Source organism: Halomonas sp. HP20-15 (assembly GCF_033446685.1).
In the GTDB taxonomy this organism is placed as follows: domain Bacteria; phylum Pseudomonadota; class Gammaproteobacteria; order Pseudomonadales; family Halomonadaceae; genus Modicisalibacter.
Genome location: NZ_JAWQLY010000003.1, coordinates 228,410 through 286,080, shown reverse-complemented (window position 1 = coordinate 286,080; position 57,671 = coordinate 228,410). Strand labels below are relative to the sequence as shown.

General features: G+C 65.3%; 45 protein-coding genes and 2 pseudogenes (2 of these 47 running past the window's edge). 19 read left to right on the top strand and 28 right to left on the bottom strand.

The features are described from left to right. The 3 genes from R6258_RS05960 to nanR all read right to left on the bottom strand — a co-directional run. Positions 1 to 1,285, bottom strand: partial view of an ATP-binding protein gene (locus R6258_RS05960; protein WP_318448569.1) — the 5' portion only. It extends 344 nt beyond the left edge of the window; only the first 1,285 of its 1,629 coding nucleotides appear in the window; its start codon is at positions 1,283 to 1,285; the stop codon falls past the left edge of the window. Between the two features lie 5 nt (positions 1,286 to 1,290). Further along, a complete protein-coding gene (locus tag R6258_RS05955; protein WP_318448567.1) occupies positions 1,291 to 2,007 on the bottom strand; it encodes a winged helix-turn-helix domain-containing protein in 717 nt (238 codons plus the stop codon). A gap of 293 nt (positions 2,008 to 2,300) precedes the next feature. Continuing rightward, on the bottom strand, positions 2,301 to 3,008 hold the full coding sequence (nanR, locus tag R6258_RS05950) for a transcriptional regulator NanR (protein WP_318448565.1): 708 nt from the start codon (positions 3,006 to 3,008) through the stop codon (positions 2,301 to 2,303). 173 nt (positions 3,009 to 3,181) lie between these two features. Here nanR and R6258_RS05945 point away from each other — a divergent pair, with 173 nt between their 5' ends. The 3 genes from R6258_RS05945 to R6258_RS05935 are packed head-to-tail and all read left to right on the top strand — an operon-like array spanning position 3,182 to position 6,649. After that, positions 3,182 to 4,009, top strand: coding sequence for a phosphogluconate dehydrogenase C-terminal domain-containing protein (locus R6258_RS05945; RefSeq protein WP_318448564.1), 828 nt, complete (start codon positions 3,182 to 3,184; stop codon positions 4,007 to 4,009). Between the two features lie 40 nt (positions 4,010 to 4,049). Next, complete coding sequence (locus R6258_RS05940; protein WP_318448563.1) at positions 4,050 to 5,312, top strand: ribulose-bisphosphate carboxylase large subunit family protein; 1,263 nt, start codon at positions 4,050 to 4,052, stop codon at positions 5,310 to 5,312. Beyond that, positions 5,309 to 6,649, top strand: a complete 1,341-nt coding sequence (locus tag R6258_RS05935) for a four-carbon acid sugar kinase family protein (protein ID WP_318448561.1) — start codon at positions 5,309 to 5,311, stop codon at positions 6,647 to 6,649. Before R6258_RS05940 ends, R6258_RS05935 begins: the two co-directional genes overlap by 4 nt. A 46-nt stretch (positions 6,650 to 6,695) precedes the next feature. Here R6258_RS05935 and R6258_RS05930 read toward each other — a convergent pair whose 3' ends face one another. From R6258_RS05930 to ltnD, 11 genes are all read right to left on the bottom strand, one after another. Next, positions 6,696 to 7,577 carry an NAD(P)-dependent oxidoreductase gene (locus R6258_RS05930; RefSeq protein ID WP_318448559.1) on the bottom strand — a complete coding sequence of 294 codons (882 nt, stop codon included), beginning with the start codon at positions 7,575 to 7,577 and terminating at the stop codon, positions 6,696 to 6,698. Further along, entirely contained in the window at positions 7,574 to 8,689 is a 1,116-nt protein-coding gene (locus R6258_RS05925; protein WP_318448557.1) for a tartrate dehydrogenase, read from the bottom strand. Before R6258_RS05925 ends, R6258_RS05930 begins: the two co-directional genes overlap by 4 nt. Before the next feature lie 11 nt (positions 8,690 to 8,700). Beyond that, positions 8,701 to 10,161, bottom strand: a complete 1,461-nt coding sequence (locus R6258_RS05920; protein WP_318448555.1) for an aldehyde dehydrogenase family protein — start codon at positions 10,159 to 10,161, stop codon at positions 8,701 to 8,703. A 14-nt stretch (positions 10,162 to 10,175) separates the two neighbouring features. Continuing rightward, complete coding sequence (locus R6258_RS05915; protein WP_318448553.1) at positions 10,176 to 11,450, bottom strand: TRAP transporter large permease; 1,275 nt, start codon at positions 11,448 to 11,450, stop codon at positions 10,176 to 10,178. Further along, entirely contained in the window at positions 11,447 to 12,076 is a 630-nt protein-coding gene (locus R6258_RS05910) for a TRAP transporter small permease (protein ID WP_318448551.1), read from the bottom strand. Before R6258_RS05910 ends, R6258_RS05915 begins: the two co-directional genes overlap by 4 nt. A gap of 63 nt (positions 12,077 to 12,139) precedes the next feature. Beyond that, entirely contained in the window at positions 12,140 to 13,150 is a 1,011-nt protein-coding gene (locus tag R6258_RS05905) for a TRAP transporter substrate-binding protein (protein WP_318448550.1), read from the bottom strand. A gap of 79 nt (positions 13,151 to 13,229) precedes the next feature. Next, entirely contained in the window at positions 13,230 to 14,201 is a 972-nt protein-coding gene (denD, locus tag R6258_RS05900) for a D-erythronate dehydrogenase (protein WP_318448548.1), read from the bottom strand. 58 nt (positions 14,202 to 14,259) lie between these two features. After that, entirely contained in the window at positions 14,260 to 15,054 is a 795-nt protein-coding gene (gene otnI, locus R6258_RS05895) for a 2-oxo-tetronate isomerase (protein ID WP_318448546.1), read from the bottom strand. Positions 15,055 to 15,084: 30 nt separating this feature from the next. Beyond that, on the bottom strand, positions 15,085 to 15,732 hold the full coding sequence (gene otnC, locus R6258_RS05890; RefSeq protein ID WP_318448544.1) for a 3-oxo-tetronate 4-phosphate decarboxylase: 648 nt from the start codon (positions 15,730 to 15,732) through the stop codon (positions 15,085 to 15,087). Next, positions 15,729 to 17,048, bottom strand: coding sequence for a 3-oxo-tetronate kinase (gene otnK, locus R6258_RS05885; RefSeq protein ID WP_318448542.1), 1,320 nt, complete (start codon positions 17,046 to 17,048; stop codon positions 15,729 to 15,731). The genes otnC and otnK overlap by 4 nt, the downstream gene beginning before the upstream one ends. Then, positions 17,045 to 17,980, bottom strand: coding sequence for an L-threonate dehydrogenase (gene ltnD, locus R6258_RS05880; RefSeq protein ID WP_318448540.1), 936 nt, complete (start codon positions 17,978 to 17,980; stop codon positions 17,045 to 17,047). The genes otnK and ltnD overlap by 4 nt, the downstream gene beginning before the upstream one ends. A 110-nt stretch (positions 17,981 to 18,090) precedes the next feature. Between ltnD and R6258_RS05875 the strand changes: the two genes are divergently transcribed. The 4 genes from R6258_RS05875 to gnd all read left to right on the top strand — a co-directional run bounded on the left by R6258_RS05875 (position 18,091) and on the right by gnd (position 25,047). After that, positions 18,091 to 19,125, top strand: a complete 1,035-nt coding sequence (locus R6258_RS05875) for a LacI family DNA-binding transcriptional regulator (protein WP_318448539.1) — start codon at positions 18,091 to 18,093, stop codon at positions 19,123 to 19,125. A 394-nt stretch (positions 19,126 to 19,519) separates the two neighbouring features. Next, positions 19,520 to 22,459 carry a ribonucleoside-diphosphate reductase subunit alpha gene (locus R6258_RS05870; RefSeq protein ID WP_318448537.1) on the top strand — a complete coding sequence of 980 codons (2,940 nt, stop codon included), beginning with the start codon at positions 19,520 to 19,522 and terminating at the stop codon, positions 22,457 to 22,459. Between the two features lie 122 nt (positions 22,460 to 22,581). Beyond that, complete coding sequence (locus R6258_RS05865; RefSeq protein ID WP_318448535.1) at positions 22,582 to 23,838, top strand: ribonucleotide-diphosphate reductase subunit beta; 1,257 nt, start codon at positions 22,582 to 22,584, stop codon at positions 23,836 to 23,838. A gap of 231 nt (positions 23,839 to 24,069) precedes the next feature. After that, complete coding sequence (gene gnd / locus R6258_RS05860; RefSeq protein ID WP_318448533.1) at positions 24,070 to 25,047, top strand: phosphogluconate dehydrogenase (NAD(+)-dependent, decarboxylating); 978 nt, start codon at positions 24,070 to 24,072, stop codon at positions 25,045 to 25,047. A gap of 47 nt (positions 25,048 to 25,094) precedes the next feature. Here gnd and R6258_RS05855 read toward each other — a convergent pair whose 3' ends face one another. The 5 genes from R6258_RS05855 to R6258_RS05835 form a co-directional block, all read right to left on the bottom strand. Beyond that, on the bottom strand, positions 25,095 to 25,844 hold the full coding sequence (locus tag R6258_RS05855; RefSeq protein WP_318448532.1) for a M15 family metallopeptidase: 750 nt from the start codon (positions 25,842 to 25,844) through the stop codon (positions 25,095 to 25,097). Between the two features lie 28 nt (positions 25,845 to 25,872). Then, complete coding sequence (locus tag R6258_RS05850; RefSeq protein WP_318448530.1) at positions 25,873 to 27,153, bottom strand: TRAP transporter large permease; 1,281 nt, start codon at positions 27,151 to 27,153, stop codon at positions 25,873 to 25,875. After that, positions 27,150 to 27,659 carry a TRAP transporter small permease gene (locus R6258_RS05845; RefSeq protein WP_318448529.1) on the bottom strand — a complete coding sequence of 170 codons (510 nt, stop codon included), beginning with the start codon at positions 27,657 to 27,659 and terminating at the stop codon, positions 27,150 to 27,152. Before R6258_RS05845 ends, R6258_RS05850 begins: the two co-directional genes overlap by 4 nt. A gap of 71 nt (positions 27,660 to 27,730) precedes the next feature. After that, positions 27,731 to 28,765, bottom strand: a complete 1,035-nt coding sequence (gene dctP / locus R6258_RS05840) for a TRAP transporter substrate-binding protein DctP (protein ID WP_412176355.1) — start codon at positions 28,763 to 28,765, stop codon at positions 27,731 to 27,733. A gap of 109 nt (positions 28,766 to 28,874) precedes the next feature. Beyond that, positions 28,875 to 29,831, bottom strand: a complete 957-nt coding sequence (locus R6258_RS05835) for a LysR family transcriptional regulator (RefSeq protein WP_318448527.1) — start codon at positions 29,829 to 29,831, stop codon at positions 28,875 to 28,877. A gap of 122 nt (positions 29,832 to 29,953) precedes the next feature. Between R6258_RS05835 and R6258_RS05830 the strand changes: the two genes are divergently transcribed. Together R6258_RS05830 and R6258_RS05825 are read left to right on the top strand one after the other, a co-directional pair. Next, on the top strand, positions 29,954 to 30,427 hold the full coding sequence (locus R6258_RS05830; protein WP_318448525.1) for a GNAT family protein: 474 nt from the start codon (positions 29,954 to 29,956) through the stop codon (positions 30,425 to 30,427). A 282-nt stretch (positions 30,428 to 30,709) separates the two neighbouring features. Continuing rightward, positions 30,710 to 30,859, top strand: a complete 150-nt coding sequence (locus R6258_RS05825) for a hypothetical protein (RefSeq protein WP_318448524.1) — start codon at positions 30,710 to 30,712, stop codon at positions 30,857 to 30,859. Between the two features lie 20 nt (positions 30,860 to 30,879). On the opposite strand, the gene R6258_RS05820 is transcribed toward R6258_RS05825, so the two are convergent. Further along, positions 30,880 to 31,413 carry a carboxypeptidase regulatory-like domain-containing protein gene (locus R6258_RS05820; protein WP_318448522.1) on the bottom strand — a complete coding sequence of 178 codons (534 nt, stop codon included), beginning with the start codon at positions 31,411 to 31,413 and terminating at the stop codon, positions 30,880 to 30,882. A 38-nt stretch (positions 31,414 to 31,451) separates the two neighbouring features. Further along, positions 31,452 to 31,985: a TIGR02281 family clan AA aspartic protease gene (locus tag R6258_RS05815; protein WP_318448520.1), complete on the bottom strand. Its 534-nt coding sequence runs from the start codon at positions 31,983 to 31,985 to the stop codon at positions 31,452 to 31,454. Between the two features lie 137 nt (positions 31,986 to 32,122). On the opposite strand from R6258_RS05815, the gene R6258_RS05810 reads away from it, so the two are divergent. Beyond that, positions 32,123 to 33,364 carry a cation:proton antiporter gene (locus R6258_RS05810; protein WP_318448518.1) on the top strand — a complete coding sequence of 414 codons (1,242 nt, stop codon included), beginning with the start codon at positions 32,123 to 32,125 and terminating at the stop codon, positions 33,362 to 33,364. 98 nt (positions 33,365 to 33,462) lie between these two features. Here the strand turns inward: R6258_RS05810 and R6258_RS05805 are convergent, their stop codons facing one another. Continuing rightward, positions 33,463 to 35,697: an NADP-dependent isocitrate dehydrogenase gene (locus R6258_RS05805; protein WP_318448516.1), complete on the bottom strand. Its 2,235-nt coding sequence runs from the start codon at positions 35,695 to 35,697 to the stop codon at positions 33,463 to 33,465. A 392-nt stretch (positions 35,698 to 36,089) separates the two neighbouring features. Here R6258_RS05805 and R6258_RS05800 point away from each other — a divergent pair, with 392 nt between their 5' ends. Then, positions 36,090 to 36,416 carry a YnfA family protein gene (locus tag R6258_RS05800; protein ID WP_318448515.1) on the top strand — a complete coding sequence of 109 codons (327 nt, stop codon included), beginning with the start codon at positions 36,090 to 36,092 and terminating at the stop codon, positions 36,414 to 36,416. 13 nt (positions 36,417 to 36,429) lie between these two features. On the opposite strand, the gene R6258_RS05795 is transcribed toward R6258_RS05800, so the two are convergent. Both R6258_RS05795 and R6258_RS05790 read right to left on the bottom strand, forming a co-directional pair. After that, positions 36,430 to 37,800 carry a PepSY domain-containing protein gene (locus tag R6258_RS05795; protein ID WP_318448513.1) on the bottom strand — a complete coding sequence of 457 codons (1,371 nt, stop codon included), beginning with the start codon at positions 37,798 to 37,800 and terminating at the stop codon, positions 36,430 to 36,432. 94 nt (positions 37,801 to 37,894) lie between these two features. Continuing rightward, positions 37,895 to 38,275, bottom strand: a complete 381-nt coding sequence (locus R6258_RS05790; RefSeq protein ID WP_318448511.1) for a DUF2946 family protein — start codon at positions 38,273 to 38,275, stop codon at positions 37,895 to 37,897. 309 nt (positions 38,276 to 38,584) lie between these two features. Here R6258_RS05790 and R6258_RS05785 point away from each other — a divergent pair, with 309 nt between their 5' ends. Then, a complete protein-coding gene (locus tag R6258_RS05785; protein ID WP_318448510.1) occupies positions 38,585 to 40,732 on the top strand; it encodes a TonB-dependent siderophore receptor in 2,148 nt (715 codons plus the stop codon). Here the strand turns inward: R6258_RS05785 and bla are convergent. Continuing rightward, positions 40,727 to 41,573: pseudogene (gene bla / locus R6258_RS05780) on the bottom strand (class A beta-lactamase); the annotation flags it as partial. The gene R6258_RS05785 and the pseudogene bla sit on opposite strands and share 6 nt — an antisense overlap. 246 nt (positions 41,574 to 41,819) lie before the next feature. Here bla and R6258_RS05775 point away from each other — a divergent pair. From R6258_RS05775 to R6258_RS05760, 4 genes are all read left to right on the top strand, one after another. After that, positions 41,820 to 42,704 carry a LysR family transcriptional regulator gene (locus R6258_RS05775; protein WP_318448506.1) on the top strand — a complete coding sequence of 295 codons (885 nt, stop codon included), beginning with the start codon at positions 41,820 to 41,822 and terminating at the stop codon, positions 42,702 to 42,704. Positions 42,705 to 42,799: 95 nt separating this feature from the next. Beyond that, the gene (locus tag R6258_RS05770; RefSeq protein ID WP_318448504.1) at positions 42,800 to 43,918 is read left to right on the top strand and encodes a glycosyltransferase family 1 protein; all 1,119 of its coding nucleotides are present in this window, start codon (positions 42,800 to 42,802) and stop codon (positions 43,916 to 43,918) included. After that, entirely contained in the window at positions 43,911 to 44,684 is a 774-nt protein-coding gene (locus tag R6258_RS05765; RefSeq protein ID WP_318448502.1) for a polysaccharide deacetylase family protein, read from the top strand. The genes R6258_RS05770 and R6258_RS05765 overlap by 8 nt, the downstream gene beginning before the upstream one ends. After that, complete coding sequence (locus R6258_RS05760) at positions 44,681 to 45,667, top strand: YbhN family protein (protein WP_318448500.1); 987 nt, start codon at positions 44,681 to 44,683, stop codon at positions 45,665 to 45,667. Before R6258_RS05765 ends, R6258_RS05760 begins: the two co-directional genes overlap by 4 nt. Positions 45,668 to 45,695: 28 nt before the next feature. Here the strand turns inward: R6258_RS05760 and R6258_RS05755 are convergent, their stop codons facing one another. From R6258_RS05755 to R6258_RS05745, 3 genes and pseudogenes are all read right to left on the bottom strand, one after another. After that, the gene (locus R6258_RS05755) at positions 45,696 to 46,769 is read right to left on the bottom strand and encodes a proline racemase family protein (RefSeq protein WP_318448498.1); all 1,074 of its coding nucleotides are present in this window, start codon (positions 46,767 to 46,769) and stop codon (positions 45,696 to 45,698) included. Then, positions 46,766 to 47,938 (bottom strand): zinc-binding dehydrogenase, encoded by a 1,173-nt coding sequence (locus R6258_RS05750; protein ID WP_318448496.1) that lies wholly within the window; start codon positions 47,936 to 47,938, stop codon positions 46,766 to 46,768. Before R6258_RS05750 ends, R6258_RS05755 begins: the two co-directional genes overlap by 4 nt. A 703-nt stretch (positions 47,939 to 48,641) precedes the next feature. Continuing rightward, positions 48,642 to 49,450 (bottom strand): annotated as a pseudogene (locus R6258_RS05745) (histone deacetylase). A 64-nt stretch (positions 49,451 to 49,514) separates the two neighbouring features. Here R6258_RS05745 and R6258_RS05740 point away from each other — a divergent pair. The 3 genes from R6258_RS05740 to R6258_RS05730 form a co-directional block, all read left to right on the top strand. Further along, entirely contained in the window at positions 49,515 to 49,685 is a 171-nt protein-coding gene (locus R6258_RS05740; protein ID WP_318448772.1) for a hypothetical protein, read from the top strand. Between the two features lie 134 nt (positions 49,686 to 49,819). Beyond that, positions 49,820 to 50,539 (top strand): Crp/Fnr family transcriptional regulator, encoded by a 720-nt coding sequence (locus R6258_RS05735; RefSeq protein ID WP_318448494.1) that lies wholly within the window; start codon positions 49,820 to 49,822, stop codon positions 50,537 to 50,539. A gap of 571 nt (positions 50,540 to 51,110) precedes the next feature. Further along, positions 51,111 to 57,671, top strand: the 5' portion of a protein-coding gene (locus R6258_RS05730; RefSeq protein WP_318448492.1) for a GH36-type glycosyl hydrolase domain-containing protein. The gene runs 1,932 nt beyond the window's last position; only the first 6,561 of its 8,493 coding nucleotides appear in the window; its start codon is at positions 51,111 to 51,113; its stop codon lies off the right edge, out of view.

Below are 57,671 nucleotides of genomic sequence, written 5' to 3'. Positions count from 1 at the left end.
GGTAACGGGGCTCGGCGACCACCTCGATCTCCTCGCCGGGAGCGATCGCCAGGTCGATATGCGGATGCAGCGAGTCGAGCGCCTCGACGACCCGCGCCGCCAGGTCGCGACATTCGACCGTCTCGGCCTCGAGACGCACACCGCTGGCGTTGTCGCTGCCCAGCTTGGCGTAGGTGAGAATCTCGTCGATCAATTGGTCGAGCTCCTCGATGTCGCTGTCGATGCCCTTGAGTTGGCGACGCACGCCCTCCTGCTCGGTCATGTCGTCGACCATCTGCACGGCGAAGCGAATCCGCGCCACCGGCGTGCGCAGCTCGTGGGAGACCGCGCGGATCATCTCCTGCTGGGCACGGATCAGCGACTGGACCTGGGCGGCCATGCCATTGAAGGCCATGCCCAGGCGACCCATGAAGTCGCTGCTGTCGACCTTGACGCGGGTGTCCAGATAGCCGCCGGCGATGCGTGTCGCGGCCTTTTCCAGCCGCGCCATGCGCGCCTCGACGCTGCGCACGATCAGGTAGATCGCCCCGGCCAGCAGCATCAGCGCCACCAGCACCAGCCCGAGGGTTAGCACCAGCGGCATGGGGTCGAAGGCGTGCAGCGGCCCCACCCGAATCCAGCGCGTGCCACTGTGCTCGGTCATCGGCTTGAGCCTGGCGAAGGCCGAGACCGTGCCTTGCTCGGCCAGCAGATGCATCACCACGTCACCGTCCTCGAGGCGCTCGAGTTGTTCGTCGTCGAGTACCGTGGGCGGCGCCAGGGACAGCGAGACAGGCAACGCCTGACGGTCGATCAGGCTCTGCAACGGCGATTCGGGGGAGTATTTGCCTTCGAGCCAGACCCGCAGGCTGCCGACCAGGCCGCGTAGCTGTTGCTCGGAGAGATGCCTGAGGCGCGCCTCGAGCAGCAGCGGCTCGTTGGGCAGCCGCCGCCACAGGTGCCAATTGCCGTCGCCGTCGCGTGCGACCAGCGGGCGAGCCTCCTCGAGTCGCGCCCGCTGGAAGTAATTGAAGTCGGGTTCGTCGACCTGGTGCAGGGTCAGCACCATGTCGAGGCGCTCGCTCTGATCCGCCAGCCAAGACTCGCGCTTTGTGGGGTCGACCTCGGCTACCAGCGTCGTCAGCAGCGCCATGGGCGCCTCGGCCATGGACTCGCGATAATGCTCGCGGCGCACCTGATCGACGATCAGGTAGCCCAGCATCGCCAGGCCGAACGTCAAGACCAGCGCCAGCAACAGGGCTGCATAGACCCGCAGGAAAGTGCTGTCGGCCAGCGCGCGACGCATGGCGATCATGCGTCCTTGACGAACAGGTAGCCTTTGCTGCGCACCGTCTTGATACGGTGCGGATGGTTGGGGTCATCGCCGATCTTGGGCCGGATCCGCGAAACGCGCACATCGATGGAGCGATCCTGGCCGTCGTACTTGATGCCGCGCAACGCCGAGAATATCTCCTCGCGGGTCAGCACGCGGCCGGCATTGTCGGCGAGCAGCCACAGCAGGTCGAATTCGGCGCTGGTCAGGTCGATGCGTTCATCCTCGAGCCAGGCCTCGCGCGTGGCGCTATCGATCAGCAGATTGCCGAAGGTCAGACGCACCGCGCCGCTACCGCTCTCCGCCGGGTCGCTACGCCGCATCAGCGCACGCATGCGTGCCAGCAATACCCGCGGCTGCACCGGCTTGGGCACGTAATCGTCGGCGCCCATCTCGAGTCCCAGCACCTGATCCATGTCGTCGGTGCGCGCGGTCAGCATCAGAATCGGCCCGGCATAACGAGGCCGCACGCGACGACAGATCGACAGGCCATCCTCCCCGGGGAGCATCAGGTCGAGTATCACGATATCCGGCGCGAGTTCGACGATCCGCTCGACCCCATGGGCGCCGTCGGCCTCGATCCTCACCTCGAACCCATTGGCCTCGAGGTATTCTCGAGTCAGATTCGCTAGACGCTCATCGTCCTCGATGATCAGTACCAGATCCTTGTCTCTACTGTCCAAGCTGTCATCCATCCTGTTGACTGGAGTGGCGTCGTCGTCCGCCACGGTCGGTAACGTTCTAGAAGCCTAGCGCATGCTACACCCCTGCAACAGGCCGTTACGAGGAAGTCACCCCAACCATAGCGGATAGATGCCAATGCTACCTCAAATCATTCGTATCGATGAACTCTTCGCCTAATCCAGGGTAATCGCATGTAACGCCCCATTTCGTTCACGCCGAGTAGCTGAGCCGCGGTTTACCCGATGCCACAAGGATTCGCTTGAGGTTGCGCTTACGCTTCACCGGACCCGATTAGGCGTCAGGTTCACGTCAAGACATAGAGCTTTCCCGCCCGGTCCAGGTGCGCCCTCATTTCATCAATCGCCAGATCGCCATCGTGTCTGCGTATGGCACCGAGAATGCGCGCATGCTCCTCCAGGGTAATGTGCTCGTTGCCCTTCCAGTGCAACGCCGAGCTATGAAAGTTCGCCAGCCAGTCGAGCATGGCCTTGCTCACCGCGATGAAGATGGCATTGCCGGTCGTCTCGGCGATGGCCACATGAAACGACATGTCGGCCTTGATGAACGCGCCGACATCGCCATTCAGTTGAGCGCGCTGCGCCTCGAGTAGCGTTTCCAGCCGCTCGATGTCCTCCTGTGTGGCCTGCTGCGCCGCGCGGGCGACCATTCCGAGTTCGAAGAAGGCCCTCGCCTCCTTGAGCTGCGCCAGCGATTGCGGCGAACTCGACAGCATGTGCATGGCCGTCAGTTCGATCTGCGAGAGCACCCCCGACGCCGTGGGCATGGTCACCGTGGGTCGCTGGCCATGATGGATACTGACCAGGCCGGCACGCTCCAGCGACTGCATCGCCTCGCGCACCGCCGGCCGACCTACCCCGAACATCTCCATCAACTGGCGCTCCGACGGCAGGCTGTCGCCCGGCCGGTAGTCGCCGTTGAGCAGCATGGCGTAGAGCCGGTCGAACACGTCGTCGGACAGCTTGCGGCGGGAAATCTTCAGGGCATCGCTCATGGCGTGTCTCTTGCGGTGGTCGGGAGCCAGCTTATCCAAACGCCTGACTGACTTCAGCCCTGTCCATCACGGCGCAGGTTGCGACCAAAGTCTCGTTTGACAGCACGGCCCACTTATCATGTCATCATACCAGTTGTTTGGCATTTCTTACCATCGACAAGGCAGGACAACAAATGACACGCATTGCATTGGTCGGTGCCGGCGGCAAGATGGGCTTTCGTCTGTCGCGCAACCTCAAGAACTCCGAATTCACGGTCGATCACGTTGAGGTCAGCGAGGCAGGACGCGCCCGGCTGAAGCAGGAACTGGGCATCGAATGCACCGACGTCGAGCGTGCCGTTCCCGCAGCCGACGTGGTGATCCTGGCCGTGCCGGACACGCTGGTCGGCAAGATCTCGCATCAGCTTTCGCCGATGATGGAAAGCGGCACCATGGTCATCACGCTCGATGCCGCCGCCCCCTTCGCCGGCCATCTGCCCGCGCGTGACGACCTGACCTACTTCGTCACCCACCCCTGCCATCCGCCGATCTTCAATGACGAAACGGACCTGGAAGCCAAGAAGGACTACTTCGGCGGCCTCAAGGCCACCCAGCACATCGTCAGCGCCCTGATGCAGGGGCCCGAGGACAGCTTCGAACTCGGCGAGCGCATCGCCCGGACCATCTACGCCCCGGTCGGCCGCTCGCACCGGGTCAGCGTCGACGAGATGGCCCTGCTCGAGCCGGGGCTTTCGGAGACGGTCTGCGCCACTCTGCTGGCGGTAATGCGCGAGGCCATGGACGAGGTCGTGGCGCGGGGCGTATCCCCGCAGTGCGCCCGGGACTTCCTGCTCGGTCACATGAACATCCTCGCCGCCGTGATCTTCGACGAGCAGCCCGGTGCCTTCTCGGACGCCTGCAACAAGGCCATCGAGAACGGCAAGCCGATGCTGATGCGCGACGACTGGAAGAAGGTCTTCGAGCGAGAGGAGATCGCCGAGAGTATCCGTCGCATCACCTGAGCGCCTGCATGGATCACATGAACCGAGCGAGAGACGCATCATGAGCGAACGGATCCACGCCACCTATCTCATCGAGACACCCTACCCCCTCGAGCGGGCCGCCGAGGTGATGGCCGGCGAACAGTCGTCGGGCACCTTCACCCGGCTGGCCAACGAGACCGATGAGCTGCGCGCCAACCACGGCGCCAGCGTCGAGCGCATCGAGCCGCTCGAGTGCGTCGAGACGCCCTCGCTGCCGGTGCGGCCAACCAGGGGCAGCGACATGCCGCGCTACCAGCGGGCACGGGTCACGCTGTCCTGGCCGATCGCCAACCTCGGGCCGTCCCTGCCCAACCTGCTGTCCACCCTCGCCGGCAACCTGTTCGAGTTGAAGGAGTTCTCGGCCCTCAAGCTGCTCGACCTGACGCTGCCGGACAGCTTCGCCGCGGCCTATCCCGGGCCGCAGTTCGGCATCGCCGGCACGCGCGAGCTCACCGGCATCGAGCGGCGCCCGCTGATCGGCACCATCATCAAGCCCAGCGTGGGCCTGACCCCGGCGCAGACCGCCGAGGTCGTGGAACAGCTCGTCGCGGGCGGCATCGACTTCATCAAGGACGACGAGTTGCAGGCCAACGGCCCGCACAATCCCCTCAAGGCGCGGGTCGATGCGGTCATGCCGATCATCAATGCCCACGCCGAACGCACCGGACGCAAGGTGATGTACGCCTTCAACATCACCGGGGACATCGACGAGATGCGCGATCACCACGACTACGTGGCCGCCGCCGGCGGCAGCTGCGTCATGGTCGCCGTCAATAGCGTGGGCCTGGCCGGCGTGGCGCACCTGCGCAAGCATTGCCGATTGGCGCTGCACGGCCACCGAGCCGGCTGGGGCATGTTCAGCCGCTCGCCGCACCTGGGCATGAGCTTCGTCGCCTACCAGAAGCTATGGCGCCTGGCCGGGGTCGATCATATCCACGTCAACGGCCTGGCCAACAAGTTCAGCGAGGCCGATGCCAGCGTGATCGCCAGTGCCCGCGCCTGTTTATCGCCGATGTTCGCGCCGCCCGCCCCGGGCTGCGAGGTCATGCCGGTATTCTCGTCCGGCCAGACGGCACGCCAGGCGGTGGAGACCTACCAGGCGCTGGGCAGCACCGATCTGATCTTCTGTGCCGGTGGCGGCATCATGGCTCACCCCGGCGGCATCGCCAGCGGCGTCAGGAGCCTGCGCCAGGCCTGGGATGCGGCCGTGCAGGGCGAGTCGCTGGAAGTCCATGCCGCCGAGCACCGCGAACTCGCCGAGGCCCTGGAGACCTTCCGATGAGCGTGAACGAGCCTCTGATCAGCTATTACGGGGACGACCTCACCGGATCCACCGACGTGCTCGAAGCCCTGAGCAGTCAGGGCGTGCCGACGGTGCTGTTCACGACCGTTCCCGACGACGCACAACTGGCCCGCTTCGCGGCGTGCCGTGCCATCGGCCTGGCCGGCACCAGCCGCAGCGAGTCCCCAGAGTGGATGCGGCAGCATCTGGCCCCGGCGCTGACCTGGCTGGGCGAACGCCGTGCCGGACTGTGCCACTACAAGACCTGCTCGACGTTCGACAGCGCCCCCGACACCGGCAGCATCGGCTGTGCGCTGGAGATCGGGCGCGAGGTGTTCGGCCAATCCTGCGTGCCCATCGTGGTCGGCGTGCCGCAGATGAAGCGCTACACCGCCTTCGGCCACCTGTTCGCCGCGTTCCGGGGCGAGGTGTACCGCATCGACCGGCATCCGGTGATGGCGCGCCATCCGGTGACGCCGATGCGCGAAGCCGACCTGCGCCGCCATCTCGCCGCCCAGACCACGCTCGACATCGGCCTGGCGGACCTGGCCTCGCTGACCGCAGCCGACATCGATCAGCGCATCGACGACTGGCAACAGCGGCATCAGGCATTGCTCTACGACGTCGTCGACGAAACCACCCAGGCCAGCGTCGGCCATCAGCTATGGCGCACGCGCCAGGCCGACGGCGGCTATGTCGTGGGTTCCTCCGGGGTCGAGTACGCGCTGATTTCCGAATGGCGCCGCCAAGGGCTGATCGGCCCGCCACCGCGCTTTGCCGACCCCGGCGGCGTGGAGCGGATCGCCGTGGTCTCGGGAAGCTGCTCGGAAACCACCGCGCGTCAGATTCGCTGGGCGAGCGACCACGGTTTCCAGGCCATCGCCGTGGATGCCGTCCGGCTGGCCGATCCGGCCGGCAGCGAGGCGGAACGCGACGCGGCGATCCGGCACGGCCTGGCGGCCCTGCGCTCCGGCGCCAGCGTCATCCTGCATACCGCACTGGGCCCCGAGGGCGCCGACCCGGCGCTTAATGGCGAGCAGGCCCGTCACGGCATCGGCCGGCGCCTGGGCGAGATCCTGCGCGAACTGCTCGTCGCCGAGCGCCTGACTCGCGTGGTGGTCGCCGGTGGCGACACCTCGAGTCATGCCCTGCAGCAGTTGGGAATCCATGCCCTGACCATGCGCCTGCCGTTGCCCGAGACGCCCGGCTCGCCGCTGTGCACGGCCTACAGCAGCGATGCGCGCTTCGATGGCCTGGAGATCGCCTTCAAGGGCGGCCAGATCGGCAGCGACGGTTACCTTGCCACCATCCGCGATGGTGGCGTCCGGTCCCGATAGGGTTTTCGACACCGAGACGTCAAGCCGACGTCTCGGCGAGACCCTCCTACATTTCCTCCAGGATACGAATCAACTCCGGCGCCAGCCGATCGCCATGGCCTTGCTCGTTGACTTCGCGGTACAGCGACTCGATGGCCCCGGCGACGCGGTGCGGCGCCTTCACGTCCTCGGCCATGGCGTTGTAATAGCCGACGTCCTTGAGGGTGTTGGCGAGACTGAAGCGGAACCCCGACGGGTCGTCGGCGACGATGAACGGGCGCAGCCGCTCGAGTACGACGCCGGCGCCCCCGCCGTTGCCCAGCACCTCGAGAAACACGTCGTCGGCGATCCCGGCATGGCGCGCCGTCGACGCGGCTTCGGCGAGCACCGCGGTGAACCCCAGCGACACGTAGTTGTGCAGCAGCTTGAGCTTGTGGCCCGAGCCCACCGGGCCGCCATGGGTGATGTTCTCGGCGAAGTCCTGCAACAGCGGAAGCACCTCACGGAACAGTTCGTCCGGCGCCCCGACGATCAGGTTCAACCGGCCCTCGGCGGCTTCCTTGGGGGTGCGCGTCATGGCGGCGTCCAGGAACTGACCGCCGGCCGCGGCGACCCGCTCGGCGATCTTCAGCGTGGAACTGGGAATCGCCGTGGAGCAGTCGATGACCACGGTTTCCGCGCCCAGCCCCTCGATCACCCCACCCGGCTCGAACAGCACGCTTTCCACCTGCGGCGTGCCGGTCACGCACAGGATCACCACCTCGGATGCCTCGGCGACCTCGCGGGCGCTGCGCTTGAGCGCCGCGCCCTTGCCGAGCAGGTCGTCGACCGGCTGGTTGCCGGGATGATCGAGAAAGCACAACTCATGCTGGTGTCGCAGCAGGCTGGTGGCGATGCCGTGGCCCATAAGGCCGATGCCCACCATGCCGACGCGATAGGGTTTGCTCATGCCCGTTCCTCCTCGATGGCCGGCTGGGGTTGCGCGTCGCCCGCCGTCAACGCCTCGGCGATGGCGCGGCCCAGCGTCTCGGTCGTGCCGTTGCCCTTGAGGTCGGGGGTGATCACGCTCGGGTCGCTGCGCTGCATGACCGCCTCGATGGCGCTGACGATGGCCTTGCCGGCCTCGACCTCGCCGAGATGCTCGAGCATCATCGCCCCGCACCAGATCTGGCCGATGGGATTGGCGATGCCCTTGCCGGCGATGTCCGGCGCGCTGCCGTGGACCGGCTCGAACAGGCTGGGGTATTCGCGGGTCGGATTGATGTTGCCGGACGGCGCGATGCCGATGGTGCCGGTGCACGCCGGGCCCAGGTCGGAGAGGATGTCGCCGAACAGGTTGCTGGCCACCACCACGTCGAACCAGTCGGGATGCAGCACGAAGTTGGCGGTGAGGATATCGATGTGGAACTGATCGACGTTGACGTCCGGGTAGTTCGCCTGCATCGCCTTGACCCGCTCGTTCCAGTACGGCATCGAGATCGACAGACCGTTGGACTTGGTCGCCGAGGTCAGCTTTTTACGGGGGCGGGTGGCTGCCAGCTCGAAGGCGTACTTGAGCACCCGATCGACCCCGGTGCGGGTCATGATGGTTTCCTGCAGCACCACCTCGCGGTCGGTGCCCTCGAACACGCGTCCGCCCAGGCGCGAGTATTCGCCCTCGGTGTTCTCGCGCACCACCATGAAATCGATGTCGCCCGGCCCGCGGCCCTTGAGCGGGCTCTCGATGCCCGGCATCAATCGGCACGGGCGCAGGTTGACGTACTGGTCGAAGGCGCGCCGGAACTTGAGCAGCGAGCCCCACGCCGAGACGTGATCGGGCACGGTATCGGGCCAGCCCACCGCACCGAAGAAGATGGCGTCGAAGCGCATCAGCGTCTCGTACCAGTCGTCCGGCAGCATGTCGCCATGCGCCATGTAATAGGCGCAGCTGGCGAAATCGAATGCCTCGAATTCCAGCGACAGGTCGAAGCGCTTGGCCGCCGCCTTCAGCACGCGCAGCCCCTCCGGCACGACCTCGAGGCCGATCCCGTCACCCGGCAACACCACAATCTTGTAGGTCATTGTCGTTATCCTCAGCCGTGCTTGATGGCGACGGTTTTCAGTTGCGTATAACTCTTCAACCCCTCGAAGCCCTTCTCGCGGCCATGGCCGGAGCGCCCCACCCCGCCGAACGGCAACTCGATCCCGCCGGCGGCGCCGTAGTTGTTGACGAACACCTGACCGCTGCGGATGCGCTTGGCCAGGCGCAGTTGGCGTCCGCCGTCGCGGGTCCAGATGCCGGCGCACAGACCGAAGTCGGTGGCATTGGCCAGACGCACGGCATCGTCCTCGTCGTCGAAGCGCTGCACCGCCAGCACCGGACCGAACAGCTCCTCGCGCACCACGTCGTGATTCTCGGGAATGTCGACGAGCATCTGCGGCACCACGAAGTGACCGCCGCCGGGCGCGCCCTCGGCCACTTGACCGGCGGCCGCGACACGAATGCCATCGTCCTTCGCCGCGGCGAGCCGCGCCTCGAGTTTCTCGCGCTGGCGGGCATTGATCAGCGGGCCACAATCCGGGTCCCTCTCGCCGGCACCGCAGCGCAGTGCCGAGAAATGCTCGGCAAGACGGGCAATCACTGCGTCGTAGCAGCTCGCTTCGACCAGCAGGCGGCTGCCCGCCGAGCAGGTCTGGCCGGCGTTCTGGATGATCCCGCGCACCACCGCCGCCAGCGCGGCATCGAGATCGGCATCGGCGAACACCACCTGCGGCGACTTGCCGCCCAGCTCCATGGTCACGGGCACGTGGTTGGCCGCCGCCGCCTGGGTGACCAGCGTGCCGGTGACCGGCGAGCCGGTGAACGACAGATGATTGATGAGCGCATGCGCCGATAGCCCCGCGCCCGCCTCGCTGCCCAGGCCGGGAATCACGTTGAGCACACCGGGCGGCAGGCCGCAGCGCATGGCGATCTGGGCCAGGCGCAGCACGCTCAGGCAGGCGTCCTCGGCGGGCTTGAGCACCACGGTATTGCCGGCGGCCAGCGCGGCGGCCACGCAGCGTCCGAAGATCTGCGCCGGGTAGTTCCAGGGAATGATCTGGGCACAGACGCCGAACGGCTCGCGCAGGGTCAGCACCGTAAAGTCGTTCTCGAACGGGATCGTCTCGCCATGAAGCTTGTCGGCGGCACCGGCATAGAAGCGGAAGTAGCGTGCGCAGACGGCGATGTCGCCCTTGGCCTGGCTCATCGGCTTGCCGGTATCGGCGCATTCCAGCGCGGCCAGCGCCTCGGCGTCGTCATCGATGGCCGCCGCGAAGGCGTATAGCCACTCGCCGCGCTGACGGGCCGACCAATGGCTCCATTCGCCCAGCTCCCCATCGAAGGCGCGCCGCGCGGCCCTGACGGCCTCCTCGACATGCTCCGCCTCGCAGCGGGCGATCTCGGTGAGCGTCTCGCCGGTGGCCGGCGCCTCCACACGGAGCGTGTGGGGCGTTGTCACCCATTCGCCGGCAATCAGCGCCGCACGAGGCGGCATGTCAGGCATGTCGTGCATCGTTGTTTCCTCGCTCAGTAAAGAAGGTCGACCAGGCCCAGCGAAATCCAGGGCAGGTAGGTGATCGCCATCAGGCAGGCCAGCACCACCAGTACGAAGCGCAGCAACCAGGGGATCAGCTGGTCGATGGACAGCTTGGCCACCGCACAGGCGGCGAACAGGTTGACGCCCAGCGGTGGCGTGAACATGCCCAGCGCCAGGTTGACGACCACGATCAGGCCGAAGTGCACCGGGTCGATACCGTATTGCACGGCGATGGGCGTGAAGATCGGCGCCAGCACCAGAATGGCGGCGGAGGTCTCGACGAACATGCCCACCACCAGCAGCATCACATTGACCGCCAGCAGGAACGAGATCGGACTATCGAAGACCCGGGTCACCCAGGCCGCCACGTCCGAGGGCAGGCCCGAACGACTGATCAGGAAACTGAACAGCGTCGCCGCGGCGATGATCAGCATGATCGTGGTGGTCGAGATCACGCTCTGCTTGAAGATCGGCCACAGGTCGTCGAAGCCCAGTTCGCGATAGACCAGCCCGCCGACGATCAGCGCATACACCACCGCCACCGCCGACGCCTCGGTGGGCGTGAATACCCCGCCATAAATGCCGCCGATCACCACCACCGGCATCAGCATGGCCGCCCAGGCCCGCCGGAAGGCCGTGGTGAAGTCCTCGCGTTCCTCGCGGTCGCGCAGGCCGTAGCCGCGTACCTTGCAGAACAGGTACAGGAACAGCAGCAGCGAGCAGCCGATCAGCAGGCCCGGCCCGATGCCAGCGATGAACAGCCGCCCGATCGAGGTGTCGGTGCTGACGCCATACAGGATCAGCGGTATCGACGGCGGAATCAGCACGCCCAGTTCGGCGGACGAGGCCTGGATCGACGCCGCCAGCGGGCGCGGGTAGTCATGCTTGACCATCGCCGGGATCAGGATCGAGCCGATGGCGAACGTCGTCGCCACGCTCGACCCAGAGACGGCGGCGAACATCATGCAGGTCAGTACGCAGGTCATCGCCAGCCCGCCCTGCAGGCCACCGACGATCGACTTGGCGAGATCCACCAGGCGCTGCGAGATGCCGCCGGCCGCCATCAGGTTGCCGGCCAGGATGAAGAACGGGATCGCCATCAGCGGGAAGTTGTCGATGCCGACGAACATCTGCTGCGGCACCATCAGCAGCGGTAGCCGCGAGAAGAACTCGATGCCGATGATCGAAGCCAGCAGGATGGAAATGGCGATGGGCACACCCAGGCCGAACAGGATGATCAACGAGAGTCCGATGGCCAGGTTCATGAGCGCGCCCTCCCGGTAAGGCTGGCCGGCGCCGCCGCTGGCCTGGCGGCGTCCTGCAGCGTGTCGCTACGCGTCGCCTGGCTGGCGGGGACGATAGAGGGTTCCGACTTCGCCTCGGGTGGCGTCTCGGCCTCTACGGGGCCGATCGGTTCGCGCCGGGTCACCTGAGCGGCGATGCGTGCCAGTACCGCGAGCACCGAGAAGGCCGCCCCCACGGGGATGGCGGCATACGCCCAGGCGATCGAGATGCCCATGCCCGACAAGGTCTGCGAGCTCACCCGGATCGTCATCAGCGTGCCGAAGTAGACGAGAATCGTCAGGACGATGAGGCAACATAGGGCAACGAGAAGCTCGAGCCACACCAGCGCCCGGACCGGCACCAGCTTGTAGATGACTTCCACCGCCATCATGTAGCCACCGCGGAAGCTGGCGGCCGCCCCCAGGAAGACGCACCAGATCATCGCCGAGCGCGACATGACCTCGGACCAGGTCGACGGGGCATCGAACACGAAGCGCGTCAGCACCTGGTAAAAGCCCAGCGCCACCGAAACGACCAGCATCAGCACGGCAACGATCAGCGCGACACGCGACGTAAAGCGCTCGAAACGTAGAAAGAGTTCCAGCATGGCAGTCACCTTGCGTCGGCCACCCCCTAACCGGGGGGTGGCGAGGTTGCTAAAGTGCCGTGATTAACTGCTGGCCAGGCATTCGCTATTGCGAACCCGGTCGAGCATTTCGCTGCCGTACTGGTCGGTGTAGACCGAGTAGGACGGCTCGACGGCCTCCTGGAACTGCGACTTGTCGATGTTCTCGACCACCGTCATGCCCTTTTCCTTGAGCGCCTTGACTCCCTCTGTCTCGAGGCGCGAGACCTCGGCGCGGGTCGCCTCGGCACCGGCCTTGGCGGCCTGCTTGAACCAGCCCTTCTCCTCCTCGCTGAGGCCGTCCCACAGGACCGGGGAGGCGAGCATGACGGCCGGCGAATAGACGTGGCCGGTCAGTGACAGGTGATCCTGGACTTCCCACAGGTTGCTGGTGAGGATCACCGAGATGGGGTTCTCCTGGCCGTCGACCGTGCCCTGCTGGAGCGCGGTGAACAACTCGGGGAAGGCCATCGGCGTGGGATGCACGTCCATTTCCTCGAACGCGGCCATGTGCATCTTGTTCTCCATGGTGCGGATCTTCAGGCCCGCCGCATCCTCGGGCGTCTTAACGTCACGCAGGCTGTTGGTCAGGTGACGAAAGCCGTTCTCGGTCCAGGCCAGGCCGACCAGGTTGTTCTGGCCGATCTTGTCGAGCAGGTCCTGGCCGATCGGGCCGTCCAGTACACAGCGCGCCTGGTCGTAGTTGGCAAACAGGAACGGCAGGTCGAGCACGTAGGTCTCGGGGACGAAGTTGCCCAGCGGCCCGGTGGAGGTGATGACGGTATCGATGGTGCCGATCTGCAGCCCCTCGATCATCGCGCGCTCGCCGCCCAGCGCGCCGGAGGGGTGCTCCTCGACGACGAACTCGCCGCCGCTAAGTTCTTCCAGGGTCTTCTTGAAGGCATCGACGCCCACCGAGTAGTGGGAGTTGTCCGACGTGGTGTGGCCGACCGTGACGGTCTGGGCCGCCAGGGCGCTCAAGCTGGTAGTGGCCAGTGCCGCTGCGGCAAGACCGATGGTGGCGTTCAGCGCGGTGCGTGCAAAGCGTGCTGTCATTGTTGTTTCCTCTTCCGAGTTACGCTTTCGTGGGTGTGGCGGCCGAGCCGCCGGTTGAGCCGTCATGAGTGTCGAATCGTTATCGGGCGGCCTGCCGTTCGGCGACGAAGGTGCGCACGATCTCGTGGAAGTCGCGATCGGCGACGAAGCCGAGCCGTTCAGCGCGGCGCGTCTCGAAGCGCGCCGGCCAACTGGCGACGATGGCCTCGATGCGTGGCTCGGGCGCGTGCTGCACGCGGGCCAGGGCCTCCTCCCCGCCTATGTCGCGCAACACCTCGAGCATCGCGGCGACGCTGACGGTCAGTCCCGGCAGCATGATGCTGCGATACGGCACCAGCGCGTCGCTCGGCAGCGTCGCGGCATGCAGCAGCGCGTCGACGACGCGCCCCGGCGACATCACGAACAGCTCGAGATCGGTGGGCACCGGGCAGAGCGCCGTCTCGCCGCCCAGCGGCTCGCGCAGGATGCTGGACGCGAAGCTGGACGCGGCGGCATTGGGCCGCCCGGGGCGCACCACGATGGTCGGCAGGCGCAGCACGCAGCCATCGATCAGGCCGCGGCGGCTGTAGTCATTGATGAGCAGTTCGCACATCGCCTTCTGGGTGCCGTAGGAGCTCTGCGGCGTCAGCGCCGTCATGTCGTCGAGCGTGTCCGGCAACTCGCCGCCATAGACGGCCACCGAGCTGGCCATGATCAGGCGCGTCTCGGCCAGCCCGGCCGCGCGGCAGCCTTCCAGCAGGGCACGGGTGGCCTCGAAGTTGACCGTCATGCCCAGGTCGAGCTCCGCCTCGGCCGCCGCGCTGACCACGGCGGCAAGGTGATAGATGACCTCGGGACGCTCCCCGAGCAGGCTGTCCAGCGCACCGGGGCGGGTGATGTCCATGGCCCGGCAATCGAGCCGGATCGTGTCATGGGGCGGCGCTACCGGCTCGATCTGGTCGACGAGCGTCAGGCGCGTCAGCGCCTTGCCGTCGACCTGGCCGCGCTCGAGTAGCGCCCCGGTCAGGCGTTGGCCAAGAAAGCCGGCGGCGCCGGTGATCAGTACGTGCATCGTCCTTCCTTATCGTTGTTCGTCGCGTCACTACATTTGTCGAATCAGGCTTGTCGGGTCAGGCCTGCAGCCCGTAGGCCGCACCCCACCCCAGTCCGGCGGTGGTAGCCGCCGCCGGCTTGTATTCGCAGCCCACCCAGCCGTCGTAGCCCAGTGTCGCCAGGCGCTCGAGCACCGCCGGATAATTCACCTCGCCGACATCCGGCTCGTGACGTCCCGGCACGCCGGCGATCTGCACATGCCCCAGGTAGGGCAACTGCGCCTCGAGATTGGCGAACAGGTTCCCCTCGGTCATCTGGCAGTGATAGACGTCGAACTGGATGCGCAGGTTGTCGGCGCCGACCCGGGCCAGCACCTCGCGGGCCTGGGCTTGGCGGTTGAGGAAGAAGCCCGGCATGTCATGGAGGTTGATGGGCTCGATGAGCAGCGTCCGCCCGGCCCTGGCCAGTTCCCCCGCGGCGTAGCGCAGGTTGTCGATGTAGGTCGCCAGGTGCGCCTCACGGCTCGCCGCGTCGGCCTCCGCCGGCAGCAAGCCGGCCATGGCATGCAGCCGCGGGCAGTCGAGCGCCTCGGCATAGCGCAGCGCCTCGTGGACGCTGTCGCGGAACTCGGCCTCGCGTCCCGGCAGGCTGGCCAGGCCGCGTTCGCCCGCCTCCCAGCCGCCCGGTGGCAGGTTGAACAGCACCTGCTGCAGGCCGTTGTCGTCCAGAGCGGCGCGCAGCTCGTGCGGTGCATAGGCATAGGGGAACAGGTACTCGACGCCGCGGAACCCGGCCTTCGCCGCCACCGCGAAACGCTCGAGAAAGTCATGCTCGGTGAACAGCATGCTGAGGTTGGCGGCCAGCTTGATCATGACGTCGTCTTGCCTCTTGTCGTTGTCGGTTCAGTCGCGCGGGAAGCGCGCCTCGAGCTCGGCGACCTGTTCCGGCGTCAGGCAGCGCGGGTTCTGGCCGCGCAGCAGCAGGAACAGCTTGGCGGTTTCCTCGAGCTCCTCGGTGGCGTAGACCGCCGCCTCCAGCGACTTGCCCGCCACCACGGGGCCGTGATTGGCCAGCAGCACCGCACTGTGGCGACCGGCCAGGCCCTTCACCGCCTCGCCCAGGGCGGTATCGCCGGGCAGGTGATACGGCACCAGCGGCAGGCGGCCGACGCGCATCACGTAGTAGGCGGTGAGCGGCGGAATGCAGTCGTGGGTGTCGATATCCGGCAGGCACGATACCGCCACCGAATGGGTCGAATGCAGGTGCACGATGGCCTGTGACTGCGGTCGCTCGGCGTACATCGCCATGTGCAGGAAGCTTTCCTTGGTGGCCTTGTCGCCGTCGAGCAGCCGGCCCTCGCGGTCGAGCCGCGAGATGCGCGCCGGGTCGAGCCGTCCCAGGCAGGCGTTGGTGGGTGTCATCAGCCAGCCGCCGTCATCGAGACGCACGCTGATGTTGCCGCTCGAGCCCATGGTCAGGCCGCGGTCGAACAGCGACTTGGCGTAGGTGACGATCTGCTCGCGCAGGCGGTTGTCGTCGTGGCGGCTCATGACGTCGCTCCTCGGCCGAGGGCCTCGAAGGCACGGGTGAAGAAATCGACGCCCCCGAAGTTGCCGGACTTGAGCGCCAACGACAGTGGCGCCGCGCGCCCGGCCACCCGCGTCTGCGTCCAGGGCACGCCGGGGTCGATCTGCTCGCCGATACGCAATTCCGTCACGCCCAGTGCCGAGACCACCGCGCCGGAGGTCTCGCCACCGGCGACCACCAGCCGTCCGACGCCGTTGCCGACCAGTTCGCGGGCCAGCCGGGCCATGGCCCGCTCGACCAGCTCGCCGGCCCGGGCCGCGCCGAGGCGCTGCTGCGTCCGCTCGACCCGCTCGGGCGACGCCGAGGCGTAGATCAGCACCGGCGTCGCCTCGCCCAGGCGCTCGCGGGCGAAAGCCAGCGCTTCCTCGATCTGGGCATCGCTGTCGGCCAGCGCCAGCGGGTCCAGCGCATAGCCCTCATGCGAACGCAGGAAGTGCTCGGCCTGGCCCAGCGTGGCCCGCGAGCAGCTGCCCGACAGCACCAGGGCCGCGCCGCTCGGCGCCGCCAGCCGGGCGGCATTGCCGACCGGTGCCAGCCAGCCGCGCCGGCGGTAGGTTTCCGGCAGGGTCTGGCCCAGCCCCGAGCCGCCGGTGACCAGTGCCAGATCGGCCACCGTCTCGGCGAGAACGTCCAGATCGTGTTCATCCACGGTGTCGCAGATCACGTGCCGAATGCCTTCGCCTTGCAGCGCGGCCAGGCGCGCCTTGGCGGCCCCGGCTCCTTTAGCCAGCGTGGCGTGCGCCAGCAATCCGACCGGATGCGGCGTCTGCTGCGCCAGTACGCGCACCAGGTCGGCGTCACTCATCGGGTTGAGCGGGTGGTGCTGCATGCCGCTGTCGTTGAGCAGCCGGTCACCGACGAACAGGTGGCCCTGGTAGACGGTGCGCCCATTGACCGGAAAGGCCGGCACCATCACCGTCTGGCGGCCCTGCAAGCGCTCTTGCTGGGTCGCCCAAAGACGCTCCAGCAACGCATCGGCGACCGGCCCGATGTTGCCCCGTGGCGTGGAATCGAACGTCGAGCAGTACTTGAAGAAGAGCTGGCGTGCGCCCTGCGCCTGTAGCCAGTCGAGCGCCGCCAGGGAATCGCCCACGGCCTGCTCCACCGCACAGGAGCGCGACTTGAGCGCCACCACCACCGCGTCGACATCGTCGGCATCGAGCGGTGTGTCGGGTACGCCGATGGTCTGGAGACAGCGCATGCCGGCGCGCACCAGGTTGTTGGCCAGGTCCGTCGCGCCGGTGAAATCGTCGGCGATGGCACCGAGAACGAGGCTCATGCGCCGCCCTCCGCATCGTTGGCGGCCGGCAGCGCAATTCCCGACAGGCGCTGGTAGACCTTGACCACCGCCGCATCGTCCTCGCCTCCGAACCCGGCGCCGCTGGCGGCGGTGAACTGCTGCAGCGCGCTGGCCGCGACCGGCGTCGGGAAGGTCAGCTCGCGCCCGGTCTGGTGCACGAGGTTGAGGTCCTTGACGAAGATATCCACGGCGGAAAGCGGCGTGTAGTCGCCCTTGAGGATATGCGGCACACGATTCTCGAACATCCAGGAGTTGCCGGCGGAGTGGGTGATCACCTCGAAGAGCGTATCGGGATCGATGCCCATGCGAATGCCCAGCGCCATGGCCTCGGCGGCGGCGGCGATATGTACGCCGGCCAGCAGTTGATTGACCAGCTTGACGCTGGAGCCTGGCCCCGGAGCATCGCCCAGGCGATGGACCGTCTCGGCCATGGCGTCGAGGGCCGGCATGGCCTTGGCATAGGCCGCCTCGCTACCCGAGGCCATGACCGACAACCGCCCCTGGCGTGCCTTGGCCGCACCACCGCTGATCGGCGCATCGAGCATCAGCAGCCCGGCGGCCTCGAGCCGCTCGCCGAGGGCCTTGGCATAGCTCGGCGCCACGGTGGCGCACTGCATCACCAGACTGCCCGGCGCCAGCCGATCCGCCAGCCCCGTCTTGCCGAAGAGCACCGACTCGACCTGATCGGCGTTGACCACCACCACCAGCACGACACCACACTGCCCGGCCAACTCGGCCGGCGTCGCCACACTGGTGCCACCGCAAGATTCGAAGGCCCGACGGGCCGAGTCGTTGATGTCGCAACCGATCACCGCCAGCCCGGCCTCGAGCAGGGCCGTCGCCGTCCCCAGCCCCATGGCTCCCAGGCCTATCACTCCTACCGTCTCGACATGCGACGCGCGCTCGACCATCCGGCGGTCTCCCTTGCTGTCATGGTTTTGAGGGATCAAATGTTAGCGCTAACATCTGGTTTAGATTACCCTCTCAGAACGCGCAAGCGTTGGGAATGGGAGCACGACCAATGTCTAATTCAGAATCACCGGAGCGGCGCAAGCGCCGCGGGGCCGACAACCCCACCCTGGCCGATGTCGCCCGTGAATCGGGGGTATCCACCATCACCGTGTCGCGCGTGCTCAACTCGCCGGACAGCGTGCGCCAGGCCACCCGCGAACGCGTCGAGGCGGCCATCGAGCGCGTCGGCTATGTGCGCAACATGCTTGCCGGCAGCCTGGCTTCCGCCAATTCACGCTTCATCGCGGTGATCGTGCCGTCGCTCTCCAACGTGGTGTTCATCGAGGTCATCCATGGCCTGCAGACCACCTTCGAGAAGCATGGCTACCAGATACTGCTCGGCAATACCGAGTACGACATGCGCCGCGAGCACGAACTGGTACAGACCTTTCTCGGCTGGTCCTCGTCCGCCCTGGTGATTACCGGGCTACGCCACGACGAAGCCTGCACCGCCATGCTCAGGCGCTGGCAGAAGCCGGTCATGGAGATCATGGAACTCGGCCAGGGCATCGATCTCAACGTCGGCCTGTCGCACTACGATGCCGGGCGCTGCATGGCCCGGCACCTGCTCGATCGGGGCTATCGACGGATCGTTTATGCCGGTTCCCAGATGGATGGCAACTACCGGGCCCGGCTGCGTTACGAGGGGCACCGCGACCTGTTGCAGGAACACGGTCTGGAAGCGCCAATCGAGGAATGGCCGGATGCCAGTGCGCTAGAGATCGGTGCCAAGGCGTTGCGCCATGTGATGGTCCAGCGGCCGGGGACCGAGGCCATTCACTTCGCCGACGACACCCTGGCCACCGGCGCCATCCTGGATGCCAACCGGGCGGGTATCCGCGTACCCGACGACGTTGCCATTGCCGGTTTCACCGGCCTGCCCTTCGGCCAGCACATCACGCCCCGATTGACGACGATCGTGTCGCCGCGAGAAGCCATCGGCCGCATTGCCGCCGAGCAGGTCATTGCACGTATCGAGGGAAAGGCCGTAAAACCATCGGTTTACGATATCGGTTTTGAACTTTGCGTGGGAGAAAGCGCATAACACAGCGCCGTCGCTTCCGCGCAAACGACCATGGGATGTCACTCAGGCCTTCGCCGCGAAGGCGCTAACCCGATGCAGCAGCCCGATGCTTCTTCGTCGGCGATCGAAAAAATTCTTCAACGCCGCGAAACCCACAACCATGCGGCCTGGCGAAAGCATCGTTGACCCCGCCGCAAAGAGTCACAAGTTACCCACAAGTTATTCACTTGCTGCTGACCAAAAGCCACATTATCTTGTGCTCGTGCACGACATAACCACAATATGCTGTGACATCTAGCAATTCAGAAAAACCCTGTCAATGGTCCTTAACGCGCTGAAACGGCCGCCTTTTTGGCTTCTAGAGCACCATGGACAGCGTTTTCATTTCATCATCTCACTAACGGAACCCGGCATCATGGAAACCACACTCGATCCCGGCAAGACGGCTCTGAACACGACCGCACCGAAACAACTGCGCGTCATCAAGCGAGGCGGTGACGTCGCCGCGTTCGACGCCAGCAAGATTTCCGTGGCCATGACCAAGGCCTTCATCGCGGTCGAGGGTGACAATGCCGGGGCTTCGTCGCGGGTCCGCGATTTCGTCGCCGAAGCCACCGCCCAGATCGCCGAGGCCTTCCAGCGCCGCATGCCCGACGGCGGCACGCTGCATATCGAGGATATCCAGGACCAGGTGGAACTGGCGCTGATGCGCGCCGGCGAGCAGAAGGTCGCGCGCGCCTACGTGCTCTACCGCGAGGAACATGCCCGCGCCCGCCAGGCCAGCGGCGGCGACATCGAAAAGCCGCACCCGACGCTCAACGTCACGCTCGCCGATGGCAGCGTCCGCCCGCTCGACCTGGGCCGCGTCGAGACGCTGGTGCATGACGCCTGCGCCGAACTCGACAACGTCGACGCCAAGAAGATCGTCGACGATTCGCTGAAGAATCTCTACGACGGCGTGTCGCTGGACGGCGTGGCCACCGCGCTGATGATGACCGCGCGCACGCTGGTCGAGAAGGAGCCCAACTACACCTACGTCACCGCGCGGCTGCTGCAGGACAACCTGCGCCGCGAGGCGCTCTCCTTCCTGGGCATCGCCGAGGAGGCGACCTACCAGGAGATGGCCGAGTTCTACAAGCCGGCCTTCAAGGCGTACATCGCCAAGGGCATCGAGTTCGAGCAGCTCGACCCGCAGCTTGCCGAATTCGACCTCGAGCGTCTCGGCGACGCGCTGGATCACAGCCGCGACAACCAGTTCACCTACCTCGGCCTGCAGACCCTCTACGACCGCTACTTCATCCATCGCGACGACGTGCGCTACGAACTGCCGCAGGTGATGTTCATGCGCGTCGCCATGGGCCTGTCGCTCAACGAGGACGACCGCGAAGCGCGCGCCGTCGAATTCTACGAGCTGCTGTCGAGCTTCGATTACATGGCCTCGACGCCGACGCTGTTCAACGCCGGCACCGTGCGCAGCCAGCTTTCCAGCTGCTATCTGACCACCGTGCCCGACCAGCTCGACGGCATCTACAGCGCGATCCGCGACAACGCCCTGCTCTCCAAGTGGGCCGGTGGCCTAGGCAACGACTGGACCCCGGTGCGCGCGCTGGGCTCCTACATCAAGGGCACCAACGGCAAGAGCCAGGGGGTGGTGCCGTTCCTCAAGGTGGTCAACGACACCGCGGTGGCGGTCAACCAGGGCGGCAAGCGCAAGGGCGCGGTCTGCGCCTACCTCGAGACCTGGCACCTGGACATCGAGGAGTTCATCGAGCTGCGCAAGAACACCGGCGACGATCGCCGCCGCACCCATGACATGAACACCGCCAACTGGGTGCCGGATCTGTTCATGAAGCGGGTATTCGACGACAAGGAGTGGACGCTGTTCTCGCCGTCCACCTGCCCGGACCTGCACGATCTGTACGGCGCCGCCTTCGAGCAGCGCTACGCAGAGTACGAAGCGATGACCTATACCGGTCAGCTCAAGCTCTTCAAGCGCGTCAAGGCCAAGGACCTGTGGCGCAAGATGCTGTCGATGCTGTTCGAGACCGGCCACCCGTGGGTCACCTTCAAGGACCCCTGCAACCTGCGCAGCCCGCAGCAGCACGCCGGCGTGGTGCACTCCTCGAACCTGTGCACCGAGATCACCCTGAATACCAGCGCCGACGAGATCGCGGTCTGCAACCTGGGCTCGATCAACCTCTCACAGCACGTGATCGACGGCGTGTTCGACGGCGACAAGCTCAAAAAGACCGTGCGCACCGCCGTACGGATGCTCGACAACGTCATCGACATCAACTACTACGCGGTGCCGCAGGCCAAGAACTCCAACTTCAAGCACCGCCCGGTGGGGCTCGGCATCATGGGCTTCCAGGACGCACTCTACAAGCAGGGCATCGCCTACGCCTCCGACGGCGCGGTGAGCTTCGCCGACACCTCCATGGAGCTGGTCAGCTATCACGCCATCGAGGCCTCCTCGGATCTTGCCGCCGAGCGCGGCAAGTACCAGAGCTATGACGGCTCGCTGTGGAGCCAGGGCATCCTGCCGATCGACTCGATCGAGAAACTGAAGCAGGAGCGCGGCGCCGACTACATCGAGGTCGACACCTCGACCACCCAGGACTGGGATCGCATCCGCGACAAGCTCGCCAGCCAGGGCATGCGCAACTCCAACGTGATGGCGATCGCGCCCACCGCGACGATCTCCAACATCTGCGGCGTCTCGCAGTCGATCGAGCCGACCTACCAGAACCTGTTCGTCAAATCGAACCTGTCCGGCGAGTTCACCGTGGTCAACGCCCACATGGTCAACGACCTCAAGGAGCGCGGCCTGTGGGACGAGGTGATGATCAACGACCTCAAGTACTACGACGGCTCGCTGCAGCCCATCGACCGCGTGCCGGACGATCTCAAGGCGCGCTACGCCACCGCCTTCGAGGTCGAGCCCAAGTGGCTGGTCGATGCCGCCTCGCGGCGCCAGAAGTGGATCGACCAGGCCCAGTCGCTGAACCTGTACATCGCCGGGGTCTCGGGCAAGAAGCTCGACGTCACCTATCGCATGGCCTGGTATCGCGGTCTCAAGACCACCTATTACCTGCGCGCGCTGAGCGCCTCCTCGGTCGAGAAGTCCACCGTCGATCGCGGCCGGCTCAACGCCGTGGGTAACGGCGGCGGCGCACCGGCGCCCGAGCCGAGCGCCGCGCAACCGGCGCCTGCCGCATCCGCCGCGCCTGCGCCCAGCGCCGGCACCCAGGAGCCGCGCGGTATCGACGACTTCCTCACCGGCAAGGGCGGCAGCGGCTCGCGCGCCCCCTCCGCCGGGGAGATCGACGAGCTGGGCTGCGAGGCCTGCCAGTAACACGAGACGCTACGCGCCAGCGACGGGCTTCGAGCCGCTCGAAGCTCGAAGCTCGAAGCGCACAAAGCCTAGTCACCGGCGTCACGGCGTGACGCCGCAAGCGAGAGAACAGGACAGACGACATGCTGAACTGGGACGAATTTCACGAAGACGACGCGCCAACCGCCGAGCAGGCCAAGCCGCAGCCGGCCGCACCGAAGCCGGCCGCACCGAAGCCGGCCGCACCGCAAGCCGAGCAGGACGCCGTCGAGGAAAGCGCCAGCCGCTATCAGGTCGGTGACAACGACCGCCTGGCACGCGCCAGGAAATCGCTGGAAGAGCTCGACGTCGCCGCCGGCCTGGAAGAGCTCGAGATGGGCGCGGCGCGCATCGAAGTCGACGACAAGACGATGATCAACGCCCGCGCCGATCTTAACCAGTTGGTGCCCTTCAAGTACGACTGGGCCTGGCAGAAGTATCTCGACGGCTCCGCCAATCACTGGATGCCGCAAGAGATCAACATGAATGCGGACATCGCGCTGTGGAAGAGCAACGACGGTCTGACCGCCGACGAGCGGCGCATCGTCGAGCGCAGCCTGGGCTACTTCTCCACCGCCGATTCGCTGGTCGCCAACAATCTGGTACTGGCGGTCTATCGCCTGATCACCAACCCCGAATGCCGCCAGTACCTGCTGCGCCAGGCCTTCGAGGAGGCGATCCACACCCACGCCTACCAGTACTGCGTGGAATCGCTGGGCATGGACGAAGGCGAAGTCTTCAACATGTACCGCGAGGTGCCCTCGGTCGCCGCCAAGGCCGCCTGGAGCCTCAAGCACACCCAGTCGCTGTCGCGCCCGAACTTCCAGACCGGCACCCCGGAGACCGACCAGGAACTGCTGCGTAACCTGATCGCCTTCTATTGCGTCACCGAGGGCATCTTCTTCTATTGCGGCTTCAGCCAGATTTTGTCGATGGGCCGGCGCAACAAGATGACCGGCGTCGCCGAACAGTTCCAGTACATCCTGCGCGACGAGTCGATGCACCTGAACTTCGGCGTCGACATGATCAACCAGATCAAGATCGAGAACCCCAACCTTTGGACGCCCGAGTTCCAGGACGAGGTCACCCAGATGATCCTCGAGGGCACCGAGCTGGAGGTCGCCTACGCCCGCGATACCATGCCGCGCGGCGTGCTCGGCATGAACGCGGCGATCATGGAGGAGTACCTGCACTTCATCTGCAACCGCCGCCTGGCGCAGATCGGCCTGAAAGAGCAGTTCCCGGGCGCCAGCAATCCCTTCCCGTGGATGAGCGAGATCATCGACCTGCGCAAGGAGAAGAACTTCTTCGAGACGCGCGTCACCGAATACCAGGTCGGCGGTGCGCTGAACTGGGATTGATCGCCGCGCGGTAGGTTGCGGTGGGTAAATAGCCACGCTGTCCTGCCCAGAGATGATCCGCAGCGATGACGAGGGCCATGTCACATGACATGGCCCGCTTTGCGTCGTGGCCAGGCTGACGGTAGGCTTGCCGCCGTCCCGGCCTTCCCACCGACGGTGTCCCATGTGATAGCGAACACCGCCGGCTAACGTTAGCCTCAATTCCATACCTATCGTGAAAAGGACTACAGCATGCAACTCGGTATGATCGGACTCGGTCGCATGGGCGGCAATATTGCACGTCGTCTGATGAACAGGGGGCATGAGATCGTCGCTTACGATCGGAGTTCGGAAACCGTGGCCGCGCTGACTCAAGAGGGCGCAACCGGGGTCGATACCCTCGAAGGGCTGGTCGCGAGCCTGCAGGCCCCGCGCGCCGTGTGGGTGATGCTGCCGGCCGGCGAGGCGACCGAGTCGACGATCGACACCCTCGCCAAGCTGCTCGATGCCGACGATGTGATCATCGACGGTGGCAACACCTTCTACAAGGACGATATCCGCCGGGCCCAGGCGCTCAAGCCCCAGGGCATCCATTATGCCGATGTCGGCACTTCCGGCGGCGTCTGGGGGCTCGAGCGCGGCTATTGCATGATGGTCGGCGCCGAGCGCGCGATCTTCGAGCGCCTCGATCCGCTGTTCGACGACCTGGCGCCCGGCTACGGCGACCTGGAGCGCACCCGCGGCCGCAACGCCCCCGACGATCGCGCCGAGCGTGGCTACATCCATGCCGGACCGGTGGGTGCCGGTCATTACGTTAAGATGGTCCATAACGGCATCGAATACGGCCTGATGCAGGCGTATGCCGAAGGCTTCGAGCTGATGCAGAGCAAATCGTCTTCGGCACTGCCGGAAGATCAGCGCTTCGAGCTCAACCTGGCGGATGTCGCCGAAGTCTGGCGGCGCGGCAGCGTGGTCTCTTCCTGGCTGCTCGACCTGACCGCCCAGGCCCTGGCCGGCGACTCTCGGCTCGACCACTACACCGGCGCGGTCGCCGACAGCGGCGAGGGGCGCTGGACGATCGACGCCGCGGTCGAACAGGGCGTGGCCGCGCCGGTGCTGGCCAACGCGCTGTTCGCGCGCTTCAGCTCCCGCAAGGAAAACACCTACGCCAACCGGCTCCTTTCGGCGATGCGCTTCGGCTTCGGCGGCCATGTCGAACCGCCGAAGTAACCGGGCGACACTGCGCCCTCCCCGCTCCTGTTACCGGGAGCGGGACATCATTGCCCCAGCGAGCGCCGCCAGCGCGCCTCCAGGGTATCGGGGCCGGTAGGGCCGTACAGCGCCCGGGGCGCGTCGCGATACCATGCCCACATCTGATCGCCGTAGCTGTAGTGCCACCATTCGCTGGGCAGGTTGGCGAAACCGGCATCGCGCATGGCGTGATAGAGGATTCGGCGACGATCGCGATAGGTCCGGGACAGGGCATCGTCACCATAATGCTCGAAGTGGACGGTATTGGAGGCCGGGCGCGCCTCGTCGAAGGCCGAGCCCATGTCCAGCAGCAGCCCGTCGGCGTCGCACAGCGCCACATCCACTGCGCCGCCGGTGAGATGGGGGCTGGGGCATTCCATACTGGTACTGGGCGGTGAGACGAAGGCCCGGGTCATCGCCCGAAGGTCCGACTCATCGAGATCGGCGTAGCGGGCTTCGACCATGCCCAGCAGCGTGTCGTAGAGGTGGCGTTGCACGACGTAGGGACGCCAGGCGTCGAGCACCACCAGGCCCAGCCCCTCGGGTAGCCCACGAGCCACCTCGAGCAGCCGCCGATAGACCGCCTCGCGGACCAGGCACTCGGGAACCGCTCCGGGGACGCCGAGCACGTAATAGATGGGATGGGTGCGCAGCGCCGCTCCCGCGAGGCTGAGTGGATGCAGCGGTGCGCCCTCGTCGGCGATGGGAATGGCCGCGATCGCCTCCCATTGCGGATCGGCAATGGGCGCGATGGGCCGGGTGTCGAGTCGGTTCACGGTCAAGCGGTTCGTATCCAAGATGAAGTCAGCCAATGGTGTTCGGGAGCCAGGTAATCAGCCCCGGGAAGAGGATCAGCACCAGCAGCACCGCTATCGCGACCAGAATGAACGGCCAGATGGTGCGAAACAGTACGGTGATGTCGAGCCGACTGACCGCCGCGGCGATGAACAGGCAAGCGCCCATCGGCGGCGTGATCAAGGCGATGGTGATGTTCAGGGTGATGATGATGCCCAGCACCACCGGATCGATGCCGGCCGCCAGCGCCACCGGCGTGAATACCGGAGAGAGCAGCATCAGCGCCGAGACTTCCTCCATGAACATGCCGGTGACGAAGGTGATCGCGCTGAGCAGCAACAGCACGATGACCGGCGAGTCGATGAATGGCTCCAGCAGCCCGGTGAAACGATCAGGCGCCTGGGCGTAGGCCAGCTCCCAGCTGATCACCGAAGAGATGCCGATGATCAGGAAGATCGCCGAGGCCAGCCGGGTGGTCTCGACCGCTGCCCGCCAGAAGGCCCGTGGGCGCAACTCGCCCATCGCCAGGCCACACAGGGCGACGTAGAACACGGTCAGCGCCCCCGACTCGGTCGGCGTGACGAAGCCCAGCACGATCCCGGCGACGATGATGAACGGTGCGACCAGCGCCGGCAAGGCGCCACTTACCGCCTCGAAGACCTCGCGCCGCTCAGGCAGCGTGGTACGCCGCTCGAGGCCGGCACGACGGGCGTGCACGGCATTCATGGCCATGAACGCCAGCGCCAGCAGCAGCCCGGGAACCACGCCGCCGAGAAACAGCTGGCCGACCGAGGTGTTGGTCTGGGAACTGTAGAGAATCATGAAGATGCTCGGCGGGATGATCGGCCCGATCAGCGAGCTGCCGGCGGTCAGCCCGGCGGCAAAGGCGGTGGAATAGCCTTCGCGGGTCATCGCCGGCACCAGCAGCGCGCCCAGCGCCGAGGCGTCGGCGGCCGCCGAACCGTTGACCCCGGACATGAACACGCTGCCCACCACGTTGACGTGGCCGATGCCGCCACGCAGGTGGCCGACCAGCAGGCGAGCGACACGCATCAGCCGCTCGGTCATGCCGCAGGCGTTCATCAGGTTGCCGGCGAGGATGAACAGTGGGATCGCCATCAGCGAGAAGCTGTTGAGGCCGCCGAAGAACTGTTGCGGGGTCATTCGCGCGATCAACCCCGGGTCGATGAAAACGAAGCCCACCAGCGCGGTGACGATCAGCGTCAGGAACAGCGGTATGCCCAGCAGGGTATTGGCCAGCAGGGTCACGAACATCGCGGCGACCATCATGACGCGGCCCCCTCGCGGGTATCTGCAACGCCATCGCCGGCTTGCGGCAACGGCCGCGGTCCGTAGAGCAGCACCTGCAGGGCGAGCAATCCGAAGCCAATGGGCATGGCAAGCATCGGGATGGTGCGGCTGATGCCCAGGCCCTGCGAAGTGAAGTAGCCCACCGACAGCGCGTAGTGCCAGCTCCACCAGGTCATCGCCACGGCGAGGGCCAGGGTCAGCAGCCATTGGTAGCCAAGCAGCACGCGCCGAGCCGTGCCGCCCAGTTTGCGCTCGAGCAACGCCACGCGCATGTGTTCGCCGCGTACCCAGACGTTGCCGGCGATCAGCAGCGCCGAGGCGATCAGGCAATAGCGTGCGAGTTCGTCGCTCCAGATCGGCGCCTGGCCGACCACGTAGCGGGTGACGACGCCGTAGAGGATATCGACCAGGGTAATCAGCAGCGCGATGCCGCCCAGCGCGGTGGTCGCTCGACCCAGCAGCGTCAGCAGGGTATCTCGGAACATGGTGATGTTACGCGACCCGACCGGCCGCTTGCCGGTCGGGTCTTTCGCCTCGTCGGATGGATGGAGTCGCGTCACTTGGCCAGCAGGTCGCTCTGACCGGCGTCCTCGAGAGCCATCTCGATCCACTCGGCGCCGATGCCCTTCTCCTTCAACCAGTCGATGTAGGCCGGCTGGCCCTGCTCGCGGAAGGCCGCCAGCTCCTCCTCGGTAGGCTCGATGACCTGCATGCCGTTATCGCCAAGGAACTGGATGCGTTCGTCGACACGCTTCTCGACATCCGTACGATTGAGTTCGTTGGCCTCTTTCACGGCCGCGTCGATGGCTTGGCGATCCTCCTCGGAGAGCCCTTCGTACCAGCTGCCGTTGGCTACCAGGAACTGGTCGGAGTACTGCACGTTGGCGAGTGTCAGGTACTTCTGAACCTCGTAGAGGCTGCCCATGATGATGTACATCGGCGGGTTCATCTGGCCATCGGCGACGTTGGTCTTGAGTGCCATGTAGGTGTCGGTCCAGGGGATCGGCGTCCCCGAGGCGCCAAAGGCTTCGTAGAGCGCTACCTGGCTGGGGTCCATGGCCCGAAAGCGCAGTCCCTCGAAATCGTCGGGGCTGCTGATGGGGCGCTTGGAGTTGGTGAAGTCGAGGAAGCCGCCCTCCTCGATCACGCCGAGCAGCTCGGCGCCCGTGCGCTCCTTCAGGGTAGCCTCGACCTTGTTCCAGTAATCGCCCTCGTCGAAGAACTCATGGGCAGCCGAGTAATCCTCGAACAGGAACGGGATGGCGCTGACGTAGATCTCCGGCACGATCGGCGACAGGCCGGCAAACGAGGCAATGTTCAGACTCGGCGTATTGATCACCTGCTCCATGCGCTCCTGCTCTTCGCCGAGCATGGAATTGGGGTAGAGCTTGAGCGTGATGTCGCCGTCGGTCTTCTCTTCGACCAACCGCTTGAGGTTGGTGGCGAACAGGTGCACGGCGTTCTTGTCGGTATCGGGCGGGCCGTTGTAGCTCAGGTTGAGGGTGGTGGCCGCATTGGCCAGGCTCGCGCAGGCAAGCATTCCCGAAGCGGTGGCTGTCAGCAGGGCGTTACGCAGGATGGAGGGACTCATCGGTAGGGCTCCTTGTTGTTGTCTGGATTCACCATGGAATCGCGCTGTCGTTCGTTGGTAGGAACGATGCTTCGAAGCTACCCGTTGCGCTGTTGACCTTTCAAGCGAGTCAGTGTTGCTTTTTCGGCAACAGGCGAGCGTCCAGTACGCGTGGCGCATCGGCGCTGAAGAAGCGCATGCTACACCGCAGGTGCTTGATCAACGCCTGCGCGGCGACGGTCAGCGGGCGATCGGCCTGACTGACTATCCGCGCCCGGGCATGACGCAGCACGTCGGCATCGACCTCCCGGCTGACGATACTGCCTTCGTGGATCTCCTCGAGCACGCTGAGTTCCGGCATGAAGGCCACGCCCAGGCCCGAGCGCACGAAGTTCTTGAGTACCGAAACCGAGTTGGTCTTCATGCGCGGACGATACGACAGCTGCGCCCCATGCAGCGCCATGCCGACGAGTTGGCCCATGCCGGTATGCCCATCGATCAGTGCCAGCGGATGAGCGGCAATCTCGGCCAGCGTCGGCGGCCTGGGCGTGCGCGCCAGGGTGTGGCCGGCGGGGACGATCAAGTCGAGCGGCTGACCGCGATCGATGTGCGAAACCAGCTGCGGATCGTTGGGTGGGGCGTATAACAGCGCCAGCTCGACGGCGTCGTCCTTGACCAGTTGCATCGCCTCGGTAAGGCTCGCCATGTGGACTTCCATCTCCAATCCCGGATAGGTGGCGAGAAAGTTCTGCAGTGGCGCGGAGATAAGATCGGCGATGAACCCTTCGCCGACGGCGATGCGTACCTCGCCACGCTCCAGGTTCTGCAGGGCCTGCAGCTGCGATAGCGTCGCCCGCTCGGCAGCGCGCTGATCGCGGTAGTGACGCAGGATCAGTTCACCGGCCTGGGTCAGCGCAACGCGGGGCGCGCGCACCAGCAGGACCGCGTCGAGTTCTTCCTCGAGCGCACGCAACTGGCGGCTGAGCGCCGACGGGTTGACCCCGACATGGGCAGCGGCGCGGCGCAGCGAGCCGTGACGAACGATGGCCTCCAGGTATTCCAGAGCACGGGACTTGAACGGTGTCATGAGGAGCTCGGACGTCGAAAGGTTATCAAGGTCACCGGCCGTGACCGCTACGAGGCTCCATCATACGCCGTCACGGGCGCCGGTACCGAGTGAGCCCCGTACAGCGATGCTAGAGTCTCAGCATGCCCTGCGATCCATCTATCAAACTGCGACCCGCTCGGGTCGACGACCTGGACACCGTACTCGGCTGGGTCCCCGACGCCGAGGTCTGCCGGCGCTGGGCGGGGCCGAACGTGGCGTTTCCCGGCACGCCCAACGGCGTCTGGCTGGAGATGGCCGCCTCGCCCGACAATGCCTTCGCGCTGATCGATGGCGCGGCGCTCGTCGGCTTCGGCCAGCTACTCGCAAGGGACTATCGGGTAGTGCACATGGCCCGGCTGATCGTCGCTCCCCGGCGCCGCGGTCAAGGGCTCGGCCGCCGGCTCTGCGAGGCGCTGATCGAGACGGCGCGCGACGACTTCGCCGCGCGTCGATTGACGCTCAACGTCTATGCCGACAACCACGTCGCGCATGCACTCTACAGCTCGCTGGGCTTTCGCGAACTGCTGCGCGACGACGCGCGCGAAGTGATCCTGATGAGCCGAACCAACGCCTAATCCCAGCACTAACCTCAACCTCCCGACCATTCCGCGTGCAGCCTCGCCGCGGTTACAGTCACTGACAACTTCTTGTATTGAGTTGTCACGTAGGCTTCTACGCTCAAGAGTGCCTATTCGTTAACCCGAGCACCCGTGCATGGCGCTAGATATCCGTCATGCCGCGCTTGCAACGTAGAAGAGGACCATCGGCGATAGCCGGGGCCATTGAGATTGATTCCCGACAAGGCAAGGCGTAGCGTAAGCGTTGTCGATACAATACCCGACCAGGACACTCGGATTATGACCCAGCGAAGAAGCGTCATCACCCGCGTCTACGTGCCCACCCATGTGCGCGATCTGCCCAACGGCGAGCGCGTGACGATTCCCGGCCATTACCGCCAGCCGCGCGACGATCATGGCAAACACGCCCACGACGACTCGCGCGACTGAACCCGGCATCAGGCTGGCGGCTAGCGGCTCAGATCCACCTCGCGGGTCTGACCCGCGCCAACCTTGACCTGCTTGAGGATCAGCGGGCTGCGCAACTGGCCGTCGGGCAGGAGCACGCTGCCGGCGACGTAGAACACCCCCGCGGGGATGCCGTGGGCCACGAAGTAGCCCTTGTCGTCGGTGCGCGCGTAGTGGGTGTATTCCCGAGCGCGCGGATCGGCCGGCTCGATACGCTTGCCGGCCAGCGCCACATCGGCGGCTTCGGCGGAGTATTGGGTTGCCGGGGCGATCGAGACCTTTTCGTTGGCGCCGACGAGGGTTCGCCCCTGGCGCGTGGTGTAACGCAGGCGGCCCTTGATCGTGGCATTGCCGCTCTTTTCCAGCTTGGCGTAGGTGTCGGCCGGAAATGCCACCTTGCGTTCGATCACCGCCGACCCGGGGGCCTGGCCGGTTCGGTCGATGACTTCCGGCGGCCGGCCGTCGCCGCCGGGCATCATTCCCTGACAACCCGCCAGCAAACTGCCCAGTAACACGATTCCCATCCATTGGCGCATGACGTTCTCCCTTGTGTGAGCGGTTCGCCGTGTCCCGCTCATGATTCGTTGGTGGATTGCGGTGGGCTCAGGATCATCCGCGAGCCCTGTATGCGGATATCGAAGCGGTTCAGAAAACTCATTCCCAGCAGCGCCGTGTCGCCGCCGATGCCGGGATTGATCGAGCCGCGCACGTCGCTGGCGCGCAGGCCCCCCAGGGCGATCTCGTCGAGCGTGGTCAGATAGCCGCGGGCCTGGCCGTTGGCGGTCTCGAAGCTCACGCCGTCGCCCCGCTCGAGTCCCAACCGCTCGGCCAGCGAGGCCGGCACCGAAACCAGGCTGGCCCCGGTATCGAGCAGAAACTCGACCGGTTCGCCGTTGATGCGCCCGGTGGCGACGAAATGCCCGCCGGCGTTGCGTTCGAGCGTCACCGGCTGCGCGTCGACCGAGGCCGTTGCCAGCGCGGCGTTCGGATTGCGCCGCTCGTCGAGCCGGCCCTGGAACCACCACCCCGCCAGGCCCAGCACGATCACCCAGAACAGTAGCATCATGCCCAGGCCGGTGCGGCGTAGTGCCTTGTCGTCGTCGCTCATGTCACCTCGGCTAGCCGCTGGGGCATTCGACGCGGATCGCATCGCTTGACTATGCTTTTGCCGCTCACGCGTTGCGTAGGTCCCGGCACGCGCTGCCTGGATCAGGCTTCATGATCATCATATGCCAGGGAGGGCCTATGAAGGATATCAACCTGACGCTGGCCGCAGTAGGCGGTCTGATATTGATCGTCGGTCTGCTGTCGCGACCGATCGATCGTTCCTGGCTATCGTCGCCGCTGCTGGCCTTCCTGCTGGGAGTGATGCTCAGCCCCTACGGCTTCGCGCTGCTCGATCCCGCGCAATGGGGCGATCCGCTTCACCTGCTAGAAGAGACCGCGCGACTGACCCTGGGCATCAGCCTGATGGGCATCGCGCTACGCCTGCCGGCCCGCTACCCCCTGCAGCACTGGCGGCCGCTGGCGGTATTGCTGGTCATCGGCATGCCGGCGATGTGCCTGATCAGCAGCCTGTTCAGCGCCTGGACGCTGGGCTTGCCGCTGGTCATGGCGCTGCTGGTCGGCGCCAGCATCTGCCCCACAGACCCGGTCATCGCCTCGTCGATCGTTACCGGCGGCGTCGCCAAGGACAACCTGCCGGCCGGTTTCCGCCACTTGCTGTCCGCCGAATCGGGCGCCAATGACGGCCTCGCCTACCCGCTGGTGCTGCTGCCGGTCCTGCTGATGGCGCATCCGCCGGCCACCGCCTGGCTGGAGTGGATCGTCAAGACCTGGCTCTGGGAAGTGCTGGGCAGCGTGCTGATCGGTGCGCTGATCGGCTGGATCAGCGGCCGCGCGCTGGAGTGGGCGGATCGCAAGGGCTGGCTCGATCAGCCCTCGTTCCTCGCCCTGTCGCTGGCGTTGACGATCCTGGTACTGGGCGTCGGCAAGCTGCTCGGCACCGACAGCGTGCTCGCCGTGTTCGCCGCCGGCATCGCCTTCGACCAGGAAGTCGGCGGTCAGGAGCGCGGCGAGGCCGACAACGTCCAAGAGGCCGTCAACCTGTTCTTTACCCTGCCGGTGTTCGTGCTGTTCGGGCTGATCGCCCCTTGGGAAAAGTGGCAGGCGCTCGGCTGGGGTGGAGTGCTGCTGGCCTTGCTGATCCTGCTGCTGCGCCGCCTGCCGGTGGTGCTCGCCCTGCGTCGCTGGCTGCCGCCGGTTAGCAGCCGCGGCCTTTCCTGGATGATGGGCTGGTTCGGACCGATCGGGGTATCGGCGCTGTTCTACGCGACGCTGGCTTCCGGGCGCACCGGCAGCGACACGCCGTGGGCGGTGGTCAGCCTGGTGGTCCTCGCCTCGATCATCGCCCACGGCGTCACCGCGGCGCCCTTTGCCAAGCGGTACGGGGCCAAGCGCGACGGGGCCCGCCACAGCCGCGAGTAAAGCCCGGCCAGCCCCGCACGCCGCCAACGCAAAACGCCAGCTCCGAGGAGCCGGCGTTTTGCATGGCTACATGACGGCTCCAGCCGTCGTGCGTGGGCTCAGTTCTTGACGATGTCCTCGAGTGCCTTGTTGAAGGTGGCGCTGGGACGCATCGCCTCACGGGTCAGCTGGTAATCGGGGTGGAAGTAGCCCTGGATGTCGACCGGCTTGCCCTGGACCTGGTTGAGCTCGTCGACGATGGTCTGCTCCTTGGCCTTCAGCACCTCGGTCAGTTTGCTGAACAGGCCCTTGAGTTCGGCATCGTCGTCCTGCTCGGCCAGCGCCTCGGCCCAGTACAGCGCCAGGTAGAAATGGCTGCCGCGGTTGTCGAGTTCGCCGGCCTTGCGCTTGGGCGACTTGTCGCTGTCGAGGAACTGGCCGTTGGCCTTGTCGAGGCTCTTCGCCAGCACCGTGGCGCGGGCGTTGTCGAAGGTCTTGCCGAGGTGCTCGAGCGACGCCGCCAGGGCCAGGAACTCGCCCAGCGAATCCCAGCGCAGGTGGTTTTCCTCGAGGAACTGCTGGACGTGCTTGGGCGCACTGCCGCCGGCGCCGGTCTCGAACAGTCCGCCGCCGTTCATCAGCGGCACGATCGACAGCATCTTGGCGCTGGTGCCCAGTTCCATGATCGGGAACAGGTCGGTCAGGTAGTCGCGCAGCACGTTGCCGGTGACCGAGATGGTGTCCTCGCCCTTGCGGATGCGCTCGAGCGAGAAGCGCATGGCGTCTTCCGGCGCCATGATGCGGATATCCAGGCCGTCGGTGTCGTGCTCCTTCAGGTAGCGCTCGACCTTGCCGATCAACTGGGCGTCGTGGGCGCGCTGCGAATCGAGCCAGAACACCGCCGGCGCGCCGCTGTCGCGGGCACGGGTCACGGCCAGCTTGACCCAATCCTGGATCGGCGCGTCCTTGGTCTGGCACATCCGCCAGATGTCCTCGCGCTCGACCTCATGCTCGAACAGCACCTTGCCGCTCTCGTCGCTGACGCGCACGGTGCCGTCGGCCGGGATCTGGAAGGTCTTGTCGTGGGAGCCGTACTCCTCGGCCTTCTGCGCCATCAGGCCGACGTTGGGCACGCTGCCCATGGTGGTCGGGTCGAAGGCGCCGTGCTTCCTGCAGTCCTCGATCACGATCTGGTAGATGCCGGCGTAGCAACGGTCGGGAATCACCGCCTTGGTATCGTGCAGCGCGTCGTCGGCGCCCCACATCTTGCCCGAATCGCGGATCATCGCCGGCATCGAGGCGTCGATGATCACGTCGCTAGGCACGTGCAGGTTGGTGATGCCCTTGTGCGAGTTGACCATCGCCAGCGGCGGGCGCTGCTTGTAGAGCGACTCGATGTCGGACTTGATCGCGTCCTGCTGCTCGCCGGGCAGTGACTGGATGGCCGAGTACAGATCGCCGATGCCGTTGTTGCGGTCGAAGCCGGCCTTGTCCAGCAGCTCGGCGTGCTTCTCCAGCACCTCGCCGTAGAATTCGCTGACCACGATGCCGAACATGATCGGGTCGGAGACCTTCATCATGGTCGCCTTGAGGTGCAGCGAGAACAGCACGTCGCGCTTCTTGGCGTCCTCGATCTCGCCGGCGATGAATTGACGCAGGCGGCGGCTGCTCATCGCGGCACCGTCGACCACCTCGCCGTCGAGTACCGGGGTCTTCTCTTTGAGTACGGTGGTGCTGCCGTCCTTGCCCACCAGTTCGATCTTGAGCTCGCCGGCCTTGGCGATCACCGCGGACTTCTCGCTGCCGTAGAAGTCGCCCTCGCTCATGTGCGCGACGTGCGACTGCGAGTCGCTCGACCACTCGCCCATGCGGTGCGGATACTTGCGCGCGTAGCCCTTGACCGACTGCGGTGCGCGGCGATCCGAGTTACCCTCGCGCAATACCGGGTTGACGGCGCTGCCCTTGACCTTGTCGTAGCGCGCCTTGACGGTCTTCTCGTCGTCGCTCTTGGGCTCTTCCGGGTAGTCCGGCAGCTTGTAGCCCTGCTGCTGAAGTTCCTTGATCGCCGCCTTGAGCTGCGGGGTCGAGGCGCTGATGTTGGGCAGCTTGATGATGTTGGCTTCCGGCGTCTTGGCCAGTTCGCCGAGCTCGGCAAGATGGTCGCCGATGCGCTGATCTTCGCTCAGGTAGTCGGGAAACAGCGCAATGATCCGGCCTGCCAGCGAGATGTCGCGGGTCTCAACCTCGATGCCGGCGGGGTCGGTGAAGGCATCGATGATCGGCAGCAGCGAATGGGTCGCCAGCGCGGGGGCTTCGTCAGTAAGCGTGTAGATGATCTTCGGCGTCTTGGGCATCTTGGCGTAAACCTCTCTGGTCACTGCGATTGCGAAAATCTGAAACGGTGGAGACTGGCCGAGGAGGCCGGCAAACCGGCACGCCTCGATGACGCAAGGCCCGACGCTGCACGCCGACCCGAAAACGCATCCACCGCGCAGGGATGAATTCGGTTGCTGACTCCGATGCCCGTGTCGATCCTCATGTGCCGATCGACAGTCAATGGCGCGGCACCGGCGCCCCAGCGGTCGCGTCGCAGTATACCAGCGGAGCGCCGGCTACGCATAAGCGAAGTGCCCGGAACGTCCGCGCGCGACGCCTCGCTCGCAATAGTCGCGTCAGCAGCAAGCGGCGCGGCTGAAACCGCGGGAGCGGCCTGCTAGGCTGACGGCTCGTCTACCGGGGGGCCCGCATGCCGACACTCGCCATCTACTTCGCCGCCGCGCTGGCCGAAATCGCCGGCTGCTTCACCTTCTGGGCCTGGTGGCGACTCGACAAATCACTGGCCTGGCTGCTGCCGGGACTGGTCAGCCTGGCGCTGTTCGCCTGGCTGCTCAGCCTGGTCGACAGCGATTACGCCGGGCGCGCCTACGCCGCGTACGGCGGCATCTACATCGTCAGCTCGCTGCTCTGGCTATGGCTGGTCGAGCAGCGCGCCCCCGACCGCTGGGACCTGATCGGCGCGGGCTTCTGCCTGATCGGCGCCGCGGTGATCCTGTTCGGCCCGCGCGGCGGTTGAGGGCCGACGCCCGTCAAGCCGCTGCCGGCGTGCGCGCGCGCCGCATCAGTAGGGCGTCCAGCATCGCCATGACCACCAACGAGGCGCCGACCAGCGGGAAGATCACCCCGCCGATGGCGAGCAGCGCCAGCACCCCGCGCAGCCGCCGCGTGTCCCGCGGCAGCGGCGGCACGCCCAGGCGCCCGGCCGGGCGACGCTTCCACCACATCACCGCCGCGGCCACGCACAGCAGCACGATGCCGGCGCAGGCCAGCGCCAGGATCAGCTGATTGGCAAGCCCGTACTGCTGGCCCAGGTGAACGTTGATTCCCCATTCGAGGCCGCGACCCAGCGGCCCGTAGTCGGCGTAGCTCATGTCGAGCAGCGCCTGGCCGCTGTACTGATCGAGATGCACCACACGCTGTTGGCTCAGATCGTCGGGGTAGACCGAACCGGTATAGACGCCCTCGGGCCCGCCGGGCAGATCGACCGCGTAGCCCGACGCCAGGCCCAGCGCGTCGAACTCGGCGACCGCGCGATCAAGGCCGATGCCACGCCCTGATGTAACGGTCGAGAGCGGCAATTGGGCCTGCTCCAGCGACCAGTTGGTCGATTCGCGCTCGGCGAGCCGCGCTTTGGAGACCGGCACGTTGACCCGCACCCCGTCGGGATAGCCGTAGTTATGGCCGTTGGCGAGCTCGTTGACCTGGCTGCCCCAGAACGTCGACCACGGCATGCCGGTGATCGCCAGAAACAGGATGAAGCCGCCGACGCCGACCCCGGTGACGGCGTGCAGGTCGCGCCAGAACACGCGCTGCGCCGGGCGCCCGCGGACCTTCAGGGCCTCGGACCCTCGCCCACGCGGCCACCACAGGTAGAGCCCGGTCAGCACCAGCAGGATCGTCCAGCCGGCGGCGATCTCGATGATCAGGCTGGCCGCGGTGCCGAAGTAGCTCAGGCTGTGCAGGGTGCGGATCGTCCACATCACGCTGCCGCGATAGGCCATGCTGCCGGTCACCTCGGCGCTGTAGGGGTCGACGAACACGGCATGCCTGCTACCGTCCGGGGCCTGAATGTCCACCTCGCTGGCGCGATCATCGGCCGGCGCCGGCACATAGCGAAACGCCTCGCCGGGCTGCGCCACCAGCGCCGCGTCGAGCTGGCGCTGGGCCGACTGGGTAGCCACGGCACGACTTTCGACGCGCATCAGGTCGCCGTGCAGCCACTGGTCGATCTCGTCCTTGAACAGGTAAAGGCCCCCGGTCAGCGCCAGGGAGATCAGAAACGGCAGCACCATCAGGCCGGCGTAGAAATGCCAGCGCCAGACGGCGCGATACAGGTCGCTCGCGGCCCGCGTTGCGCGCGGCCGCACGCCGGCGGCTGGCGATAAGCTCGGTTGGGTCATGGCGTGTTCTCGAATCGGGAAGGGTTTCAGCACGCTCCCGCGCCGACCACGGCGCGTGACGACACGAGGACGGGCCTGAACGTTCAGGGGCGATTCAAAGAACGGCGATGGGTGGCGCGCGGGTCAAAGCATGGGGAAACAGACCGGGATCGCCATGGGCGGCGCGTAGCGCAGCGACAGGCATGGAACCCATGCCCTGGTGGGTATGCCCGAGCTCGACAACGACGCCGTCGAGTATCGGGACGTGCAGCAGCAGCGAGCAGTAGCCGCACTGGATATGCCAGCTCTGGGCCGGCGAAGGATGCTCCGCGGCGACGGACGCCTCCATGCCCATGGCATGGTCGCCCGTGCGGGCCGGTTCGCCGTAGGCGCAAAGCTGCCCGACGAGTTGCCCTATCAGCACCAGTACCATCGCCAGCAGCGCCAGATAAGTGGCGCGCGGACGGTCGGTGTGGGTGATGCGAAGAGGCGACATGGGCGTGCATCGGGGCGGATTCGATTTAGTGGCGATGTTAACCCACATCGGCCCGTGCCGACCCGCTGCGGCGCGCGACCGCTTGTCGCAGCGGCGGCCTTGTTAGCGGCGTTTTTACCGACACGCCTTCATCGATACCTCTTGAGCGACACCGCCCTGGCAGGCAATGGCTATATGAGCCGATATAAATACGAGAATACGAATGATTCTTATAATTATTGAAATTAAGATAAAGCTTACCCACAATATTGGCTCAAACGCGCCCAAGACAGCGCGACGACAAACAGCCGTACGCCACCAGGGAACATAATGAACAAGGCATCAGGTCATTCGAGGGGTAAGTCCGCCAATAAGCCCGGCCCGCTGTGGATCGCCCTTCTCTCCGGTTCCGCACTCGTTTCCCCCGCCCCGGTACTGGCGCAATCCGCGGATTCGGACGACCCGGCCCTGGTGCTGGATACGCTCACGGTCGAAGCCCGGGCCGCCAGCGCCATCGGGCCCGACGACACGATCGTTGCGGCCAGGACCGCGACGGGCAGCAAGACCGATACCGCCCTCCTGGATCTTGCCGCCGCGGTCTCCGTGGTGACCGAGGCCGAGATGGAACGGCGCGGCGTCGAGGATCTGCAGCAGGCGCTGTCCTACACCTCGAGCGTTTCCGTCGACGAGTACGGCTCCGACGACCGCTTCGACTACTACCGCATCCGTGGGTTCTACCAGACCACCCTGGGCAGTTATCGGGACGGGCTGTCGATGCGCATCCCGGGATTCACGGCCAGCCGGCTCGAAACCTATGGCTTGCAACGGGTGGAGGTACTCAAGGGCTCCACCTCGACGCTGTTCGGCTTGAACGGGCCGGGCGGCCTGGTCAACGCGATCACCAAGCGGCCGCAGGATTATCCGTTCGGCGAGGTCTACACCACGCTGGGCGACGAGCACGTCGAGACCGGCACGGACCTCGGCGGCCCGATCGATGACGCTGGCGAGTGGAGCTACCGGCTCATCGCGAAATGGCAGGACGGCGATAACGGCGCGGAGCATACCCAGGACGACCGTACCTACATCGCCCCCGCGCTGACCTGGCAACCCAGCGAGGCGACATCGCTGACGCTGCTGGCCGACTACAACGAGCGCGAGGGCAACACCTCCCACGCCATCCCCTACGGCTCCGGCATCGACCCCGAGACCTACCTGGGCGAGCCGGATTTCGACAGCATGGACACCACCGAGTACAACCTCGGCTACGTGTTCGAGCACGACTTCGGCAACGGCCTGAGCTTCCAGCAGCATGCCCGCCACACCGATCTCGAGCTCACCTACGAGTCCGTCTACGGCGCGACCCCCGACCCCGCTGCCCGGCGTTTTGCCTACGCGGTCTACGGCGATACCCAGCGTTTGGCCATCGACAACCGGCTGCAGTACGAGACGTCGCTGTCAGAAGACCTCGACAGCCGCACGCTGGTGGGCGTCGACTACGGCCGGGACGAAGCCGACGAAACGCGCTACTTCGGCGGTTCCGCCGCGGGCATCGATATCGACGACCCCAACTACTGCGGCAGGGACTGCGTGACCCTGGGCGCCGGCAGCGACTGGACGCAGGAACAGACCTCGAACGGCTTCTATCTGCAGGAGGAGCTGACCTTCGACGAGGACTGGATCGTCACGCTGGGCGGTCGCTACGACGAGGTCAACACCGTCAGCGAGACCGACGCCGCCCGCTACGACGTCACCGACTATGCCTTTACCAGGCGGCTCGGGCTAACCTACAAGGCCACCGAGAACCTTTCGCTCTACACCAACTATTCCGAGTCGTTCCAGCCGCTGTCCGCCAACCGCACCCTGATCGAGGGCAGCCCCGAGCCCCAGGAGGGCGAGCAGTACGAAGTCGGCATGAAGTACCGCCCGGCGATGACCAATGCGCTGTTCACCCTGGCGCTGTTCGATCTTACCCAGAGCAACGTCGCCGAGACGGTCTCGCCGACCACCCAGCGCCAGGTCGGCGAGATCAACGTGCGCGGCGTCGAGCTCGAAGCCAAGCTGGCGATGAGCGAGCGGCTCAACCTGACCGCCGCCTACTCCTACTGGGACTCCGAGATCGTCAACGATGGCGGCAACGGCAACGAGGGCAACCGGCCTCAGCTGGTGCCGGAGCACCTGGCCTCGCTGTGGGCGGACTACACCATTCCCGGCAATGGCGAACGCGGCGACCTGACGCTGGGTCTCGGCACGCGCTTCGTCGGTTCCTCCTACTCCGACAACGCCAACACGGCCGAGGTCAGCTCGCACACCGTGTTCGACGCCATGGCCAACTACCGGCTCACGCGCAACGTCGAGCTCGCCGTCAACGCGACCAACCTGTTCGACCGGGAATACATCGCCGACATCGACACCTTCACCAACAGCGCCTACTACGGCGACGGCCGGACGCTCAGAACGACGCTCAAGTACCGCTGGTAGCGCCGCGGGAGCGCTCCAGTTGCGCCTTCACCAGACGGCCGATCTCGGCGATGGCCGCGTTGCGCTCCTCGAAGGAGGCCTCGCTGTCGGTGAGGTAGACGCTGACGATGAGCGGCCCGCTGCCCGGAGGCCAGATGACCGCGACATCGTTGTTCGTGCCATGGCCGCCCCCGCCGGTCTTGTCGCCGATGCGCCAGCCTTCGGGCAGACCCGCACGCAACTTGGCGTCGCCCGTCTGGTTGGCCACCAGCCAGGCAATCAGCCGCTCGCGGGAGGCGGGCGACAAGCGCCCGGCAAACAGCAGCGTGTGCAGGCTGTCGGTCATCGCCCGGGGCGTCGTGGTATCGCGAGGATCGCCGGGCGTCGCTTCGTTGAGCGCGGTCTCCCAGCGGTCGAGGCGCGTCACGTCGTCGCCGAGCGAGCGCATGAACTCGGTCAGCCCGGCCGGACCGCCCAGCGTCTTCAGAATGAGATTGCCCGCCGTGTTGTCGCTGGTGGTGATGGTCGCCTCGCAGAGCTCGGCGAGCGTCATGCCGCGACCGCCCGTCCGCTTCTCGGTGACCGGCGAGTAGGTCACGAGATCGCTGGCCTCGAAACGGATGCGCCGGTCGAGCGTCTCCTCGCCGGCATCGACCCGGGACAGCATCGCTCCACAGGCCATGGCCTTGAAGGTGCTGCTCATGGGAAAGCGCTCATCGGCGCGATATTCCCAGCGCCGGCCGGTCTGCGTGTCGAGCACGGCGACACCGATCCGCGCGTCGAGCCGGGACTCAATCTCGGCGATCCTTTCCCCAAGGTCGTTGCCGGGCGCCTGCGGCGCCGCCATGAGCGCAGCCGCCATCGTCCACCCAGCCAGTAACGTACCAATCCAGACGCCCGCTCGGCGCCGTGTCACTCGTCTTTTCACCTTGAACCTCATCCAGATCCGTTGGAAGTTTTCGCGCAGGAACGCCTTTAAGCCCTAGCGAAATTCATTTGCCCGATCGCGGCTCTTCGGCCAACCCCGCGCCTGGCGGACAATAGAGTGGCGAGAGGCGGGCAACAAACGATGTTATTTTTAGGCAGACCCAAACTGAGTTAGGCCACCATGGTCCGTCCCTACCTTCCGCTCAACGCGTTGCGCGCCTTCGAAGCGGCCGCCCGGCACCTGAGCTTTACCCAGGCGGCGATCGAGCTGAACGTCACCCAGGCGGCCGTCAGCCATCAGGTGAAACGACTCGAGCAGCGCCTCAACGTCACGTTGTTCAAGCGCCTGCCGCGCGGCTTGGGGATCACCGCCGAGGGCGAGGCCTTGCTGCCGGTGCTGCGGGACTCCTTCGACCGCGTGGCGGACATCATGGAGCGTCTGGAAGCAGGCCGGGTCCGCGACGTGCTGATGCTCGGTTCGGTGGGCACCTTCGCCGTCGGCTGGCTACTGCCGCGGCTGGCCGACTTCCAGGCGCGCCACCCCTTCGTCGACGTACGCCTGTCGACCCACAACAACCGTGTCGACATGGCCGCCGAGGGCCTGGACTACGCCATCCGCTTCGGCGATGGCGCCTGGCACGGCATCGAGGCGACCCAGCTCTTCGAGGCGCCGCTCTCGGCGCTGTGCACGCCAGGCATCGCCGACGAGCTGCGCGAACCCGGCGATCTGTGCCGGCATCCCTTGCTGCGCTCCTACCGGGAAGACGAATGGCCCAGCTGGTTTGCCGCGGCCGGCGTCGCCACCCCCGGGCCGCTGCTGAAGGGCGCCGTGTTCGACTCCTCGCTGGCCATGATAGAAGCCGCGCTGCAGGGCGCCGGCGTCGCCCTCTGCCCGCCCGCAATGTTTTCCCGCCATCTGGCGGCCGGCGTGATCAAGCAACCCTTCGCCATCACCACCTCGAAAGGCAGCTACTGGCTGACCCGCCTGAAGTCGCGGGCACCCTCCCCGGCCATGCAGGCGTTCCATGAGTGGCTGGTAGAGGAGGCGGCGTCGGTGGCGATCTAATCGACGCCGAGCCCGGGCCGGGCGGGACGGCGCTGTCGTCGAATTGTCGCATTCGCGGCGTACCCTGACGCGACACGTTCCGCCCGGGAGGCGCCTTGCACGTCGCCGACATCACCATGTTCCACGCCCCGTCCAGCGGCGGCGTGCGCACCTATCTCGATGCCAAGCACCAACTGCTGGCGCAGCGACCCGGGGTTCGCGCCAGCCTGCTGATACCCGGCGCCACCACCGAGCGCCACGGGACTCGTCAGGTGCTGGCCGCGCCGCGCCTGCCGTTCGGTGAAGGCTATCGTTTCCCCCTGCAGCGCGACGCCTGGCGGCGCGCCTTGATCGAGCTTTCCCCGGATCTCATCGAGGCCGGCGACCCCTACGTGACCGCCTGGGCGGCGCTCGACGCGGGGCGCGAACTGGGTGTGCCGGTGATCGGCTTCTATCACTCCGACCTGCCGCGGCTGGCCGGTCAGCGCCTGGGGAATTGGGCACGGCGGCGACTGAACGACTACGTTCACGATCTCTACCGGCGCTGCCAGCGCGTGCTGGCACCGAGCCGGGTGATGGCCGAGCGACTCGCCGCGCTGGGGCTCGACAACGTCGCGGTGCAGCCGCTCGGCGTCGATCTGGTGCGCTTTCATCCCGGGCGGCGAAGCGCCGAGCCGCGCGAACGGCTGGGCCTTGACGACACGACCCGGCTGCTGATCTTCGTCGGGCGCGCCTCACGGGAAAAGAACCTGCCGGTACTGCTGGAAACGGCCCGTCGGCTCGATGCCGGTTACCATTTGCTGCTGATCGGCCCCGGGATGCCCCGCCGAGTGCCCGACAACGTCACCGTCATCGATCGCTACACGCCCGCCGAGACGATCGCCGACTGGCTGGCCAGCAGCGATGCCCTGCTGCACGCCGGCACCGAGGAAACCTTCGGCCTGGTCGCCCTGGAAGCCATGGCGAGCGGCATTCCGGTCGTCGCCGCCCGCGCCGGCGCGCTGATCGAGAACGTACCGCTGGGCTGCGGCCAGCTGTGCGACCCCTACTCGGCGCCGGACATGGCCCGAGCGGTGAACGAGCTATTCGCCAACGACGCGCCCCTGCAGGGACGCCGGGCGCGCCGCCACGTCGAGCGTCACCACGCCTGGAGCGCCACCATCAACGGCCTGCTCGGCCACTATCGTTCGCTCACCGGGGCGTGCCCCGCCACGCCCAGGCAACGGCATGGCTGAGCGCCGGCTGGCCGTGGTGCTGCACGACGTCGCGCCGGCGACCTGGCCCGACTATGCCCCGTTCGTCGACGCTATCGACGCCCTGGCCGTGGATCTCGGCCCGATCCCGCTGACCTGGCTGGTGGTCCCCGATTTCCACCATCAAGGGCTCTGCAGCGCCGACCCGGCGTTCATCGAGCGCATGAACGCACGCCTGGCCCGCGGCGACGAACTCGCCCTGCACGGCTACCACCACTGCGACGACTCCCCGCCACCACGCACTCCCTACGAGCTGCTGATGCGCCGCGTCTATACCCGCGAAGGCGAATTCCAGGCCCTCGACGAGGCCCAGGCGGGGCAGCGCCTGGATCGCGGCGCGGCGCTCTTCGATCGCCAAAGCTGGCCCGTCCCGGGATTCGTCGCCCCGGCGTGGCTGATGGGCTCGGGCGCCCGGCGCGCCCTGGTGCAACGCAGCTTCGTCTACACCAGCGACCGCCGGCGACTGTACAGCCTGCCCGACCTGCTGCCGCTCGAGGCCCCCGGGCTAGTCTGGAGCGCGCGCAGCGCCTGGCGACGCGGCGCCTCGCGGGTCGTCTGCGCGCTGCAGCATCACCAGGCGCGCAATGCCGATCTGCTGCGCCTGGGCATTCACCCGGTGGATATGCGCCACCCTTGGGTGCGTGATTACTGGCTGAACACGATTGCGGCATTGATCCAGGAGGGACGCCGGCCGATCACCAAGCGCGCCTGGGTGGCGAGCCAGACACCGGGGGCTCACGCCCCATGAAACGTCAATTGTTGCTCGGCGCCGCACTGATCAGCGCGTTGGCCATTCCCCTGGCACTCGGCGGCCGGGCATCGTTCGGTGCCCTGCTACAATTCCCGGCCGGGCAACTGGTGCTGATGCTGGCCCTGGTATTCATCTGCTCGAATCTCAACGCCCTGCGCCTGCGCTTGCTGTTGGCCGGTCGCGCCGGCCGGCTTGCCCAGAGCGATGCGCTGGGCGTTGTGCTGGCCACCGAGTTCGCGATATGCGCCACTCCGGGCGGAAGCGGCGGCCCGCTGGTCCTGCTGGGTCTGCTGGCGCGACGCGGCGTGCGGCCCGCCCAGGGCAGCGCCATCTTCGCCGTCGACCAACTCGCCGACCTGCTGTTCTTCCTGCTCGCCCTGCTGGCGGTGACGCTCTACCTGCTGGGGGGCGCCCCCGGCATCAACATCACCTGGCTGATCGGTCTGGCCGGCGGCCTGGCGATTCTCTTCCTGCTGCTGGGCGGCCTGCTGCGTCATTTCCAGCCGACTCTGCGGCTCACCGGCACCTGGTTGGCCCGGCTCGGGCTGTCACGCAAGCGACGCCTCGGCGTAGCGCGCCGGCTGCTGCACTTCCGCCGAGCCCTGATCGAGACGCTGCGCTTGCCGCGCCGGACTCTGCTGGCGGTATTTACGCTGTGCGCCCTGCACTGGCTGCTGCGCTACAGCGTGCTCTACCTGGCCGTACGCGGGCTGCAGGGGCAGATCGACTGGGCCTGGACGTTCCTGATCCAGATGCTCGCCATGGCCGCCGGCCACATAAGCGTCTTGCCGGGCGGAGCGGGCAGCACCGAACTCACCGTCGCGGCCCTGCTGACGCCATTGGTCGGCAGCCACCGCACCGCCGCCGCGATTATCGTCTGGCGCTTCGCCACCTACCATTTCCACTTGCTGATCGGCGCACCGGCCTTCTGGCTGCTGTGGCGCAAGAAGACGCGGCGGCAAGCCGTGCGCGCGTCGTGACCAAGTGAAGCGAACGACTGTAAGCGCCTCATTCCACCTTGCGGTGACCACTGGTGAGGATGTGATGCAGACCGTCGCACTCCACCATGGGGTCATCGCAGTTGACGACGACATCCGAGCGTGCCAGCACGTGCCCCTTGCCGGTGATGGTGTTTTCCACCACCTGATGCCCGTCCTGCTGGCGGACGCCAGTGACTTCGCCGATGAAACCCGAGTCACGCAAAGAGACGGTTTCCAGCTTATCGCCCGGTCGGATGGTGCCCTCGTAATGCATCAGGGCCAGGCGTGCCGAGGTGCCGGTGCCGGTGGTGCTGCGGCAGATCACGTGTTCATGCACGTAGGTGGCCGAGCGTGAGCGATAGAAGCCATCGGCCACGTGCTCGACGGGTCCCATGAAGTGCAAGAATGGCAGTGGTCCCACGTCACCCAGCGTGTAGTGGGAGAACCCGCTATTGGCCTGAATGGCCTCCACGATGGCGTGGGCGCACTGTGCCAGGCGCCGCTCTTCCTCCCGGGACAGCACAAAGCCCAGATCGGCGGCATCCACCAAGGCATAGAAGCCGCCGCTATAGGCGACGCTGTAGGTCACATCGCCAATCGATGGGACATGGATACTCGCTCGATAGGTATCGATATAGGTGGGCAGGCCTTCGCAGGTGATGGCCTCCACCACGCCGTTTTCCACGTGCGATTCGATGTGCACCAAGCCCGCCGGCGACTCGAGGATGAAGCGCTGGCGGCCCTCCTGCTTCTCGATCATGCCGCTTTCCAGTAGCGCCGTGGCGGTGCAGATCGTATTGGAGCCGGAATAGATCGGGTAGCCCATCACCTCCATGATGATGTAGCCCATCTGCGCCTCGGGGTCGGTGGCGGGAGCGAGCAGGTTCACCGACATCTCGGGCGTACCGTACGGTTCGTGCAGCAGCAGCTTGCGCAGGCCATCGGCATCGTCACGCAGGTATTCCATTTGCTGTCTGATGGTGACACCGGGCAGCGGGTCGATACCGCCGACCACGATCCGGCTGACATCGCCACCGGCATGGGTGTCGATCAATTGTACGCTGAGTTCTTGCCTTACCGGGTCTCTCTCGATAACGGTCATTTCTTCCTCAAGGCGAAGCGCGCGCCATGTGTCTGCCACTGCGCGTCGGGCACGATCACGATCTTGCCCAAATAGTTGCTGCTGCGATCGACGAAGTAGTTCTCGGCTTCGTGGAGCTCGGAGAGCTTGAACGCCGCGTGCAGTACCGGCTGCAAATCACCGCCACGTATCCAGGCCACCAGTTGTTCGGCCTCCTCGCGGGTGCCGTGGGAAACGCCGAAGATCTGCACCTGATACAAGTAGATGCGCGTCCACAGCACTTCGCTGACGTTGCCGCCACTGGCACCGGCAATGGAGAGCCGCGGGTAGCTCTCGCGGCGCGACATATCGAAGGTCATGGCCTCGATGAAGCGGTGGGTCATCTCGCCCCCGACCAGGTCCATCACCGCGTCGATGGGCTGGTCGTCGGTCACGGCGCGCACCCGGTCGGTGAAGTCCTGCATGGTCGAGCGATCCAGCACCGCCTCGGCGCCGAGTTCACGCAGGGCCGGCGCCTTGTCCTGCTGGCTCAACGCATAGGGTATCGCCCCCATGACGCGACACAATTGAATCAGCGCCGTGCCCACGCCGCCGCTGGCGCCGGTGACCAGCACGCGCTCGCCGGCTTTGACGCCGGCGGCGTTGAGCATGTGCAGCGCGGTCTGGTAGGAACACATGCCCATAGCCGCCAGCTCGGCATCGGCCAGCTCGGGGTTGTCCACCGTGTGAAACTGATCCGCCGGCACGGCGATGTATTCGGCGAAGCCTCCATCGGCGCCATGGCCGTAGTAATCGGGGACCAGGTTGATGTCGCGACGAGTGTCGGCATAGAGATTGAAGTCCAACAAGCCGCGCTGGCCGACGCGTTCCGACTTCACGCCGTCGCCCACCGCGACCACGCGCCCGACAACATCGGCGCCCTGGATGCGCGGGAAACTCAGCGTGGGCGAGCCGCCGATCTGGAACGAGGTCACGTCGCCTTCTTCCCGGGTCGGATAAAGGCCCTCGCGCGCCTTGCGGTCGGTGTTGTTCTTCGCCGTCGCCGTGACCTGCACCAGCACCTCGCCATGCGCGGGCGTGGGGGTGGGCACGTCCCGATGGTAGACCAGCTTATCGATGCCGCCATGCCCGGTCAGCAGCATGGCCGCCATGGTCGGGGGCGTGTTCTCCGAACGAATATCGGCCACCATTAGGCTGCCTCCTCGCGTTGTCCGTTAATCTTGCGAGACGATATCAAAGTTGTAGGGGTCAACCGAGGGGAAGGGCTCATATCGCGCCATGTGTCCCCAAGGCTAATGAAAACATCGAGGAAAGGCAGGATTAATACGGCGGTAAACTACTGATTTAGGAAGGAAAAGGAAATGGTGGGCCCAGCAGGACTCGAACCTGCGACCAAGAGATTATGAGTGCAATTTTGCTAATTTAAGGATCGCGCCTGCAATGCGACCTTCTAAATAAAACAAGGAGTTATTCTCCTCCACTTCTCACACCTGTTACTCTGGGTACGGGCAGTCAGCAACCAATCAGCAACCAGGTACACTATGTATCGATCTCTAAAGCAGATCATTTACGGCCTGATCATGCGCTGCCTGTAAGGCGGCGGGGGCCAAGTCTCAGCCGGCGGTTATGCCTCGATAGCCCCATCAACCTGGTTGACTGCATTCGGCTGTGAACGGACGCCCGTCGAGTCGGGTCAATTCAGTTACTATTTGGCCAGACAGTCGACAGTGGCCCATTCTTGTCGCTTACACTGCTAAGCGTTCGATAAGCCAGCAGAGAGCTTTCCCGGCATAGCTTGTTATAGGCTGCATGTCGGTTCATCGAAACGCGTCACGATGAAAATCGACCAAGCTAGCCACCTCGCTAATGCCTGGCTCCTCGATCTCGGGAGGCTCAGCACCCGATAGGACCTCCAGGACGGTCTGGACTCCGCGTGCCAGTGATTCGAGATGGTAGCCACCCTCCAGCACCATGGCTAAAACGCCCATCACAATGTTTATCTGCTAGTTCCTGTACGATGCCGGTCAGTGCGCCGAAGCCGCTATGGCTCAAATTCATGCACAGATCCAGGCGGTGCATGTCGAAACTCGCAGAGACCAATATCAGGTCTGGCCTGAACCACTCTACTGCTGGGACCAGTATCTCGCGGTAAGCCTTGACCAGCGAAGGGTCGCCGCAACCGGCCGGTAGGGGCACGTTAACGGTCAGTCCCTCACCCAAGCCCACGCCGATTTCCTCCTTGTTACCGGAACCCGGATAGAAGGGCGCTGCACGATGGGTATCGAAGAACAGCACATTTGGCGAGGCCCAGAAGATATCTTGGGTTCCATTGCCATGGTGAACATCCCAGTCAATGATCAATACCCGCTCGCAGCCAAGCTCGGCTTGGGCGTGGGCTGCGGCCACCGCAATGTTATTGAACAGGCAGAAACCTCGCGCACGTACCGAATCCGCATGGTGGCCCGGGGGATGGCAAAGAGCGAAAGCGCTGTTGGCACGACCGCCTCGACCGCAGCAATGGCCGAGCCCGCAGCCACTTCGGCAGCAGCGACACTACCTGGAGAAACCGCAGTGGTATCGACATCCAGCCATGCCTGCTTACCGCGCAGAGCATAAATATTCTCGATGTAAGAGGTGGTGTGTACCCTGCCAAGCTGTTCTTCGGTGGCGGGCCTGGCTGTTTCGTAGCGAACCCCGGGCACGGGTTCGCGCGTCAATAAGTCGGTAATGGCCAGGAGCCTTCCAGGATGTTCGGGATTACTCCACTTGATCACGCCCTTCGAAAAGCCCTACAAGAATCGCCCGTACTCGGCTATCGAGTTTTCCGGGTTGGAAAGGCTCCTCGGCGTTGGGCCGATGTGCCAGCATACGGTCATCGTGGATAACGAGTACATCGCGCTCACCGATCAAGAGCAAACCCTCCATGGAAGCGATTGAGAAGAACTTTGCTTCACCTTCAGGGTAGTCGACGGCTCAGCTACGCGAAGCGAATTGGCCTGGCGTCCGTTACGATGAGATTGAAGAGAGACGAAACATTACGGCTTGAAAGTCCTTTCCGATGGAGAAGATGCATGACCGAGAGCCTTTCTCTTGAGAAAAATCACCTGTTGGCGGCACTACCCAGCGAGGTCAAGCAGCGGTTATCACCGCGTCTGGAGCCGGTACAGCTTTCCTTGGGGCAGGTACTGCACGAGGCGGGTGGCGCGCTGAGTCATGTCTATTTCCCCAGTGACGCTATCGTGTCGCTGCTCTACGTAACAGAGAACGGGGCATCCGCGGAAATCGCGGTGGTGGGTAACGAAGGTCTGGTAGGTATCGCCGTCTTCATGGGCGGCGAAAGCACCACCAACCGGGCGATCGTACAGAGTGCCGGCCAGGCGTTGCGATTACCGGTGAATCAGCTCAAGGCTGAATTCAATCGCCACGGGGAAATGCTGCACCTGTTGTTGCGCTATACCCAGGCGCTGATCACTCAGATGGCACAAACGGCGGTATGCAACCGCCACCATTCGATCGATCAGCAGTTGTGTCGCTGGCTGCTGTTGTCTCTGGACCGACTCCCAGGCAATCAATTGAACATGACCCAGGAACTGATCGCCAACATGTTGGGGGTGCGCCGCGAGGGGGTCACCGAGGCGGCTGGCAAACTACATAGGCTGGGTGTGATCGAATACCGGCGCGGGCATATTACGGTGCTCGACAGGCCCAGGCTCGAGCAGCTTAGCTGCGAATGTTATGCCGTGGTCAAGAAGGAGAGCGATCGTCTGATGCCCTATTACACGATCACTTGATGCCGGAAGCGGCGTTATCCTTGGAAATGGCGGGCCAAGGCCCGCCAGGTCGTTCAGACTTGGCTGGGCTCCATGCTCATGAGTTCATCGTCCCCGCGAGCCGCTTGCAATGGCGCGCCCAAGTTAGCTTGACTGGGCACGTGCAGGTACTTGAGCGTGCCGAAAACGACCGGTTCATGTTCGGGTCGACGCGCAGCGACTAGGCGCAAGGTCCTTGGAGTTCCGGTGCTGCGAGGCAGATCGCTGAAATTTTTCATGGGGTGACCTCAGTGACGCCATCCGCGAAATGCATGACAGCGACGAGACAATGTTGCCCTAAGTTATCGGAGCGTTCAGTGCGCTAGCGCGCTTAAGCGCCTATTTCTCGCCTGCCCTAGAAGGGCAGCAGTGTGCGCTAGCGAACCGACAAATTCGCGGTTATTTCGCATAATTCTGGTTACGAAACATCGCTTACCCCAGTGGGTAATGCGCATCGACCAGGATAGCGCTCGTGGCCTCTCTCTTTAGTATTGTACGCCGGGCTTCCACCTCGCCATCGCCCTGGCATGATACGGCCCCGGTGCGGGAAGAGTTGTTCAGTTTCGAACGGCTCGAACAGCATGCCGGCAGTCTTGCGCTGGCTCAGCGTGTCACCGGCAAACCGCCTAAAGTGTTGCCGCTGGCAAGGCGGCTCGATGACAATGCCAAGCTTCTGCTGAGGGCTTATCGCGCAAGTGCCTTAGAAGTCGCCGAAGGGCGCGATATCGTTCCCGCCGCCGCCTGGCTGCTCGACAATTATCATCTCATCGAAGCCCAAATCCGCGAGATCCGTAGTGATCTGCCTCCCGGTTATTATCGCCAGCTACCGAAATTGGCCGATGGCCCTTTTGCCGGCTACCCACGCGTCTTCGGTATGGCCTGGGCCTTTGTCGCCCACACCGACAGCCACCTCGACCCCGATAATCTGCGCAGCTTCATTGCTGCCTATCAACGTGTGCAACCGTTGACCATCGGCGAACTATGGGCGGTGGCGATCACCCTGCGAATAGTACTCGTAGAGAACCTGCGACGACTCGCCGAGCAGATCGTTAGCGAACAGGCTGCACGCAACGAGGCTGACGCCCTTGCGACTCGATGGTTGTTCCCGGAGGGGCACCGATCCTCGCTGGATGCCAGTGCGTTGCCCCGCAGCACGACGCCATTGGCAGAGCCCTTCGTCGCTCAGTTGGCCAAGCGCTTGCGAGGTCTAGATCCGCGAACCAACCCCATGGTGGGCTGGCTGGAGGGGCAAGTCAGTGCCCAAGACGGCTCCATCGATGACGTGATTCAGCAGGCCCAGCAGCGTCAAGGCGCCGCCAACGTCACCGTTCGCAACATCATTACCAGTATGCGCTTCGTATCGAGCATTGACTGGGCGGAGCTGTTCGAGAGCGTCAGTCTGGTCGATGCACGGCTTGGCCAAAGTGGTCTCTTCACGAGGCTGGATTTCCCTACCCGCAATAGCTATCGCAGTGCCGTGGAGCAATTGGCCCGGGGCTCTGCGCGGGAAGAACTGGCGGTAGTGGACCACGCCCTGGCCGCATCACGTGAGGCGATGGCAAACGCTGACGACCCTGTCGAGACCGCACGCGTGGGCGACCCCGGCTATTTTCTGATCGCCACTGGGCGGCCTTCACTCGAGCAAGCGATCGGCTTTCGACCTTCGCTGCGCCAGCGCTTTCGGCAGGCCTTTCTGACAGGTGGCATGAGCGGCTACGTCGGCCTTATCGCGGTAGCCACCGCTGGGTTGCTGACGATGACATCGGTGACTTTATGGTCGCTGTCCGCGGGAGAATCCCCCCTCGGGTGGCTGTGGTTGCTGGGGCTGCTGGGGCTACTCCCCGCCACCGAAGTGGCGACGCTACTGATCAATCGGCTGATCATTTTTAGCGTCGGTGCCCAGCCTCTGCCGAGCCTGGATCTCTCCGAAGGCGTCCCACCCACCCTGCGCACACTGATCGCCGTGCCGACGTTGCTGACCAATGAGGCTGACCTGCACGAGCAGATCGAGCGGCTGGAGGTTCATCACCTGGCCAGCGGTGGCGGCGCTATCGTATACGCCCTGCTCACCGATGGAGTCGATGCCCAGCACGAGGATATTGCCGAGGACGCCCCATTGTTGGCGATTGCCAGCGCGGCAATCGCCCAACTGAACCGCCGCTATGGCGACAATGACGGTCGTGAGCGCTTTTTTTTGCTGCACCGTCGGCGGGTGTTCAATCACGGTGAGAATTGCTGGATGGGCTGGGAGCGCAAACGCGGCAAGCTGCATGAACTCAACCGCTTGCTCCGCGGCGCCCACGACACCACGTTCCTGGCCCAGTCCGCTGTGCCGAGAGATGTGCGTTATGTCATCACGCTGGATGCGGATACCCGGCTGCCCCGCGGGGCGGCCAGTCGGCTCATCGGCAAGATGGCGCACCCTCTGAATCAACCCAGGTTCGATGAAAGCCGCCAGCGCGTCACGGAGGGCTACGCCATTCTCCAGCCGCGGGTAACGCCCTCGCTACCGCTGGGCCGCCAGGGTTCGATCCATCAACGCCTTTTCTCCGCACCCGGCGGCATCGATCCCTATGCCGCGGCCATATCGGATCTGTACCAGGATCTTCTCGGCGAGGGCTCCTTTGCCGGCAAGGGCATCTACCATATCGATGCATTCGAAGCCTCGCTCAGCGGGCGCGTGCCGGAGAACAGCGTACTCAGCCACGACTTGTTCGAGGGTGTCTTCGCCCGCGCCGGCCTGGCCTCGGATATCGAAGTCATCGAGGAATTTCCGTCCCGCTACGATGTCGCCGCCAAGCGCCAACATCGCTGGACACGGGGCGACTGGCAATTGCTGCCATGGATTTTCGTGCAAGCGATGCCCTGGACCGGGCGCTTGAAACTGATGGACAATTTGCGCCGTTCGCTGCTGGCACCGCTGCTGCTGGCCTGCCTCGCCGTCAGTTGGTTGTTACCTCTGCCCGCGGCTCTGGCAGGCACGCTGTTCGTCATCACGGTCATCGCCGCGCCCTCGCTACTGCCGCTGTTGCTGTCGCTGATTCCGACTCAAGCAGGCGTCAATGTGCGGCACTATTTTCACCAATGGCTTTCCGATCTGAAACTGGCCTCAGCCCAGACCCTGCTATGGGTGGCCTTCCTGCCCGACCAAACCTGGCGGATGCTGGATGCCATCGTCAGGACCCTGGTTCGTGTGTTGGTCACCCGCCGCCACCTGCTCGAGTGGACGACGGCCGCACAGTCGACGGGACGGCCGAGACTGACGCTAACAGGCTTTTATCGCAGCATGGCGCCGGGGACCGTACTGGCGCTAGTAGTGTCACTGGGTGTCGTGAGCCAGGCACCTCAGGCCTGGCCCATAGCGCTGCTCATGTTGCTGCTCTGGTCGGCTGCGCCGGCAATCGCCGCGTGGGTCAGCCGGCCAGGTAGTCTCGCGCCAGAATACCCGCTACCGAAAGCCGAGGCACAGGAACTGCGTCTGATCGCGCGGCGTACCTGGCGCTTCTTCGAAACATTCGTCACCGCTCGAGACAACTGGCTGCCGCCGGATAATTTCCAGGAAGCGCCCCAACCTGTCATAGCTCGACGTACCTCCCCCACCAACATGGGCCTTTATCTCTTGTCGGTGCTGGCCGCGCGCGACTTTGGTTGGCTGGGTGCGCTGAATGGCGCCGAGCGTCTTGAAGCCACGCTGAGGGTCATGCAGACCCTCCCACGTTATCGTGGGCATTTTTTCAACTGGTATGGCACCCAGGATCTTCGTCCCTTGGATCCAAGGTACGTCTCCTCGGTCGATAGCGGCAACCTCGCGGGTCATCTACTGGTTATCGCCAATGCCTGTGAAACCTGGTCGAAAAGCGAACTGTTGCCCGATCCTCGCCCGGGTATCGCAGATAACCTGGACCTGGTGCGCGAGGTCCTCCAAGCGACACCAACGGCTCATGGCGCGGATATCGCACCGATCGAGGCCAGCCTGGACGAGATCGAAGCGCACTTGCAGGGAGACCCCCTGTTCGCGACGTGGTTGCCGGCACTGCAAAAACTCAGTGATCACACCACGGCGATGACCCATAAAGCCCTGCGAAGTGTCGAAGGTGACTGGGTTGAGGAGTTGCTGTTCTGGGTGGGGGCCTTGCGCCAATCGGTCGCCGAACATTGCCGAGACCGAAAACACATCGCCAGAAGCGGGCCTAGAGAGCGACTACTGGTCCGCTTCAGGCAGATCGCCGACACCGCGCGAGGCATGGCGCTGGAAATGGATTTTGCCTTCCTGCTCGTCCCCGAACGCCAGTTACTATCGATCGGTTATTCCTTGGACGACAACACGCTCGACGGAAATTGCTATGACCTGCTCGCCTCCGAAGCGCGCTTGGCCAGCCTGTTGGCGATTGCCAAGGGCGATGTCCCGACGCGTCACTGGTTCCGACTTGGACGTACGGCCACACCGTTGGAGCACGGCTCGGCACTGATCTCTTGGTCGGGCTCGATGTTCGAATATCTAATGCCGTCGCTGGTGATGCGCGCTCCCGCGGGTAGTCTTCTCGAGCAGAGCAATCGCCTGGTGGTCAAGCGCCAGGTAGCGTATGCGGCTTCGTTGGGGGTTCCTTGGGGCATCTCAGAATCCGCCTACAACGCCCGCGATAGAGAATTCACCTATCAGTATTCCAACTTCGGCGTACCCGGCCTGGGGTTGAAGCGCGGTCTCTCCGCTGACCTGGTGGTGGCCCCCTATGCGACCGGTCTGGCGACGATGATCGATCCCCTCGGTGCGCGTCGCAACTTCACCCGACTCGCCGATTTGGGGGCGCTGGGTCGCTATGGATTCTACGAGGCGCTCGACTTCACCCGCTCGCGAGTCCCTGCGGATGAAGAAGTCATCATCGTACGTAGCTTCATGGCTCACCATCAGGGCATGAATATCGTCGCCATTGCCAATACTCTGCATGACGGACGGATGCGCGAACGTTTCCATCGTGAACCGATCATCCAGGCCAGCGAACTGTTATTGCAAGAACGCATCCCGCGCGACGTAGCCATAGCCCATCCCCGCGCCGAGGAAGTTAAGTCGGCACCAAGCGAGGCGCTCAACGACAGCCATGCGATTCGCCGTATCGCGGCAACGGAGGTAGGGGTACCCGTTACCCATCTGCTGTCGAACGGACGCTACTCGGTCATGTTGACGGCGACCGGGGCGGGGTATAGCCGCTGGCGGCATATAGCCATCAGCCGCTGGCAGGAAGACGCGACCCGGGATCACCTGGGCAGCTTCATCTTCCTGCGCGATAGAGACACGACCGGCGTCTGGTCGGCCAGTGGCCCCATGCCCGGCAAGGGAACGGAGGCTGAGAAAGGCAGCCACGAGGTGCTCTTTGCCGAAGACTATGCCCGCTTCACGCACCGGCATGGCGACCTGACCACCCACCTCGATGTGCTTGTCTCGGGCGAGGATGACGGTGAGGTGCGGCGCGTGTCGTTGACCAACAGCGGGCGGCGGGCGCGTCATATTGACGTGACCTCCTATTCGGAACTGGTGCTGACCACGCCGGCTACCGACAATGCCCACCCCGCCTTCGCGAAACTGTTCGTGGTCACCGAGTACCTTGAGGAATTAAACGCACTGATCGCCACCCGTCGTCGGCGTGGGCCGGACGAAGCAGAGACCTGGGCGGCCCACTTTGCCGTGGTAGAAGGCGAAGTCTTGAGTAAGCCGCAATACGAGACCGATCGCGCCCGTTTCATCGGCCGGGGGCGCACGGTGACCACGGCCGCTGCCCTGAGCGGGGAACAGCGGCTGACGAACACCACCGGTACGGTGCTCGATCCGGTCTTTTCGCTGCGCCATCGTCTCGAGGTCGCCCCCGGAAAGATCGCCCGTGTCGCTTTCTGGACCGTCGTGGCGGCATCGCGCGAGGCGCTGCTGGACCTGATCGACAAGCATCACGATCGCAGCGCCTTTGAGCGGGCCAAGACACTGGCCTGGACCCAGGCGCAAGTTCAGCTTCGCCACTTGAGCGTCACACCCGAGGAAGCGGCGGACTTTCAGCGCCTGGCCGCCCCAATCCTGTATGCCGACCCGCGTTTCAGGGCCTCGCGTCAGGCCATTGCGCGCGGTGCGGGTCCGCAATCGGCACTTTGGCCGCACGCCATTTCCGGCGATCTGCCGATCGTGTTGCTGCGCATCGATTCGACCGATGACCTGGCCCAGGTGCGCCAGCTGCTGCGCGCCCATGAATACTGGCGCATGAAGCGTCTCGGCGTCGATCTGGTGATCGTCAACGAGCGCGCCTCCTCCTATGTACAGGACCTCCAGCAGGCCATCGAGACCGCGGTGCACAGCAGCCAGTCGCGGCCACGCATCCACGAGGGGCATGCTCAAGGCTCGGTCATCGTCCTGCGTGGCGATCTGATGGGCCTCGACGCGCGCCTTTTGCTGCAATCCGTGGCTAGGGTGGCGCTGATGGCGCACCGCGGGCCGATTGCAGATCAACTCGCGCTGATACCGCCCGCGCTTCGTTATCCACCCCCTGAATCGATTTCAAAGGAGACCAGGCTGCGCGGGGCGGTGACACAAGCACGAGGCATTGAGGTCCCGCCGGCGCTCGAGTTCTTCAATGGCCTGGGGGGCTTCGACAAGCAAGGGAAAGAATACGTGACGATACTTGAGGCCGGTCGCTCCACCCCGGCCCCGTGGCTCAACGTGATCGCCAACACCGGGTTCGGTTTCCAGATCTCGGCGGAGGGCTCCGGCTACCTATGGGCCGACAACAGCCGCGAAAACCCGCTCACTCCCTGGTCGAACGACCCCGTGATGGACCCCTGCGGCGACGCGATCTACGTGCGCGACGAAGAGAGCCTGGCGGTGTGGACGGCGACGGCATTACCGGTTCGTGACGAGGAGCGCTACGTGGCCCGGCACGGTTTCGGCTATAGCCGCTTCGAGCACGAAGCTCACGGCATCGCCCTCGAGCTGGTGCATTTCGTGCCGCTCGACGATCCCATCCGAATCTCGCGTCTGATCCTCGAGAATCGCTCGGACCGGCCGCGTCGGCTGTCCGTCACCGCCTATGTGGAGTGGTCACTGGGTCTGTCACGAAGCGCATCCGGCCCATTCATC

Excerpts from the sequence above, each read along its gene's own strand:
- R6258_RS05875 (WP_318448539.1), top strand. The coding sequence starts at position 18,091 with ATGTCTAATTCAGAATCACCGGAGCGGCGCAAGCGCCGCGGGGCCGAC.
- ltnD (WP_318448540.1), bottom strand. The coding sequence starts at position 17,980 with ATGGTCGAGCGCGCGTCGCATGTCGAGACGGTAGGAGTGATAGGCCTG.
- R6258_RS05795 (WP_318448513.1), bottom strand. The coding sequence starts at position 37,800 with ATGACCCAACCGAGCTTATCGCCAGCCGCCGGCGTGCGGCCGCGCGCA.
- R6258_RS05925 (WP_318448557.1), bottom strand. The coding sequence starts at position 8,689 with ATGACCTACAAGATTGTGGTGTTGCCGGGTGACGGGATCGGCCTCGAG.
- R6258_RS05935 (WP_318448561.1), top strand. The coding sequence starts at position 5,309 with ATGAGCGTGAACGAGCCTCTGATCAGCTATTACGGGGACGACCTCACC.
- R6258_RS05845 (WP_318448529.1), bottom strand. The coding sequence starts at position 27,659 with ATGTTCCGAGATACCCTGCTGACGCTGCTGGGTCGAGCGACCACCGCG.
- R6258_RS05805 (WP_318448516.1), bottom strand. The coding sequence starts at position 35,697 with ATGCCCAAGACGCCGAAGATCATCTACACGCTTACTGACGAAGCCCCC.
- R6258_RS05825 (WP_318448524.1), top strand. The coding sequence starts at position 30,710 with ATGACCCAGCGAAGAAGCGTCATCACCCGCGTCTACGTGCCCACCCAT.
- R6258_RS05945 (WP_318448564.1), top strand. The coding sequence starts at position 3,182 with ATGACACGCATTGCATTGGTCGGTGCCGGCGGCAAGATGGGCTTTCGT.
- R6258_RS05870 (WP_318448537.1), top strand. The coding sequence starts at position 19,520 with ATGGAAACCACACTCGATCCCGGCAAGACGGCTCTGAACACGACCGCA.
- R6258_RS05775 (WP_318448506.1), top strand. The coding sequence starts at position 41,820 with ATGGTCCGTCCCTACCTTCCGCTCAACGCGTTGCGCGCCTTCGAAGCG.
- R6258_RS05785 (WP_318448510.1), top strand. The coding sequence starts at position 38,585 with ATGAACAAGGCATCAGGTCATTCGAGGGGTAAGTCCGCCAATAAGCCC.
- otnI (WP_318448546.1), bottom strand. The coding sequence starts at position 15,054 with ATGATCAAGCTGGCCGCCAACCTCAGCATGCTGTTCACCGAGCATGAC.
- R6258_RS05820 (WP_318448522.1), bottom strand. The coding sequence starts at position 31,413 with ATGCGCCAATGGATGGGAATCGTGTTACTGGGCAGTTTGCTGGCGGGT.
- denD (WP_318448548.1), bottom strand. The coding sequence starts at position 14,201 with ATGCACGTACTGATCACCGGCGCCGCCGGCTTTCTTGGCCAACGCCTG.
- R6258_RS05955 (WP_318448567.1), bottom strand. The coding sequence starts at position 2,007 with ATGGATGACAGCTTGGACAGTAGAGACAAGGATCTGGTACTGATCATC.
- R6258_RS05920 (WP_318448555.1), bottom strand. The coding sequence starts at position 10,161 with ATGCACGACATGCCTGACATGCCGCCTCGTGCGGCGCTGATTGCCGGC.
- R6258_RS05800 (WP_318448515.1), top strand. The coding sequence starts at position 36,090 with ATGCCGACACTCGCCATCTACTTCGCCGCCGCGCTGGCCGAAATCGCC.
- R6258_RS05735 (WP_318448494.1), top strand. The coding sequence starts at position 49,820 with ATGACCGAGAGCCTTTCTCTTGAGAAAAATCACCTGTTGGCGGCACTA.
- R6258_RS05815 (WP_318448520.1), bottom strand. The coding sequence starts at position 31,985 with ATGAGCGACGACGACAAGGCACTACGCCGCACCGGCCTGGGCATGATG.
- R6258_RS05790 (WP_318448511.1), bottom strand. The coding sequence starts at position 38,275 with ATGTCGCCTCTTCGCATCACCCACACCGACCGTCCGCGCGCCACTTAT.
- nanR (WP_318448565.1), bottom strand. The coding sequence starts at position 3,008 with ATGAGCGATGCCCTGAAGATTTCCCGCCGCAAGCTGTCCGACGACGTG.
- R6258_RS05930 (WP_318448559.1), bottom strand. The coding sequence starts at position 7,577 with ATGAGCAAACCCTATCGCGTCGGCATGGTGGGCATCGGCCTTATGGGC.
- R6258_RS05765 (WP_318448502.1), top strand. The coding sequence starts at position 43,911 with ATGGCTGAGCGCCGGCTGGCCGTGGTGCTGCACGACGTCGCGCCGGCG.
- gnd (WP_318448533.1), top strand. The coding sequence starts at position 24,070 with ATGCAACTCGGTATGATCGGACTCGGTCGCATGGGCGGCAATATTGCA.
- R6258_RS05905 (WP_318448550.1), bottom strand. The coding sequence starts at position 13,150 with ATGACAGCACGCTTTGCACGCACCGCGCTGAACGCCACCATCGGTCTT.
- otnC (WP_318448544.1), bottom strand. The coding sequence starts at position 15,732 with ATGAGCCGCCACGACGACAACCGCCTGCGCGAGCAGATCGTCACCTAC.
- dctP (WP_412176355.1), bottom strand. The coding sequence starts at position 28,765 with ATGAGTCCCTCCATCCTGCGTAACGCCCTGCTGACAGCCACCGCTTCG.
- R6258_RS05915 (WP_318448553.1), bottom strand. The coding sequence starts at position 11,450 with ATGAACCTGGCCATCGGACTCTCGTTGATCATCCTGTTCGGCCTGGGT.
- R6258_RS05940 (WP_318448563.1), top strand. The coding sequence starts at position 4,050 with ATGAGCGAACGGATCCACGCCACCTATCTCATCGAGACACCCTACCCC.
- R6258_RS05850 (WP_318448530.1), bottom strand. The coding sequence starts at position 27,153 with ATGATGGTCGCCGCGATGTTCGTGACCCTGCTGGCCAATACCCTGCTG.
- R6258_RS05750 (WP_318448496.1), bottom strand. The coding sequence starts at position 47,938 with ATGGTGGCCGATATTCGTTCGGAGAACACGCCCCCGACCATGGCGGCC.
- R6258_RS05830 (WP_318448525.1), top strand. The coding sequence starts at position 29,954 with ATGCCCTGCGATCCATCTATCAAACTGCGACCCGCTCGGGTCGACGAC.
- otnK (WP_318448542.1), bottom strand. The coding sequence starts at position 17,048 with ATGAGCCTCGTTCTCGGTGCCATCGCCGACGATTTCACCGGCGCGACG.
- R6258_RS05760 (WP_318448500.1), top strand. The coding sequence starts at position 44,681 with ATGAAACGTCAATTGTTGCTCGGCGCCGCACTGATCAGCGCGTTGGCC.
- R6258_RS05810 (WP_318448518.1), top strand. The coding sequence starts at position 32,123 with ATGAAGGATATCAACCTGACGCTGGCCGCAGTAGGCGGTCTGATATTG.
- R6258_RS05910 (WP_318448551.1), bottom strand. The coding sequence starts at position 12,076 with ATGCTGGAACTCTTTCTACGTTTCGAGCGCTTTACGTCGCGTGTCGCG.
- R6258_RS05865 (WP_318448535.1), top strand. The coding sequence starts at position 22,582 with ATGCTGAACTGGGACGAATTTCACGAAGACGACGCGCCAACCGCCGAG.
- R6258_RS05835 (WP_318448527.1), bottom strand. The coding sequence starts at position 29,831 with ATGACACCGTTCAAGTCCCGTGCTCTGGAATACCTGGAGGCCATCGTT.
- R6258_RS05755 (WP_318448498.1), bottom strand. The coding sequence starts at position 46,769 with ATGACCGTTATCGAGAGAGACCCGGTAAGGCAAGAACTCAGCGTACAA.